At 63.1% G+C, this 56,531-nt stretch carries 51 protein-coding genes and 1 pseudogene (2 of these 52 cut by a window edge); 33 read left to right on the forward strand and 19 right to left on the reverse strand.

Annotation, left to right across the window (positions count from 1 at the left end; translation table 11 throughout):
* The 3 genes in view from BLR26_RS25520 to BLR26_RS25530 are tightly spaced (at most 12 nt apart) and all read left to right on the forward strand, a layout consistent with a single transcriptional unit that may run on beyond the window.
* On the forward strand, positions 1-701 hold the end of the coding sequence (locus tag BLR26_RS25520; RefSeq protein WP_093387846.1) for a cytochrome ubiquinol oxidase subunit I. The gene continues 739 nt to the left of window position 1, outside the view; 701 of the gene's 1,440 nt are visible here — the last part of the coding sequence; the start codon falls outside the window, past its left edge; its stop codon occupies positions 699-701.
* A gap of 3 nt (positions 702-704) precedes the next feature.
* Complete coding sequence (gene cydB, locus BLR26_RS25525; RefSeq protein WP_045195891.1) at positions 705-1,712, forward strand: cytochrome d ubiquinol oxidase subunit II; 1,008 nt, start codon at positions 705-707, stop codon at positions 1,710-1,712.
* A gap of 12 nt (positions 1,713-1,724) precedes the next feature.
* Entirely contained in the window at positions 1,725-1,880 is a 156-nt protein-coding gene (locus tag BLR26_RS25530; RefSeq protein ID WP_045195893.1) for a DUF2474 domain-containing protein, read from the forward strand.
* Between the two features lie 120 nt (positions 1,881-2,000).
* On the opposite strand, the gene BLR26_RS25535 is transcribed toward BLR26_RS25530, so the two are convergent.
* Both BLR26_RS25535 and BLR26_RS25540 read right to left on the reverse strand, forming a co-directional pair.
* Positions 2,001-3,125, reverse strand: a complete 1,125-nt coding sequence (locus BLR26_RS25535) for a methyltransferase (RefSeq protein ID WP_093387849.1) — start codon at positions 3,123-3,125, stop codon at positions 2,001-2,003.
* Between the two features lie 94 nt (positions 3,126-3,219).
* Positions 3,220-3,924: pseudogene (locus tag BLR26_RS25540) on the reverse strand (autoinducer binding domain-containing protein).
* 344 nt (positions 3,925-4,268) lie between these two features.
* Here BLR26_RS25540 and BLR26_RS25545 point away from each other — a divergent pair.
* Complete coding sequence (locus tag BLR26_RS25545) at positions 4,269-5,045, forward strand: ferredoxin--NADP reductase (RefSeq protein ID WP_093387852.1); 777 nt, start codon at positions 4,269-4,271, stop codon at positions 5,043-5,045.
* Between the two features lie 48 nt (positions 5,046-5,093).
* On the opposite strand, the gene mscL is transcribed toward BLR26_RS25545, so the two are convergent.
* Positions 5,094-5,507, reverse strand: a complete 414-nt coding sequence (gene mscL, locus BLR26_RS25550) for a large-conductance mechanosensitive channel protein MscL (RefSeq protein WP_093387855.1) — start codon at positions 5,505-5,507, stop codon at positions 5,094-5,096.
* A 175-nt stretch (positions 5,508-5,682) separates the two neighbouring features.
* On the opposite strand from mscL, the gene radA reads away from it, so the two are divergent.
* From radA to BLR26_RS25595, 9 genes are all read left to right on the forward strand, one after another.
* Complete coding sequence (gene radA, locus BLR26_RS25555; RefSeq protein ID WP_045195900.1) at positions 5,683-7,050, forward strand: DNA repair protein RadA; 1,368 nt, start codon at positions 5,683-5,685, stop codon at positions 7,048-7,050.
* A gap of 105 nt (positions 7,051-7,155) precedes the next feature.
* On the forward strand, positions 7,156-7,659 hold the full coding sequence (locus tag BLR26_RS25560; RefSeq protein WP_045195901.1) for an RNA polymerase sigma factor: 504 nt from the start codon (positions 7,156-7,158) through the stop codon (positions 7,657-7,659).
* A gap of 68 nt (positions 7,660-7,727) precedes the next feature.
* Positions 7,728-8,726 (forward strand): FecR family protein, encoded by a 999-nt coding sequence (locus BLR26_RS25565; RefSeq protein WP_256326782.1) that lies wholly within the window; start codon positions 7,728-7,730, stop codon positions 8,724-8,726.
* 75 nt (positions 8,727-8,801) lie between these two features.
* Positions 8,802-9,260 (forward strand): hypothetical protein, encoded by a 459-nt coding sequence (locus BLR26_RS25570; RefSeq protein ID WP_143013313.1) that lies wholly within the window; start codon positions 8,802-8,804, stop codon positions 9,258-9,260.
* A gap of 178 nt (positions 9,261-9,438) precedes the next feature.
* Positions 9,439-12,129: a TonB-dependent receptor gene (locus tag BLR26_RS25575; RefSeq protein ID WP_093387860.1), complete on the forward strand. Its 2,691-nt coding sequence runs from the start codon at positions 9,439-9,441 to the stop codon at positions 12,127-12,129.
* An 82-nt stretch (positions 12,130-12,211) separates the two neighbouring features.
* The gene (locus BLR26_RS25580) at positions 12,212-12,829 is read left to right on the forward strand and encodes a heme acquisition protein HasA (protein WP_093387863.1); all 618 of its coding nucleotides are present in this window, start codon (positions 12,212-12,214) and stop codon (positions 12,827-12,829) included.
* Between the two features lie 160 nt (positions 12,830-12,989).
* A complete protein-coding gene (locus BLR26_RS25585) occupies positions 12,990-14,765 on the forward strand; it encodes a type I secretion system permease/ATPase (protein ID WP_093387866.1) in 1,776 nt (591 codons plus the stop codon).
* Positions 14,766-14,767: 2 nt separating this feature from the next.
* Positions 14,768-16,102: an HlyD family type I secretion periplasmic adaptor subunit gene (locus tag BLR26_RS25590; RefSeq protein WP_093387869.1), complete on the forward strand. Its 1,335-nt coding sequence runs from the start codon at positions 14,768-14,770 to the stop codon at positions 16,100-16,102.
* A gap of 5 nt (positions 16,103-16,107) precedes the next feature.
* A complete protein-coding gene (locus tag BLR26_RS25595; RefSeq protein WP_093388205.1) occupies positions 16,108-17,454 on the forward strand; it encodes a TolC family outer membrane protein in 1,347 nt (448 codons plus the stop codon).
* A 283-nt stretch (positions 17,455-17,737) separates the two neighbouring features.
* Here BLR26_RS25595 and BLR26_RS25600 read toward each other — a convergent pair whose 3' ends face one another.
* Positions 17,738-19,258, reverse strand: coding sequence for a nucleobase:cation symporter-2 family protein (locus tag BLR26_RS25600; protein ID WP_045195912.1), 1,521 nt, complete (start codon positions 19,256-19,258; stop codon positions 17,738-17,740).
* 263 nt (positions 19,259-19,521) lie between these two features.
* On the reverse strand, positions 19,522-19,887 hold the full coding sequence (locus tag BLR26_RS25605; RefSeq protein ID WP_093387872.1) for a PilZ domain-containing protein: 366 nt from the start codon (positions 19,885-19,887) through the stop codon (positions 19,522-19,524).
* Positions 19,888-20,069: 182 nt separating this feature from the next.
* Between BLR26_RS25605 and BLR26_RS25610 the strand changes: the two genes are divergently transcribed.
* The 3 genes from BLR26_RS25610 to yjiA all read left to right on the forward strand — a co-directional run bounded on the left by BLR26_RS25610 (position 20,070) and on the right by yjiA (position 23,399).
* Positions 20,070-22,136 carry a carbon starvation CstA family protein gene (locus tag BLR26_RS25610; RefSeq protein ID WP_045195915.1) on the forward strand — a complete coding sequence of 689 codons (2,067 nt, stop codon included), beginning with the start codon at positions 20,070-20,072 and terminating at the stop codon, positions 22,134-22,136.
* Positions 22,137-22,154: 18 nt separating this feature from the next.
* Entirely contained in the window at positions 22,155-22,352 is a 198-nt protein-coding gene (locus BLR26_RS25615) for a YbdD/YjiX family protein (protein WP_010226397.1), read from the forward strand.
* A 90-nt stretch (positions 22,353-22,442) separates the two neighbouring features.
* Positions 22,443-23,399, forward strand: coding sequence for a GTPase (yjiA, locus tag BLR26_RS25620; RefSeq protein WP_093387875.1), 957 nt, complete (start codon positions 22,443-22,445; stop codon positions 23,397-23,399).
* 119 nt (positions 23,400-23,518) lie between these two features.
* On the opposite strand, the gene glyA is transcribed toward yjiA, so the two are convergent.
* The gene (gene glyA / locus BLR26_RS25625; protein WP_093387878.1) at positions 23,519-24,772 is read right to left on the reverse strand and encodes a serine hydroxymethyltransferase; all 1,254 of its coding nucleotides are present in this window, start codon (positions 24,770-24,772) and stop codon (positions 23,519-23,521) included.
* 238 nt (positions 24,773-25,010) lie between these two features.
* Complete coding sequence (locus BLR26_RS25630) at positions 25,011-28,841, reverse strand: sensor domain-containing protein (protein ID WP_093387881.1); 3,831 nt, start codon at positions 28,839-28,841, stop codon at positions 25,011-25,013.
* A 267-nt stretch (positions 28,842-29,108) separates the two neighbouring features.
* Here BLR26_RS25630 and ettA point away from each other — a divergent pair, with 267 nt between their 5' ends.
* Together ettA and gdhA are read left to right on the forward strand one after the other, a co-directional pair.
* A complete protein-coding gene (gene ettA / locus BLR26_RS25635; RefSeq protein ID WP_093387884.1) occupies positions 29,109-30,773 on the forward strand; it encodes an energy-dependent translational throttle protein EttA in 1,665 nt (554 codons plus the stop codon).
* A 232-nt stretch (positions 30,774-31,005) separates the two neighbouring features.
* Entirely contained in the window at positions 31,006-32,343 is a 1,338-nt protein-coding gene (gene gdhA, locus BLR26_RS25640) for an NADP-specific glutamate dehydrogenase (protein ID WP_045196574.1), read from the forward strand.
* 39 nt (positions 32,344-32,382) lie between these two features.
* On the opposite strand, the gene BLR26_RS25645 is transcribed toward gdhA, so the two are convergent.
* The 3 genes from BLR26_RS25645 to BLR26_RS25655 form a co-directional block, all read right to left on the reverse strand.
* Positions 32,383-32,739, reverse strand: a complete 357-nt coding sequence (locus tag BLR26_RS25645; RefSeq protein WP_045195929.1) for a lipoprotein — start codon at positions 32,737-32,739, stop codon at positions 32,383-32,385.
* A gap of 88 nt (positions 32,740-32,827) precedes the next feature.
* Complete coding sequence (locus BLR26_RS25650) at positions 32,828-34,681, reverse strand: DUF7840 domain-containing protein (RefSeq protein ID WP_093387887.1); 1,854 nt, start codon at positions 34,679-34,681, stop codon at positions 32,828-32,830.
* 77 nt (positions 34,682-34,758) lie between these two features.
* A complete protein-coding gene (locus BLR26_RS25655; protein ID WP_093387889.1) occupies positions 34,759-35,247 on the reverse strand; it encodes a DUF3015 domain-containing protein in 489 nt (162 codons plus the stop codon).
* Positions 35,248-35,524: 277 nt separating this feature from the next.
* Here BLR26_RS25655 and BLR26_RS25660 point away from each other — a divergent pair, with 277 nt between their 5' ends.
* From BLR26_RS25660 to BLR26_RS25680, 5 genes are all read left to right on the forward strand, one after another.
* Positions 35,525-37,963, forward strand: coding sequence for a Lon protease family protein (locus tag BLR26_RS25660; protein ID WP_093387892.1), 2,439 nt, complete (start codon positions 35,525-35,527; stop codon positions 37,961-37,963).
* A 172-nt stretch (positions 37,964-38,135) separates the two neighbouring features.
* Positions 38,136-38,477 (forward strand): PA4575 family protein, encoded by a 342-nt coding sequence (locus BLR26_RS25665; protein ID WP_010226382.1) that lies wholly within the window; start codon positions 38,136-38,138, stop codon positions 38,475-38,477.
* 100 nt (positions 38,478-38,577) lie between these two features.
* Positions 38,578-39,066, forward strand: coding sequence for a TIGR00645 family protein (locus BLR26_RS25670; RefSeq protein WP_010226381.1), 489 nt, complete (start codon positions 38,578-38,580; stop codon positions 39,064-39,066).
* Between the two features lie 133 nt (positions 39,067-39,199).
* Positions 39,200-39,505, forward strand: a complete 306-nt coding sequence (locus tag BLR26_RS25675) for a DUF6482 family protein (protein ID WP_045195937.1) — start codon at positions 39,200-39,202, stop codon at positions 39,503-39,505.
* An 86-nt stretch (positions 39,506-39,591) separates the two neighbouring features.
* Positions 39,592-40,209 (forward strand): BamJ family beta-barrel-assembly machinery protein, encoded by a 618-nt coding sequence (locus BLR26_RS25680; protein WP_045195939.1) that lies wholly within the window; start codon positions 39,592-39,594, stop codon positions 40,207-40,209.
* A 67-nt stretch (positions 40,210-40,276) separates the two neighbouring features.
* Here BLR26_RS25680 and BLR26_RS25685 read toward each other — a convergent pair whose 3' ends face one another.
* From BLR26_RS25685 to BLR26_RS25695, 3 genes are all read right to left on the reverse strand, one after another.
* Positions 40,277-40,525, reverse strand: a complete 249-nt coding sequence (locus BLR26_RS25685) for a PA4570 family protein (protein WP_038997219.1) — start codon at positions 40,523-40,525, stop codon at positions 40,277-40,279.
* A gap of 125 nt (positions 40,526-40,650) precedes the next feature.
* Entirely contained in the window at positions 40,651-40,992 is a 342-nt protein-coding gene (locus BLR26_RS25690; protein WP_045195941.1) for a zinc ribbon domain-containing protein YjdM, read from the reverse strand.
* A gap of 151 nt (positions 40,993-41,143) precedes the next feature.
* Positions 41,144-42,112 carry a polyprenyl synthetase family protein gene (locus BLR26_RS25695; RefSeq protein ID WP_038997216.1) on the reverse strand — a complete coding sequence of 323 codons (969 nt, stop codon included), beginning with the start codon at positions 42,110-42,112 and terminating at the stop codon, positions 41,144-41,146.
* Between the two features lie 252 nt (positions 42,113-42,364).
* Between BLR26_RS25695 and rplU the strand changes: the two genes are divergently transcribed.
* The 5 genes from rplU to BLR26_RS25720 all read left to right on the forward strand — a co-directional run bounded on the left by rplU (position 42,365) and on the right by BLR26_RS25720 (position 46,045).
* Positions 42,365-42,676, forward strand: a complete 312-nt coding sequence (gene rplU, locus BLR26_RS25700; RefSeq protein WP_010225695.1) for a 50S ribosomal protein L21 — start codon at positions 42,365-42,367, stop codon at positions 42,674-42,676.
* Between the two features lie 32 nt (positions 42,677-42,708).
* On the forward strand, positions 42,709-42,966 hold the full coding sequence (gene rpmA, locus BLR26_RS25705) for a 50S ribosomal protein L27 (protein WP_010225698.1): 258 nt from the start codon (positions 42,709-42,711) through the stop codon (positions 42,964-42,966).
* Between the two features lie 192 nt (positions 42,967-43,158).
* The gene (gene cgtA / locus BLR26_RS25710; protein ID WP_093387895.1) at positions 43,159-44,382 is read left to right on the forward strand and encodes an Obg family GTPase CgtA; all 1,224 of its coding nucleotides are present in this window, start codon (positions 43,159-43,161) and stop codon (positions 44,380-44,382) included.
* Between the two features lie 75 nt (positions 44,383-44,457).
* The gene (gene proB / locus BLR26_RS25715) at positions 44,458-45,576 is read left to right on the forward strand and encodes a glutamate 5-kinase (protein WP_045195944.1); all 1,119 of its coding nucleotides are present in this window, start codon (positions 44,458-44,460) and stop codon (positions 45,574-45,576) included.
* Between the two features lie 22 nt (positions 45,577-45,598).
* A complete protein-coding gene (locus tag BLR26_RS25720; RefSeq protein WP_093388208.1) occupies positions 45,599-46,045 on the forward strand; it encodes a CreA family protein in 447 nt (148 codons plus the stop codon).
* A 105-nt stretch (positions 46,046-46,150) separates the two neighbouring features.
* Here BLR26_RS25720 and mksF read toward each other — a convergent pair whose 3' ends face one another.
* From mksF to mksB, 3 genes are read right to left on the reverse strand one after another with little or no spacing between them, the layout of a single operon-like run.
* Complete coding sequence (mksF, locus tag BLR26_RS25725; protein ID WP_093387898.1) at positions 46,151-48,985, reverse strand: Mks condensin complex protein MksF; 2,835 nt, start codon at positions 48,983-48,985, stop codon at positions 46,151-46,153.
* Positions 48,982-49,683 carry an Mks condensin complex protein MksE gene (mksE, locus tag BLR26_RS25730; protein ID WP_010225708.1) on the reverse strand — a complete coding sequence of 234 codons (702 nt, stop codon included), beginning with the start codon at positions 49,681-49,683 and terminating at the stop codon, positions 48,982-48,984. Before mksE ends, mksF begins: the two co-directional genes overlap by 4 nt.
* A complete protein-coding gene (gene mksB / locus BLR26_RS25735; RefSeq protein ID WP_045195947.1) occupies positions 49,673-50,950 on the reverse strand; it encodes an Mks condensin complex protein MksB in 1,278 nt (425 codons plus the stop codon). Before mksB ends, mksE begins: the two co-directional genes overlap by 11 nt.
* Before the next feature lie 180 nt (positions 50,951-51,130).
* Between mksB and BLR26_RS25740 the strand changes: the two genes are divergently transcribed.
* Together BLR26_RS25740 and rimI are read left to right on the forward strand one after the other, a co-directional pair.
* Entirely contained in the window at positions 51,131-51,925 is a 795-nt protein-coding gene (locus BLR26_RS25740) for a hypothetical protein (protein ID WP_045195949.1), read from the forward strand.
* A complete protein-coding gene (gene rimI, locus BLR26_RS25745; protein WP_093387901.1) occupies positions 51,918-52,370 on the forward strand; it encodes a ribosomal protein S18-alanine N-acetyltransferase in 453 nt (150 codons plus the stop codon). The genes BLR26_RS25740 and rimI overlap by 8 nt, the downstream gene beginning before the upstream one ends.
* Before the next feature lie 4 nt (positions 52,371-52,374).
* Here rimI and BLR26_RS25750 read toward each other — a convergent pair whose 3' ends face one another.
* On the reverse strand, positions 52,375-52,698 hold the full coding sequence (locus tag BLR26_RS25750; RefSeq protein ID WP_045195953.1) for a hypothetical protein: 324 nt from the start codon (positions 52,696-52,698) through the stop codon (positions 52,375-52,377).
* Between the two features lie 120 nt (positions 52,699-52,818).
* Between BLR26_RS25750 and can the strand changes: the two genes are divergently transcribed.
* Positions 52,819-53,457: a carbonate dehydratase gene (gene can, locus BLR26_RS25755; protein WP_038614773.1), complete on the forward strand. Its 639-nt coding sequence runs from the start codon at positions 52,819-52,821 to the stop codon at positions 53,455-53,457.
* 42 nt (positions 53,458-53,499) lie between these two features.
* Here the strand turns inward: can and BLR26_RS25760 are convergent, their stop codons facing one another.
* Positions 53,500-54,639, reverse strand: coding sequence for a hypothetical protein (locus BLR26_RS25760; RefSeq protein ID WP_093387904.1), 1,140 nt, complete (start codon positions 54,637-54,639; stop codon positions 53,500-53,502).
* A gap of 88 nt (positions 54,640-54,727) precedes the next feature.
* Here BLR26_RS25760 and BLR26_RS25765 point away from each other — a divergent pair, with 88 nt between their 5' ends.
* The gene (locus BLR26_RS25765; protein WP_093387907.1) at positions 54,728-55,345 is read left to right on the forward strand and encodes a D-Ala-D-Ala carboxypeptidase family metallohydrolase; all 618 of its coding nucleotides are present in this window, start codon (positions 54,728-54,730) and stop codon (positions 55,343-55,345) included.
* On the opposite strand, the gene BLR26_RS25770 is transcribed toward BLR26_RS25765, so the two are convergent.
* On the reverse strand, positions 55,333-56,211 hold the full coding sequence (locus BLR26_RS25770) for a LysR substrate-binding domain-containing protein (protein WP_093387910.1): 879 nt from the start codon (positions 56,209-56,211) through the stop codon (positions 55,333-55,335). The two genes, BLR26_RS25765 and BLR26_RS25770, sit on opposite strands and share 13 nt — an antisense overlap.
* Before the next feature lie 123 nt (positions 56,212-56,334).
* Between BLR26_RS25770 and BLR26_RS25775 the strand changes: the two genes are divergently transcribed.
* On the forward strand, positions 56,335-56,531 hold the 5' end (the start) of the coding sequence (locus tag BLR26_RS25775; RefSeq protein ID WP_045195958.1) for a LysE family translocator. It continues 418 nt past the right edge of the window; 197 of the gene's 615 nt are visible here — the first part of the coding sequence; it begins with the start codon at positions 56,335-56,337; its stop codon lies beyond the right edge, outside the window.

The following is a 56,531-nucleotide window of genomic DNA, read 5'->3' on the forward strand; positions in this document are numbered from 1 at the left end:
AGCACCAGCCGGTGAAAATCGCTGCTATCGAAGGCCACTGGGAAAACAAGCCAGGCGAACCGACCCCGCTGATCCTCTTCGGTATCCCCGACATGGAAGCCGAGACCACCCGCTTCAAGGTGGAAATCCCGGCGCTGGGCAGCCTGATCCTGACCCACAGCCTGGACAAGCAAGTGCCGGCGATGAAGGAGTTTCCGAAAGAAGACCGGCCTAACTCGACCATCGTCTTCTGGTCGTTCCGGGTCATGGTCGGCCTTGGCATGCTGATGATCTTCGTCGGCCTCTGGAGCCTGTGGCTGCGCAAGAGCGACAGGCTCTACAGCTCGCGGCCGTTCCTGTACCTGACCTTGTGGATGGGCCCCTCCGGCCTGATCGCGATCCTCGCCGGCTGGTTCACCACCGAGATCGGCCGCCAGCCCTGGGTGGTCTATGGCCTGATGCGCACCGCCGATGGCGCCTCGAACCACAGCTACGGCCAGCTCGGCCTGACCCTGGTGATGTTCGTGGTGGTCTACTTCGCGCTGTTCGGTACCGGCCTTGGCTACATGATGCGCCTGGTGCGCAAAGGGCCGAAAACCGGTGAAGGCGACGAGACCAACCCGGGTGGCCCCGGCCAGCAACGCACCCCGGCACGGCCGCTGTCTGCCGCCGATGACGATCATGACAATGGCGAGCACGCCAGCCTGAACAAGGGGAACTGAATCATGGGTGTTGATCTTCCGCTTATCTGGGCCATCATCATCATCTTCGGCATCATGATGTATGTGGTCATGGACGGCTTTGACCTTGGCATCGGCATCCTCTTCCCGTTCGTCAAGGGCGAGCAGGACCGCGATGTGATGATGAACACTGTCGCCCCGGTCTGGGACGGTAACGAAACCTGGCTGGTGCTCGGTGGCGCGGCGCTGTTCGGCGCCTTCCCGCTGGCCTACGCCGTGGTGCTTTCAGCGCTGTACCTGCCGTTGATGCTGATGCTGATCGGGCTGATCTTTCGCGGCGTGGCCTTCGAGTTCCGCTTCAAGGCCACTGCAGCCAAGCGTCACCTGTGGGACAAGGCCTTCATCGGCGGCTCGCTGGCGGCTACCTTCTTCCAGGGCGTGGCCCTGGGCGCCTTCATCGAAGGCTTTGAGGTGGTCGATCGCAGCTACGCTGGCGGCAGCCTCGACTGGCTGACCCCGTTCAGCCTGTTCTGCGGCCTGGGCCTGATCGTGGCTTACGCCTTGCTCGGCTGCACCTGGCTGATCATGAAGACCGAAGGCAAGCTGCAACTGCAGATGCACGACCTGGCGCGGCCGCTGGCCCTGGTGCTGCTGGCGGTGACCGGCATCGTCAGTATCTGGACGCCGCTGGCCCACCCGGACATTGCCGAGCGCTGGTTCAGCCTGCCCAACCTGTTCTGGTTCCTGCCGGTACCGATCCTGGTCCTGGTAACTCTTTACGGTTTGCTCCGGGCGGTGGCGCGTAACGCACACTACACCCCGTTCCTGCTGACCCTGGTGCTGATCTTCCTCGGCTACAGCGGCCTGGGCATCAGCTTGTGGCCGAACATCATTCCGCCGTCGATCTCGATCTGGGACGCTGCCGCGCCGCCGCAAAGCCAGGGCTTCATGCTGGTCGGGACCTTGTTCATCATCCCGTTCATCCTCGGTTACACCTTCTGGAGCTATTACGTGTTCCGCGGCAAGGTGACCCACGAAGATGGCTACCACTAGGGGAGCATGGCAATGACTGGCAAAGGCACGATGGACGAAGAGAAGAAACCGCTCTGGCAGCGCCTGGGCTGGTTGGTAGCGATCTGGGTCGGCAGCGTGGTGAGCCTGGCCCTGGTCGCCTGGCTGATGCGCCTGTTCATGAGTGCGGCCGGACTGAGCACGCACTAGTACGATATTTCCCATCCCGCCTTGCGGCGGATTTACAGCCCTTCGCAGCATCAGCTGCGGAGGGTTTTTTTTGCCCTGTGGGGGCGGCTTGACGCGTGATTCAGGCGACGCGGTACTGGCCTATTTACGCGCCTTGAGCACCACGAACTTGGGCGTCGCCGCCACCTGCTCGACCCCACGGAACAAGCGCGCCAGCTTGCTGTGATAACCCAGGTGACGATTGCCGACGATATACAGCGCACCACCGACCACCAGCGCCTCGCGCGCTTGCTGGAACATCTGCCAGGCGAGGAAGTCACCGACTACCTGCTGTTGATGGAACGGCGGATTGCACAGCACCACATCCAGCGACTGCGCTGGCTGCCCGGCCAGGCCGTCGTCGGCGCGCACCGTGACTTCACGCGGGCCCAACGCCGCCTGCCAGTTTTCCAGTGCCGACTGCACGGCCATGTATGACTCGTCGACCAGGGTGTACTGCGCCTGCGGGTTGGCCAGCGCGCTGGCGATGGCCAGCACGCCATTGCCGCAACCGAGGTCCGCGACACGTGCATCGCCGAGGTCCTTGGGCAGGTGCGGCAGGAACGCCCGGGTGCCGATGTCCAGGCCTTCGCGGCAGAACACGTTGGCGTGGTTGAGCAGCACCAGGGGGGGCGCGTCGAGTTGGTAGCGGGTCGGGTAGGGCGAAACGAACGCCGGCTTCGGCTCGAAGGTGGCAATCAGCAGCCGGGCCTTTTTCTGCGCCAGCGATGCCTGCACCGGGCCGATGTATTTCTCCAGCAAATCGCCAGCAGCCCGTGGCAGGTGCTTGATCATGGCCCCGGCAACAACCTGGGCACCGGGCGCCAGTTGGCCTTGCAGGCGAATCAGTTGCTCTTCGAGCAGGGCAAGAGTCTTTGGCACGCGTACCAGTACCCGGTCGAACGGGCCTTGCCAGGTGCTACTGGCCGCCACGAACGGCACCGCGTCGAAGGCCAGGCCATTGCGCACCAGGTTCTTTTCCAGGGCCAGGTGCGCCAGGTGCGAATCGCCGCTGCTGAGCACCGAGACATGCGGCGCCAGGCTGATGGCCAGGGCGCCGAAACTGTCGTTGAGCACCAGTACCCGGGTATCGGCGGCAGGTGCCTGCGCGGCCAGGTGCTCCAGCAGATACTCGTCGGCAGCATCGAAGGCTTGCAGGGGATCGTTGGCTTGTTCGGGCTGGCGAAGCAGGTCGAGTTCGGCGAAGGGGCTGGTCAGCAGGGGCATGGTGTAAGGCTCTGGGGCATTGATGTGCGTGCGCGCGGCGCGCTCTACAGGGCCGTGATTCTACCGTGCTTTGCGAAGGTACGGGGGCGTTGGCTCAGATCAGGCCACGCATCGCCGCAATGGCGATTGCGCCGGCTTTGTTGCTGGCGTTGGTTTTGGTGATGATGCTGCGGATGTGAAAGTTCACCGTGCTCTGTGACAGCGAGAGGATGCAGGCGATGTCGGCGGCGGTCTTGCCGGCGGCCGACCATTTGAGCACTTCGGTTTCCCGCTCCGAAAGGTTGTACGCCGGGGTTGCTTGCCCGGGTTGGCGGTCAATCATCAGCGTGTGCAGCAGGTTGCACAGCCAGATGGTCTGGCCGGCCTTGTCATAGAGTTCGTCTAGATTGATTGCGCCCTGGCTGCGGGCGATGCTGAGGATGCTTTCGTTGTGACGCATGTCGTGGGCCGACTGGCTCCAGCCGTGGCGCAAGCCGAAGGATTTTGCCTCTTCGCGAAATTCCGGTGTCTCTCGGAACACATCATCGCACTACAGCAATGGCATCAGGGAGTGGTGGCAATGGGCGACGGTGGGATCGATGTCCACGTAGTTGCAACGTTGGTAGCGTTCGTTCCAGGCGTCGGGATAGTTGTTGAAGAATCGCATTTGCGGCGCGAAAGTGGCTATCTGCACGCGCATGCCGAAACACAGGTACTCCATGTCCAGTTGCTGGGCCAGGGAAACCGCCAGGTCAAACATCCGTTGTTCATCTGTTTCGGCTAGCAACTGCTCGAGTTGCTGTTCTTTCCAGTGCGGCATGGGGGAGATCTCAAGGGGGTGGATCCAAGATCTGGCAGGGTGCAAAGTAGTGTAGGAAATGTCCCACGGTTTTGTTGGGTTTTTTGGCTATAGAAATGTGAACATTTTGGCAGGCCTGTTCTTTAGCGATCTTCTTGATATCAGTTCGAAATCATTGGGCTATTACCGGCATCGTGCAGTGATTTTCTCCTGTCGCTGTTGAAGTGTTGTGACAAGGGGTTTTTCTCCCTTCGGCGTCGCTTGTGCGGCTGGTACCGCGCCCGCGGTTGATGCCACTACAAACCAACGGTGTTTATCCCTCGGCGTTTGCGCGACACTGGGGCATCTGTTTTTTGGAGCAAGCCATGACTGCCAGTGCTGAAAAGTTCACCCGCCAGACGCTGCTCGACGTCCAGCCGCTGACCCCCAGCCTGTTCAGCCTGCGAACCAGCCGCGACCAGGGCTTTCGTTTTCGTGCCGGGCAGTTCGCCCGTCTTGGGGTGACCAAGGCAGACGGTAGTGTGGTCTGGCGCGCCTATTCGATGGTGTCCTCACCGTTCGACGAGCATCTGGATTTCTTTTCCATCGTAGTGCCGGGCGGCGAATTCACCAGTGAGCTGAGCCGCCTGGGCGCCGGCGACAGCCTGTTGATCGATCGCCAGGCCTTCGGTTACCTGACCCTCGACCGCTTCGTTGATGGCCGCGACCTCTGGCTGCTGGCGACCGGCACCGGTATCGCGCCATTCCTGTCGATCCTCCAGGACTTCGAAGTGTGGGAGCGATTCGAGTCGATCAAACTGGTTTATTCGGTGCGTGAGGCCCGCGAGCTGGCCTACCTGGATTTGATCGCCGGCCTGGAGCAGCGCGACTACCTGGCCGAGTACGCCGGCAAGCTGCAGTTCATCCCGATCGTCACCCGCGAGCAGCATCCGGGAGCGCTGAACCAGCGCATTACCACCCTGATCGAGAACGGCGAGCTTGAACGCGCGGCGGGCCTGGCGCTGACTCCGGAACATTCGCGGGTAATGCTCTGTGGCAACCCGCAGATGATCGACGACACCCGCAAAGTGCTCAAGCAGCGCGACATGAACCTCAGCCTCAGCCGCCGCCCCGGTCAGGTCGCGGTCGAGACCTACTGGTAAGCGCCAACAAAAACGGCGCCCGCAGACGCCGTTTTTTTAGCCCTGGGTTCAGGGTTGCCGATTCTGCGACTTGAGCAGGTCGCGAATTTCGGTGAGCAGCTCTTCTTCTTTGGTCGGCACCGGCGGCAGGGTCGGCGCGGCGGCTTCTTCGCGTTTCAGGCGGTTGATGACCTTGACGCCCATGAAAATCGCGAAGGCGACGATGATGAAGTCGAGGATGGTCTGGATGAATTTGCCATAGGCCATCACCACCGCCGGTATGTCGCCTTCGGCGGCCTTGAGGGTGACCGCGAGGTCGCTGAAATCGACGCCGCCGATCAGCAAACCGATCGGTGGCATGATCACGTCACCTACAAAAGATGAAACGATTTTGCCAAAGGCGGCGCCGATAATGATACCGACGGCCATATCGACGACATTCCCTTTGACCGCGAAGGCCTTGAATTCATTGAGCACGCCCATGGTTTATTCCTTGTAACAGATGAGTTGGGTAAACGCAGTGTAATTCAGCTATGCGCTTCATGCTCCGCGCTGCAGCAACAGACTGCGGTTATACCGAATAGTTTTGTCGTTTTCTCTGCCCGCCGGGGCGTCCGAGGTCGGCTATGATGGTGCCTTTTTCCAGAGGACCGTCCCCATGGCCAAGGCCAAGCGCATGTACGGCTGCACCGAGTGCGGCGCGACCTTTCCGAAATGGGCCGGGCAATGCGCTGAATGCGGTGCCTGGAACACCCTGGTCGAGACCGTGCTCGAGAGTGGCGCGGCCGCCGCACCGAGCGGGCGCACCGGCTGGGCCGGGCAGCAGGCGCAGATCAAGACCCTGGCCGAAGTCAGTGTCGAGGAAATCCCGCGCTTCACTACCGCCAGTGCCGAACTCGACCGGGTACTCGGCGGCGGCCTGGTCGACGGTTCGGTGGTGCTGATCGGTGGTGATCCGGGCATCGGCAAGTCGACCATCCTCCTGCAGACCCTGTGCAACATCGCTACGCGCATGCCGGCGCTGTACGTCACCGGCGAAGAGTCCCAGCAGCAGGTGGCGATGCGCGCCCGGCGCCTGGGCCTGCCCCAGGACAAGCTGCGGGTGATGACCGAAACCTGTATCGAGACCATCATCGCCACCGCCCGGCTGGAGAAGCCCAAGGTGATGGTCATCGACTCGATCCAGACCATCTTCACCGAGCAGTTGCAGTCGGCGCCTGGCGGTGTTTCCCAGGTGCGCGAAAGCGCAGCCTTGCTGGTGCGTTATGCCAAGCAGAGCGGCACGGCGATCTTCCTCGTCGGTCACGTGACCAAGGAAGGCGCGCTGGCCGGGCCACGGGTGCTCGAGCACATGGTCGATACCGTGCTGTATTTCGAGGGCGAATCCGACGGCCGCTTGCGTTTGCTGCGCGCGGTGAAAAACCGTTTTGGCGCGGTCAACGAGCTGGGCGTGTTCGGCATGACCGACCGTGGCCTGAAGGAAGTCTCCAACCCCTCGGCGATCTTTCTTACGCGTGCCCAGGAAGAAGTACCGGGCAGCGTGGTCATGGCCACCTGGGAGGGTACCCGGCCGATGCTGGTGGAGGTCCAGGCCCTGGTCGACGACAGCCACCTGTCCAACCCGCGGCGGGTCACCCTGGGCCTGGACCAGAACCGCCTGGCCATGCTGCTGGCGGTGCTGCATCGCCATGGCGGCATCCCTACCCATGACCAGGACGTGTTCCTCAACGTGGTCGGCGGCGTCAAGGTGCTGGAGACGGCCTCCGACCTGGCGCTGATGGCGGCGATCATGTCCAGCCTGCGCAACCGCCCGCTGGACAACGGCCTGCTGGTGTTTGGCGAGGTTGGCTTGTCTGGCGAAGTGCGCCCGGTGCCGAGCGGCCAGGAGCGTTTGAAGGAAGCGGCCAAGCATGGCTTCAAGCGCGCCATCGTGCCCAAGGGCAACGCCCCGAAGGAAGCGCCGCCTGGGCTGCAGGTGATTGCCGTGACCCGCCTTGAACAGGCGCTGGACGCGCTGTTCGAGTGATCTTCGCATCCCGGCACGTGCAAGGCGTGCCGGGGTGAAGTTGCAACTGATTCTCACTAACGAGTAGCATACCGCCTTCTTTCCGGCCATCCACAGGGAGTTCGCGTGGCGGAGTCCGACTTGAAGCGGCTGTTCCTCAAGCACGCGAAAACCTTGCAGGGGTTGCTGACGCGCAAGGTGCGTGACCCGCAGCTGGCTGCCGACCTGGTGCAGGAAAGTTTCCTGCGCCTGGCCGAGCAACAGGGCCGCGAACGAATCGACAACACCCCGGCCTACCTGTATCGCACCGCGCACAACCTGATGATCGATCATGTTCGCCAGCAGCAACGGCGAAAGACCGATTCGGTGCCCCACGAAGCACTGGAAACCATCGTCGAGGACAGCCCGGGCCTGGACGAAAACGCCGCCACCGAGCAGCACATGCGCCGCCTGCGCCGGGCCCTGGCCGACTTGCCGCCACGCACCCAGGAAGTGTTTCGTCTGAACCGCCTTGAGGGCATGACCCACGCCGAGGTGGCGCGGGCGCTGGATATTTCCGACAGCTCGGTACAGAAGCATCTGGCCAAGGCCCTGGCCTATGTGATGCAGTGTCTGCAGGAACCAGGATGACGAACGGTTTACTGGGAAATGCGCCTTCAGACGTCAGCACTCACATAACCAGAATTCGAGAGAACCGTGTGACCAGCCAGAACTCGCCAGAGCAAGCCATTCGCGAGCAGGCCGCCGAGTGGGCGGTGCTGCGCTGCGCCGGCCCGTTGAACCCCGAACAGACGCAGGCGCTGGCGCGCTGGCTGGCCTGTGATCCGCGCCATGCCCAGGCGCTGGATTTTGCCCAGGCGACCTGGGCTGATCTCGGCCGTCTTGGGCGCATGCACCAGTCCGCGCCAATGGCAGCCCCGGCGCTGGCTCGGCCACTGGCCGGGCGTCGGCGCCGTTCACGCCTGCGCTGGGCGCTGAGTACGGCGGCGTTACTGGTGCTGGCGGTAGTGGGCGTGGAGCAGGCGCCGAGCCTGGCGCTGGCATTGCGTGCCGATTACGCCACGGCCAAGGGTGAAGTTCGCCAGGTGACGCTGCCCGATGGCAGCCAGGTCGACCTCGACAGCCAGAGTGGCATCGAGCTGGCTTATAACGACAGCGAGCGCCGCGTGCGCCTGTTGGCCGGTGAAGCAGTGTTCACCGTTGCAGCGGTTTCTGGCGCTGAACAACGGCCCTTTGTGGTCGAGCGGGCAGGGGGCAGCAGTCGCGCCCTGGGCACGCGTTTCGTGGTGGGCCCCGAGCCTGACGGCGGCACCTGGGTCGGCATGCTCGAACACAGTGTTGCCGTGACCTTGCAGGCCAGCCCGCACGCGGGCAGTTCCGAGCAGGTGCTCAAGGAAGGCCAAAGCCTGCGCTACGACGCCGCCCATGGCATTCGCCCATGGCCTGAGCAGGACGTGCGTCGCGCCAGCGCCTGGCAGCGCGGCGTGCTGGTGTTCGAGCGCGAACCGCTGGCCGAGGTGGCCGCACAGCTCAATCGCTACCGTGACGGCCATGTGCTGATCACTGACAAGGCCCTGGCCCGGCGTGAGGTCAGCGGCATGTTTCGCCTGGATAACCTCGATGCCGCGCTGGCCATGCTGACTGAAGAGCTCAAGGCCAGCCGCCTCGACCTGCCCGGGCTGACGCTGATCTATTGATCGCTGCGCCGGCGATTGTCGGTCGCGCTGTTTTCTACGAAACTGGCGTTTTGACAACGATCTCAAGGCAGGGATATGGCCAGTGGTTTTCTCGCGTGTGTTGCTTCATCCATCTGTGGCGCCTTGCTGCTCGGAGTGTCCAGCACTCACGTGCTGGCGGCCGACGACCTGGTGCAATTCGATCCCGCTACGTGCGAGTTCGGCGCAAAGCTTGAGCCGTACTACGACAAGGCCATCGCCAAACGTCAGGCGTTGCCTGCCCAGGCGCAGGAAGAGGAGGTGAGCTACCCGGTCGATCTGCCCTTCCACGGCATCAAGGTCACAGCGGTGTTCATCGGCTATGAATGGCACGGGATCTACTTCGATGCGCCGCCCGAGCAGGTGCGTTCGCTGTTTCGCCAACTGGGCTACCGCGTGGCCGAAGACGGTGACATGTCGGCCAGTGGTGATGAGGTCGCGGTCACCGCATCGATCATCGAAACCAGCGACAAGGCCCGCCAACAAGGGCTGTCGGCGCTCACCTGCGGCGTCTGAAACAAGCACCCTGAAATTCTTTTGAATTTTCGTTACTGACTTTTCCCGCGTTGCACGTCTGTTTGTTGAGATTGATTTTCATTACTAGAAAACGCCAACACAGCGAGCAACAGACGTGAGCAATCAACAACAACGACGCACCCGGCCGTTCGGTCGGGTAGCCCTTGCCAGCAGCCTGATGCTGGCGGCCTGGACCTTGCCGATGGGGATCGGTAGCGTGCAGGCCGCCGAGCCCGCTCACCCGAGCCAAACTACTGCCCTGATCCGCTTTGACATTCCCGCCCAGGCGCTGGACAGCGCCGTGCTGGCCTTCGCCGAACAGGCTGGGGTCCAGGTGTTTTTCGACAGCCGCAAACTGGCTGGCCTGCGCAGTGAGGGTTTGCGCGGCGAGCACTCGGCTCAGCAAGGGCTTGGCCTGTTGTTGCGCGGTTCGCCCGTGCGCTATCGCTTCAGCGGCACTGACCGGGTCGGCCTGGAGCGGGTCAGTGATGATGGCCAGACCCTCGAGCTGGGTACCACCCATGTCGACTCCAACAGCGATGCCGACTGGGTCTACCAGACGCCGCGTTCGGTCAGCGTCATCACCCGCGAGCAGATCGACAAGCGCCCACCGCGCCACGCCGCTGACATGCTCGAAGAAACCGCCGGCGTCTACACCGCGGTCAACCAGCGCGATCCGGGGCTGTCGGTGAACATTCGCGGCGTGCAGGACTATGGCCGGGTCAACATGAACATCGACGGCATGCGCCAGAACTTCAACGTCAACGGCCATCAGCAGCGCAACGGGGTGATGTTCATCGACCCGGAGTTCATCAGCTCCATCGAGATCGAAAAAGGTACCCAGGCGGGCATGGGCGGTGCTGGTGTTATTGGCGGTATTGCCAGCTTCAACACGGTCCAGGCCCGTGATTTTCTCGGCCCCGACAAGGAGTACGGTGGCCGCCTGCGCGCCGGCAACGGCATCGGTGAGCTGGGCAATGGCACAAACTTCAATGGCAGCGCATTGTTTGCCTTCGGCAATGAGCTAGGCGATGTACTGCTGGGCGTCAGTGAGCGGCACTTCGGTGATTACCGCGCCGGCACCAACAACGCTGACAACCTCGGCACCCAGATCCGCGGCAAGACCAGCTACCCCGAAGCCTGGAAGGACTGGCTGCACTCCGAGGTCGGCGAGACCGGTAGCGTCACGCGCTCGCAACTGCTCAAGCTGGGCCTGAACCTGCCCAACGACCAGCGCCTGCAGCTCAACTACATGGAAACCGACACGGACAGCAAAGATGCCTGGACCTATTACGACAATCAGACTCGGCAGTTCTATTACAAGCGCACCGGCAGCAGTGATTTCAACGCCCGCAACGCCTCGCTCAACTACAGCTACAGCCCGGACAACGACCTGGTCGATCTGAAGGCCAAGCTGTATTTCGTTTCGACCCGCCAGGATCGCTGGAACGCCGGTAATGACGCCTCGGCCAGCAGCAACAACCGCGTCGAGGCGTATGACGATCGTTTTCAGACCGATACCTGGGGCCTGCAACTGGAAAATACTTCGCGCTTCTATTTGGGGGACGCCGACAAGCTCACCTTTAACTACGGCACCGAATTCTTCCAGGATCGCTTCAAACCGAAAACCGATCGGGTCCCGGCACTCAACGAACAGGCTTTGCCTTACGTTCAGGGGGCCACGCCTGAAGGCAAGCGCATCATGGCCAGCCTGTTCGGCGATGTGCAGTACGAGCATGGCGACTGGCTGACGGTCGATGCCGGATTGCGCTACGACCGTTACCGCCTCACCGGCGAAACCGGCATCACCACCTGGATGTACCCAAGGGGTGTCACGGGTGAAAACCTTCAACGCGTGCAGACTCACCTGATCTTTGACGAAGAACACGAGCAGGGCCGTTTCTCGCCCACCTTCGGCATTGCGCTGAAGCCCGGTGTCGACTGGATGCAGGTCTACACCCGCTGGGGACGTGGCTGGCGTCCGCCGTCAGTGACTGAAGTATTCATGAGCGGCCGTCCCCATGGCGGCGGTAGCGAGATGCTCTATCCCAACCCCTTTCTCAAGGCCGAGGAGTCGCACAACTGGGAGCTGGGGGTGAACCTGTTCAAGGAATCGTTGCTGCAGGAAGGTGATCGCTTTGGCGCCAAGGTCGCCTATTTCGACACCCGCATCGACAATTTCTCGTTCATGGATGTCAACGCCGATGTGCCCGGCGCCTCTGCACTGGGGACTTCACTCGGGCGCTCGGCGTATCAGAACAACCTGGAGCAGACGCGTTTTCGCGGGGTCGAATACAGCCTCGACTACGACGCCGGGCGTTACTACAGCCAGCTCAGTTATACCCACATGATTGGCAGCAACGATTTCTGCTCCAAGCAGTTGTACATGGGGGGAGGGCAGCGCCTGGTCAGCGCCGGGACGGTGCTGCGCCCGGTGCGGGTCGGCAGCCGCGTGATCATGTTGCCAGTGCGCGTTTCGCGGGCCGAGGACGCTGCCGACCTCGATCAGACAGTCAGCTGCGGTCACATCATGGGCAACGCCAGCTACATGCCGGCAGATCGCGGCTCGCTGACGGTCGGCATGCGCTTTCTGGACCGCACCCTCGATGTCGGCGCCCGCCTGCGTTACAGCAAGGGCAATGGTGAGAACCTCAACGACCACGGCTACCGCCTGATCGACCAGGCGCAGTGGCCCAAATACAAGGTCTACGACCTGTACGCCAGCTACTGGATGACGCCGAGCCTGAACCTCGCGCTGTCGCTGGAGAACGCCACCGACGAAGCCTATTTCGTGGCCATGGGCGACACCGACAACCTGTCGCTGGCCCGCGGCCGGACCTTGAGCGGGATGCTCGAATACAAATTCTGATCCACACCGGGTTTGCCCATGTCGGGCGACACGAAGGCAGGGAATACGCCTTCGCAATCATGCAATGCAACGAGGAACCGTTATGACTCTTTCCGTTACTTACGATGCCGCCTTCTCCAGCTCGTCGATCGATGACTACCTGGCGTTCTGGACTTCGGGCTTCGTCACTGCAGGTCATGGACAAAGCAATACCGGCGGCTTCAGCAACGGCAGCCTGAGCGGCGACCAGTACGCTACCCATGGTAGCCAGGGCTCCGACTACGCATTCATCGCCGACAGCAACACTGCCAATGGTCTGCACTATGTGTTCGACCGCGGCCTGCCAGCCGGTGACAACCTCAACCACTACCTGTGGGGCGAACTGGACAACGTTTCCCTGGGCCAGGTGCTGGGCGGCGGTAGCGGTAGCGACTTCACCCTGAGCAACTACGTGGTCAGCTTCAACGGCCTGGACCTGGACGCCGCGCTGGGCGCCGGTCGTGCCGGCAACGAAGTACAGAGCGTGATCTACGGCCTGATGCAGGGCAACACCTCGGCCCTGGAAGGCGTGCTGGACAACCTGCTGGCCGGTTACGGCGTGTCTACCGACGACAGCTTCGACGTGGTCAGTGCTGCATTGGCTGCCGGCCCGCTGAGCGTGGCCTCGGCCGATGTCGTGGGTGTCCAGGCCCTGGCTGACGACTTCGCCCTGGCCGCCTGACCCCAGGTAAAAAAAAGCGAATGGAAGATCACTCCTCCATTCGCTGCTTGCTTACCCCGCCGCCTGCGTCTTTGCCGGGCCCAGGTGGCGGTGGTGCGAATTCTGCGAGCCTGCGCCGGCGAGGTCAATCGCCCGCAGGCTTGCCCTGTCGAGGACGTTCATGAAAGCCACCCGCTCCCGCCCTGCCAACGAAGTGTTGCAGGCGCTCAAGGCCTGCCGCGCCGGCTTTGCCAACATCGGCCTGTTCACTGCGGTGATCAACTTGCTGATGCTGGCGCCGGCGCTGTACATGCTGCAGGTCTACGACCGGGTGCTGTCCTCGGGCAACGAGATGACCCTGCTGATGCTCAGCCTGATGGTGCTGGGCTTGTTCGCCTTCATGGGCCTGCTGGAATGGGTACGCAGCCTGGTGGTGATCCGCCTTGGCACGCAAATGGACATGCGCTTGAACCCGCGGGTGTTCGAGGCCGCTTACCAAGCCAGTCTGGCCGGCCACAAGGGTGCAGCGAACCAGGTGCTGAGCGACCTGACCACCTTGCGCCAGTTCGCCACCGGCCAGGCGCTGTTCGCCTTTTTCGATGCGCCGTGGTTCCCGGTGTACCTGTTGGTGATGTTTCTGTTCAGCCCATGGCTGGGCTTGATGGCGCTGGTGGGCGCGGTGCTGTTGACGATTCTCGCCTGGGTCAACGAGCGCCTGACCCAGGCGCCGTTCGCCGAAGCCGGGCAGTTGGCGCAGCAGGCCGGGCAACAGGCTGGCGCCAACCTGCGCAATGCCGAAGTGATGGAAGCCATGGGCATGCTGGCGGCGGTGGGCCAGCGCTGGGCCAGCTTGCACCATGGTTTTCTCCTGCGCCAGAACCTGGGCAGCGAGCGCACGGCGGCAGTGACTGCGGTGTCCAAGAGCCTGCGCCTGACCCTGCAATCGCTGGTGCTGGGCCTGGGCGCGTGGCTGGCGATCGAGCAACTGATTACCCCGGGGATGATGATCGCAGGCTCCATCCTTATGGCCCGGGTGCTGGCGCCAATCGACCAATTGATTGCCGTGTGGCGCCAGTGGGGTTCGGCCCGCCAGGCCTATGAGCGCTTGCACAGCTTGCTCAGCGAGCAACCGCCGCGTGCACTCGGCATGCCGTTGCCGGCACCCAGCGGGCGCTTGCTGGTGGAGCAACTCAGCGCCCTGCAGCCGGGCACGCGCAAGCCGTGCCTGGCCAACCTCGGCTTCGAACTGGCGGCCGGCGACAGCCTGGGCATCATTGGTGCGTCGGGCTCGGGCAAGTCGACCCTGGCGCGCTTGCTGGTTGGCGCGGCGATTCCGGCTGCCGGCAAGGTGCGTCTGGATGGCGCCGAGCTACAGCAATGGGACAAGGGCCTGCTCGGCGCGCACATCGGTTACCTGCCCCAGGACGTGCAGTTGTTCGCCGGCAGCATTGCCGAGAACATCGCCCGCTTGGGTGAAGTCGATTCGCACCAGGTGGTGGCTGCTGCGCAACTGGCCGGTGTCCACGAGCTGATCCTGAAACTGCCCAATGGCTATGACACCCAGCTTGGTGAAGGCGGGGCGGGGCTCTCCGGTGGCCAGCGCCAGCGCATCGGCCTGGCCCGGGCGCTATACGGCCTACCCGCACTGATCGTGCTCGATGAACCCAACTCCAACCTCGATGACTTCGGCGAACGCGCCTTGCTCGAGGCGATCCGCCAGGTCAAGGCGCAACAGCGCACGCTGATCCTGATTACCCACAAATCCAGCCTGCTGGCCGCAGTAGACAAGCTGCTGGTGCTGCAGAACGGCCAGATGCAGGCCTTCGGCCCGACCGCGCGGGTGCTGCAGGATTTGCAGCGCAGCCACAAGCCAGCCGGCATTCCCACGCCTGCTCCGACTCCGGCGCTGCGCAGCGCGGCCAGCGTCAGCATGAGCTATGGCACCCCGAGATCCTGATCATGACCGCCCCTCAGTCGCTTCACGCTCAAGCCATTCCCGACAACCTGCTGAGCCTCGATGCCCGCCGTCACAGCCGCCTGGGCCGCTGGCTGGTGATCGGCGGCTTTGGCGGTTTCATCCTCTGGGCAGCCCTGGCGCCGCTGGACAAAGGCGTGCCGGTGTCGGGCAACGTGGTGGTCGCCGGCAGCCGCCAGGCGGTGCAGCATCCCACCGGCGGAACTATCGAACGCCTGCTGGTGCACGATGGCGACAGCGTCAGCGCCGGCCAGGTGCTGGTGCAGATGGACGCCACCCAGGCCCAGGCCCAGCATGATTCGTTGCGGGTGCAATACGTCAACGCCCGGGCCAGCGAGGCGCGCCTGCAAGCTGAGCGTGACGGCTTGGAAAGCATCACTTTCCCGGCCGAGTTGCAGGCACTGGTCAGCGAGCCCTGGGTCGCCACCGCCCTGGAACTGCAACGCCAGTTGCGCAGCAGCCGCCGCCAGTCGCTGGACATGGAACTGGCCGGCCTGCGCGAAAACATCGCCGGCGCCGAGGCCATGCTGGCTGGCGTGCAGGGCTCGATGAGCCACAAGCAGGAACAGCGCGCCGCGCTTGCCGAGCAATTGCAGGGCCTGCGCGAACTGGCCCGTGACGGCTATATCCCGCGCAACCGCCTGCTCGACAGCGAACGCCTGTACGCGCAGATCAACGGCGCGATTTCCGAAGACCTGGGCAATATCGGCCGCAGCCGCCGCCAGGTCCTGGAGCTGAAACTGCGCATGGCCCAACGTCAGCAGGAATACCAGCGCGAAGTCGGCCAGCAGTTGAGCGACATGCAGTCCAGTGCTGAAGACCTCGGCAACCGCCTGCGCAGCGCCGCCTTCGAACTGGCCAACACCCAACTGCGCGCCCCGGCCAGCGGCACGGTGGTGGGCCTGAGCGTGTTCACCAATGGCGGGGTGATTGCCCGTGGTCAGCAACTGATGGAGATCGTCCCGATGGACGCGCCCTTGCTGATCGATGCTCGCGCCCCGGTGGAGCTGGTCGATCGCCTGCATCCGGGCCTGCCGGTAGAGATCATGTTCGTCGCCTTCAACCAGAGCAAAACTCCGCGGGTCGATGGCGAACTGACCCTGGTCTCGGCCGATCGCCTGGTCGATGAGCAAACCCAGCAACCTTACTACCAGGTGCGCGCCAAGGTCAGCGATGCCGGCTTGCAGCAACTGGCCGGCCAGGACATTCGCCCCGGCATGCCGGTGCAAGCCTTTGTGCGTACCGGCGAGCGCTCGATGCTCAATTATCTGTTCAAGCCGTTGACCGACCGGGTGCATGTCGCCCTGGCGGAGGAATGATGTCGATGCGTGCGATATGCTGCCTGCTGTTGCTGGGTGCCAGCCTTTCGGCCGCCGCCGTCGACCTGGGCGATGCCTATGCCCTGGCGGTGCGTAACGATCCGGTCTTCCATGCCGCCATCGCCGAACGCGATGCCGGCCTTGAGAGCCGCGCCATTGGCCGCGCGGCGCTGCTGCCGAACCTGTCCTACCGCTACAACAATGCCCGCAACGACTCCGAAGTGACCCAGACCAACGCCCGCGGCAACATCACCAGCCAGCGTGATTACCGCAGCTATTCCTCGACCCTGACCTTGCAACAGCCGCTGTTCGACTATGGCGCCTGGGCCGAGTACCGCCAGGGCGTGGCCAAGGCGCTGTTGGCCGACGAGCGCTTTCGCAGCCGCAGCCAGGAACTGGCGGTGCGGGTGTTCGCCGCCTACAGCGAAGCACTGTTCGCCAACGAACAGATCGCCCTGGCCCAGGCCCAGCGGCGCGCTTATGCCGAGCAACTGCAATTGAACCGGCGCCTGCTCAAGGGCGGCGAGGGCACCCGCACCGACCTGCTGGAAACCCAGGCCCGTTACGAGCTGGCCCAGGCCCAGGAAATCGAAGCCAGCGACAACCTCGATGCGGCCTTGCGGAGCCTGCAGGCGATCATCGGCGAACCGCTGGAAGTCGCCGACCTGGCGCCCTTGAGTGGCGAATTTCGCGTTCAACCTTTGCAGCCCCTGGGTTTTGAAAGCTGGCGCGACCTGGCGGTTGCCCACAACGCCGAGCTGGCCTCCCAACGACACGCCCTGGTTGCCGCCGACTACGCCGTCGAGCGCCAGCGCGCCGGTCACCTGCCAACGTTGAGCGCCTACGCCAGCAGCGGCAAATCCAGCTCAAGCTCGGAAAGCAGCTACGACCAGCGCTATGACACCGACAGCATCGGCATCCAGATCAGCCTGCCGCTGTTCGCCGGCGGCGGGGTGTCGGCCGCGACCCGCCAGGCAGCTGCCGAGCGTGACAGTGCGCGTTTCAGCCTCGACGGGCAGATCGCCGATACCGTCAACCAGCTGCGCAAGCAATTCAATCTCTGCGCCAGCAGCACGGCGAAGATCCGTGCCTATGAACTGGCAGTCAAATCCGCCCGCGGCTTGATTAGCGCTACGCGCAGAAGCGTGGCCGGCGGTGAGCGGGTCAACCTCGACGTGCTCGATGCCGAGCAGCAGCTCTACAGCGCCCGCCGCGACCTGGCCCAGGCGCGCTACGACTACCTGCGCGCCTGGCTGCAGTTACGTTATCTGGCCGGGGTGCTGGAGCCGCAGGATTTGCAGCAATTGAATGGCTATTTTAAGAGTCGCTCGCAGGGCCTGGCGGGACGCTGAGATCAGCTTGCCGTTTGACTTGCAGCAATCAGGCGTTTGACTTGTCGTTCGCCAGGTTTTGACATAATTGCTTAGCTGCTTTGTTGGTATGTCCAATAAAAACGGGGCTTTCATGTGCTATGTTTTGACTTGCTGTGGAAGCGCTCTAGAGATAATTTGACATGCCGACTTTCAAACACCGCGAACTGGAACACCCAGCAGCTGTCATCGGTGCAACACTAGCGACTCGATAGAAAAGGCCGGTGCATGTGCACCGGCCCCGAAGATTCAACCGCTAACTCATTCAGTGTTCCGAAACCGTCTCTCGTCGCGCCGGCGGTTCTCCATGCTCGCCCTCGCTCATCACCGGCACTTCTATGCCCTCGGCGTTGAACAGCTTGCCATCTTCGAAGTAGTCACCATCGCGCAGGGCGGAGATGTCCGAGTAGTGGATGGTGCGTTCGTAAGCGGCAGCGAACACCGACTGCTGGTCGGAGTTGCCGGTGGTGAAGTGGTTGAACACCAGGTTGAGGACGATCGCCATGATCGCTGCCGAGCTGATGCCGGAGTGGAAGATGGTCTCGAACCAGTTGGGGAACTGCGCGTAGAAGTTCGGCGCAGCGATCGGGATCATGCCAAAGCCCAGGGAGGCGGCGACGATGATCAGGTTGACGTTGTTCTTGTAGCTGACCTTGGACAGGGTGCGGATACCGCTGGCGGCAACGGTGCCGAACAGCACGATGCCAGCGCCACCGAGTACCGAGGTCGGCACTGCGGCAATCACCCGGCCCATGATCGGCAGCAGGCCGAGCACTACCAGGATCACCCCGCCGGTGGCCACCACGTAGCGGCTCTTGACCCCGGTCACGGCCACCAGGCCGACGTTCTGGGCGAAGGCGCTCTGGGTGAAGGAGCCGAAGATCGGCGCCAGGATGCTCGAGGCCATGTCGGCGCGCAGGCCGTTGCCCAGGCGTTTGGAGTCGACCTTGGTGTCGATGATTTCACCGACTGCGAGGATGTCCGCCGAGGTTTCCACCAGGGTCACCATGATCACGATGCACATCGACAGGATGGCGGCGATGTGGAAGGTCGGCATGCCGAAGTGGAACGGCGTCGGCATCGCCACCAGCGGGCCGTCGAGGACCTTGCTGAAGTCAGCCATGCCCAGCGACCAGGCAATCAGGGTACCGATGACCATGGCCAGGAGGATTGACAGCCGCGAGATGGTCGCGCTGCCCAGCTTGCTCAGCACCAGGACGATGACGAAGGTCAGCCCGGCCAGGCCGATGTTGGCCATGCTGCCGAAATCCGGGGCCTTGCTGTTGCCGCCCATGACCCAGCGCGCGGCCACTGGCATCAGGGTCAGGCCGATGGTGGTGATGACGATGCCGGTCACCAGCGGCGGGAAGAACTTGGTGATCCGCGAGAACACCGGGGTAATCAGAAAGCCGATCAGCGACGCCGCCATGACCGCGCCCAGTACCCCGGGCAAGCCACCGCCACCTTCACTGCTGAGAATTGCGCCCATGGTTGCTACACCGGCGAACGACACGCCCTGCACCAGCGGCAGCTGGCAACCGAACCACGGCAGGCCGAGGGTTTGCAGCAGGGTGGCGAGGCCACCGGCAAACAGCGAGGCGGCGATCAGCAGGCCGATGTCGGCAGGGCCCAGGCCGGCCGCCTGGCCGAGGATCAACGGCACGGCGACGATACCGCCGTACATGGTCAGAACATGCTGCAGGCCATAAGCCAGGTTGGCGCCAAGGCCCAGGTTCTCGTCTTCGGGACGCTGGGCTGAAGACGTGCTAGGGGAGGACGTATTCATGGGGCAAGTTCTCAGTTTTATTGTTGTGGCGCTACTGTAGACAAGTCCTACACGTGAATGCCAGAACAATTGTATACAATTTTTAGATTTGCGTAGGAACAGTCCTACCCATGGTTTGGCTTCAGGGCTGGATGCAGATTCTGTTCCAAGAGCCACAGGCCAGCGCCACAGGGCCTCGTGCGGGCACCGTGGGGCTGGCTATAAAGCTGTCCAAACGGACAAGAAAGGTATTTGGGGGAAGGTAGGTAGGAAGCTAAGAGTTTCTAAACTTCGATCAGTTGGTGGAACTCGCGCTCCAGTTCGGTGCGATCGGCCAGATTAAGCTCGATCAGGCGGCACAGATGCTCCAGCGAAGGCAGGTCGATGTGCAGGCAGATAAAGCCGAGCTGCTGTTCATCGATATGGCGCAGTTGCACCTGCATCTCGACCTGCGCGCCTTCACCCAGGTGAATCACCGCATCGAACAGCTCTTCGAGGTCGGCGTCCCAGGGTTCGGGGTATTCGATCAATATGCCCTTGAGGGAGATGTCCAGCAGGCTGACCTGCCAACGGTGTTCGCCTTGCACCAGTTCGGTGGGGGCGTCGAAGGCAATGCGTTTGAAACGTCGACGTTCTAGGTGGTCGCTCATGTTCAGGCACTCCGGGGTTCTTCCTGACTATAGCTCAGCACTTGCCAAGGCCCGCGCAAGGGCGCATAACGAGATTTGTTCAACCACGCTGGAAGGCTCTAGACCAACGTGGGGGCTGGCCTTTCCTGCCAGTATCGCTAGACTCGAAAGGCTGTCTTTTATCCACTAGCTGGAAGCAAACCATGAACAACAATAATAGCCTGCTACGCCACATTCCGTGGCTGGCGCTGGCAGTCATAGGAGCCTGTGCGCTGGGTGTGGTTGCCCTGCGTCGTGGCGAGGCCATCAACGCCTTGTGGATCGTCGTCGCCTCGGTGGCCATCTACCTGGTCGCCTACCGCTACTACAGCCTGTTCATCGCCACCAAGGTGATGCAGCTGGACCCGCGTCGGGCCACCCCGGCAGTGGTCAACAACGACGGTCTGGACTACGTGCCGACCAACAAACACATTCTTTTCGGCCACCACTTCGCCGCGATTGCCGGCGCCGGCCCGTTGGTCGGTCCTGTGCTGGCGGCGCAGATGGGCTACCTGCCCGGTACGCTCTGGCTGATTGCCGGGGTGGTGCTGGCCGGTGCGGTACAGGACTTCATGATCCTGTTCCTCTCCACCCGCCGCAACGGCCGCTCGCTGGGTGACATGGTCCGTGAAGAAATGGGCCGGATCCCGGGCACCATCGCCCTGTTCGGCTGCTTCCTGATCATGATCATCATCCTCGCGGTGCTGGCGCTGATCGTGGTCAAGGCCCTGGCCGAGAGCCCGTGGGGCATGTTCACGGTGATGGCGACCATCCCGATCGCGATGTTCATGGGCATCTACATGCGCTACATCCGCCCGGGCCATATCGGCGAGATCTCGCTGATCGGCGTGGTGCTGCTGTTGCTGTCGATCTGGCTGGGGGGCCAGGTTGCCGCCGACCCGGTCTGGGGCCCGGCGTTCACCTTTACCGGCGTGCAGATCACCTGGATGCTGGTGGGCTACGGTTTCGTCGCCGCCGTGCTGCCGGTCTGGCTGGTGCTGGCGCCGCGTGACTACCTGTCGACCTTCCTCAAGATCGGCACCATCGTTGGCCTGGCCATCGGTATCCTGATCATCGCCCCGGAGCTTAAAATGCCGGCGCTGACCCAGTTCACCGACGGTACCGGCCCGGTGTGGAAGGGCACCCTGTTCCCGTTCCTGTTCATCACCATTGCCTGCGGCGCGGTATCGGGCTTCCATGCGCTGATTTCCTCAGGGACCACGCCCAAGCTGCTGGATAACGAAGTCAACGCCCGCTACATCGGCTACGGCGGCATGCTCATGGAGTCGTTCGTGGCGATCATGGCCATGGTTGCCGCTTCGGTGATCGAGCCTGGCGTGTACTTCGCCATGAACAGCCCGGCCGCGGTGGTCGGCTCTGATGTCGTCTCGGTAGCGCAAACCGTCAGCAGCTGGGGCTTTGCCATCACCCCTGATGCCCTCGAAGCGGTCGCCAAGGACATCGGCGAGCACACCATCCTGGCCCGTGCCGGCGGTGCGCCGACCCTGGCAGTGGGTATCGCGCAGATCCTTCACCAGGTGCTGCCGGGTGAAAACACCATGGCCTTCTGGTACCACTTCGCGATCCTGTTCGAGGCGCTGTTCATCCTCACAGCGGTGGACGCCGGTACCCGTGCCGGGCGCTTCATGCTCCAGGACCTGCTGGGCAGCTTCGTGCCTGCGCTCAAACGCACCGAATCGTGGGGCGCCAACCTGCTCGCCACCGCCGGTTGCGTGGCGCTCTGGGGTTACCTGCTGTACCAGGGCGTGATCGATCCGCTAGGTGGTATCAACACCTTGTGGCCGCTGTTCGGCATCTCCAACCAGATGCTCGCCGGTATCGCCCTGATGCTCGGCACGGTGGTGCTGATCAAAATGAAGCGCCAGCGCTACATCTGGGTCACCTTGCTGCCTGCGGTATGGCTGCTGATCTGCACCACCACCGCCGGTTTCATCAAGCTGTTCGACCCGAACCCGGCGGTTGGCTTCCTGGCCCTGGCCAACAAGTACAGCGCCGCGCTCGACGCCGGCCAGGTGCTGGCCCCGGCCAAGGACATCGGGCAGATGCAGCACGTGATTTTCAACGCCTACACCAACGCGGCCCTGACCGGCCTGTTCCTGTTCGTGGTCTTCAGCATTCTGTTCTTCGCCCTCAAGGTCGGCATCGCTGCCCTGGGCAAAAAAGAGCGGACTGACAAAGAGTCCCCGTTCCAGGCCCTGCCGGATGCGTAACCCAAGAGGAATGCAGTGATGTTCAACGATCTCGGTCGACTGGGTAAGTACCTGGGGCAGGCAGCCCGCCTGATGGTCGGCATGCCCGACTACGACAACTACGTCGAGCATATGCAGACCAAGCACCCGGACAAGCCGGTAATGACCTACGAGGAGTTCTTCCGCGAACGCCAGGAGGCACGTTACGGCGGCAAGGGTGGGCCAAAGTGCTGTTGAAAAGCGGCATGCAAGGCCAGTGACAAAGCTGTGGGAGCCCGGTTCGCGCCGGGCTCCCACAGTCATTTTCAGCGTTCAGGAGTATTCGGTTTGTTACCTCCAATTCCCGTTACCGTGCTCAGCGGCTTTCTCGGCGCCGGCAAGACCACCTTGCTGCGCCACCTGCTCAAGGCCGAGCACGGCCTGAAGATTGCCGTGATCGAAAACGAATTCAGCGATGCCGGCATCGATACCCAACTGCTCGGCGACGAGCCGGTGCAGGTCATGACCCTGGCCAACGGCTGCGTGTGCTGCAGTATCCACACCGACCTGACCAAGGCGCTGTTCCTGCTGCTCGAGCGCCTGGACAGCGGCGAGATCGCCTTCGACCGGCTGGTGATCGAATGCACGGGCCTGGCCGACCCGGCGCCGGTGGCGCAAACCTTCTTCATCGATGAAGAGCTGCGCGAGCGCTACATCCTCGACGGCATCATCACCCTGGTGGATGCCGCGCACGCCGATCAGCACCTGACCCAGGCCATTGCCCAGGCCCAGGTCGGTTTTGCCGACCGCCTGCTGGTGAGCAAGACCGATCTGGTCGACGCCGCCAGCTTCCAGGCCCTGAGCGAGCGCCTGGGGCGGATCAACCGCCGTGCGCCGATCCGGGTGGTGGAACACGGCAAGATCGATCTGGCCGAGTTGCTCGATGTGCGGGGTTTCAACCTCAATGCCAGTCTGAACGTGCGCCCGGTAGTAGCGGCGCCGAGTGTCGACCGGATCTCCAGCATGGTCCTGCGCACCGACCTGCCGCTGGATATCGACCGCCTCAGCGAGTTCATGAACCAGTTGCTTGAAGAGCACGGCAAGCAACTGCTTCGCTACAAAGGCGTGCTGAACATTGCCGGCGAGGATCGGCGCCTGGTGTTTCAGGGGGTGCTCAAGCTTTATGGCTTTGATTGGGATACCGAGTGGGCAGAGGGGGAAGTGCGCGAGAGTGTGATGGTGTTCATTGCCGACGATTTGCCGGAGGCGAAGATTCGCGAAGGGTTTGAGGCTTTGACTCTGTAGGAGCGGGCTTGCCCCGCGATGCGATGGTGCGATCACTATTGCATCGCGGGGCAAGCCCGCTCCTACAGGTACAAAAAAGCCCGGCTCTAGAGCCGGGCTTTTTCACATCACAACTGAGCTTAGTTGCCGTATACCGGCAGCTTGGCGCAGATGGCCTTGACCTTCTCGCGAACGGCGTCGATCACCGCTTCGTTGTTCAGGTCGGCGAGGATGTCGCAGATCCAGCCTGCCAGTTCTTTACACTCGGCCTCTTTGAAGCCACGAGTGGTCACAGCCGGGGTGCCGAAGCGCAGGCCGGAGGTGACGAACGGCGAACGTGGGTCGTTCGGTACCGAGTTCTTGTTGACGGTGATGAAGGCGCGACCCAGGGCGGCGTCGGCGTCTTTACCGGAGATTTCCTGCTTGATCAGCGACAGCAGGAACAGGTGGTTCTGGGTACCGCCGGAGACCACGTCAAAACCGCGCTCGATGAACACACCGGCCATGGCCTGGGCGTTCTTCACCACTTGTTGCTGGTAGGTCTTGAACTCAGGCTGCAGCGCTTCTTTGAAGCAGATGGCCTTGGCGGCGATCACGTGCTCCAGCGGGCCGCCCTGGGCGCCCGGGAATACTGCGGAGTTGAGCTTCTTCTCGATCTCGGCGTTGGCACGCGCGAGGATCAGGCCGCCACGTGGACCGCGCAGGGTCTTGTGGGTAGTGGTGGTGACCACGTCGGCGAATGGCACCGGGTTCGGGTACACGCCTGCAGCGACCAGGCCGGCAACGTGGGCCATGTCGACGAACAGGTAGGCACCGACCTTGTCGGCGATTTCACGGAAGCGTGGGAAGTCGAGGATCTGCGAGTAGGCCGAGAAACCGGCAACGATCATTTTCGGCTTGTGCTCGACCGCCAGGCGCTCGACTTCGTCGTAGTCGATCAGGCCGTTGGCGTCGATGCCGTACTGGATGGCGTTGTACAGCTTGCCCGAGGAGCTGACGTTGGCGCCGTGGGTCAGGTGACCGCCGTGGGCCAGGCTCATGCCCAGGATGGTGTCGCCGGCCGACAGCAGGGCCAGGTAGACGGCGCTGTTGGCTTGCGAGCCAGCGTGCGGCTGGACGTTGGCGTAATCGGCGCCGAACAGCTCCTTGGCACGGTCGATGGCCAGTTGCTCGACCACGTCGACGTATTCGCAACCGCCGTAGTAGCGCTTGCCCGGGTAGCCTTCGGCGTACTTGTTGGTCAGCACCGAGCCCTGGGCTTCCATGACAGCGGGGCTTGTGTAGTTTTCCGAGGCGATCAGCTCGATATGTTCTTCCTGGCGCTGAGCTTCTTGCTCCATGGCGGCAAAGAGATCGGCGTCGTACTTGGCAATGGTCAAATCACGGCTGAACATGGCGGTCCTCAAGGATCGTGCTGAAATAGGCGGGCATTCTACCTCATCAGCTTTTGTCTGGCATATGAAAGGGCATCATGTCGCAGACAAATGGGGCTCATGAGCGACAAGCTGCAAGCTTCAAGCTTCAAGCTTCAAGCTTCAAGCTTCAAGCTTCAAGCTTCAAGCGGCAAGTCAAAGGCCGGACGCGTAACGCTTCTAACTTGCCGCTTGTAGCTTAAGGCTTGCAGCTTCCTGCCTATTCGAACATGAACAGGGTTTCGTTGCTGAACTGCGCCTCGAACTGATGCGCCGGCATCGGTCGTCCGAACAGGTAGCCCTGCACTTCGTCACAGCCGTGTTCGCGGAGGAACTCCAGCTGTTCGTGGGTCTCGACGCCCTCGGCGATCACCGCCAGGTTCAGGCTGTGGGCCATGGCGATGATCGCCCGGGCGATCTGTGCATCCTGCTCGCCCTCAGGCAGACCGTCGACGAAGGTGCGGTCGATCTTCAGCACGTCGATGGGGAACTGCTTGAGGTAGTTGAGCGACGAATAGCCGGTGCCGAAGTCGTCAACGGCGATGCTCAGGCCGAGGTTCTTCAGGCTGTCGAGGATCACCATGGCCTCGTTGACCTCGCGCATCAGGATACTTTCGGTCAGCTCCAGTTCCAGGCATGCCGGCGGCAGGCCGGTTTCCTTGAGGATGGTGGCGATGCGTTCGCCCAGTTGACCGTCGGAGAATTGCCGCGCCGAAATGTTCACCGACACCTTCGGCACCCGCACCTTGGCCTGGTGCCAGGCCTTGAGCTGGCGGCTGGCTTCCTTGAGTACCCAGTCGCCGACATCGACCACCAGGCCCAACTCCTCGATCACCGGGATGAAATCCCCCGGCGGTACCAGCCCGCGCCGTGGATGACGCCAGCGCAGCAACGCCTCGGCACCGGTCAGGCGCTTGCCGTCGCCGCTGAACTGCGGCTGGTAATAGAGGATGAATTCGTTCTGCTCCAGGGCATGGCGCAGGTCGCTTTCCAGCTCCAGGCGCTCCAGGGCACTGGCGTTCATGTCGGCCTGGTAGAACTGGAAGTTGTTCTTGCCGCGCTCCTTGGCGTGGTACATGGCGGTGTCGGCGTTCTTCATCAACTGGCTGAGTTCGCTGCCGTCCTGCGGGCTCAGGGCGATGCCGATACTGGCGGTGACGAAGAACTCGCGGTTCTCCAGCACGAATGGCCGCACCAGGCTGCCAAGGATCTGCTCGGCCACGTGAATGGCCCGGTTCAGGGCCATTTCGCGGGTGGCGCGCGGTTGCAGCAGCAAGGTGAACTCGTCGCCGCCCATGCGCGCCACGGTGTCGTCGTCATCGACGCAGTCGAGCAGGCGCTCGGCCATGTCCTTGAGCATGCGGTCGCCTGCGGCATGGCCGAGGGAGTCGTTGATCGGCTTGAAGCGGTCGAGGTCGAGGAACATCAGCACCACCCAGGCCTTTTGTCGCTCGGCTTGCTGCAGGGCAGTGTGCAGGCGGTCCTGGAACAGGGTGCGGTTGGGCAAGTGGGTCAGGGCGTCGTAGTAGGCCAGGCGATGGATGCGCTGTTCGCTGGCCTTGCGCTCGCTGATGTCGGTAAAGAAGCACACGTAGCTGGCCAGGTCGCCTTCATCGTCGAGCACCGCGGTAATGCCGACCCAGGCCGGGTAATGTTCGCCGCTGCGGCGCTTGAGCCACACTTCACCTTCCCAGGTGCCGCGCTGGTGCAGCTGTTTGAGCACGTAGCGCAGGTGTGCATCCTGGTGCTCATCGACGGTCAGCAGGCTCGGCAACTGGTCCAGCACGTCGGCCACGGCATAGCCGCTGACGCGGCTGAAGGCTTCGTTGGCCTGGACGATGTAGCCGGCCGGGTCGGTAATGAGGATCGCCGAGGTCGAGTGCTCGAACACCGTGGCGGCCATGCGCAGGTCTTTCTCGGCGCGGCGCTGCTGGCTGATGTCGCGGCCCACGCCAAGGATGCCCTCGAAGCGCTCCTGGTCATCCCAGACCAGCACCAGGCGCAGCTCGATCGGGATCTTGCGGCCGTCGGCGCGCAGGCAATCGAACAGGAACAGCTGAGTCGGCAACTGGGTGCGCAGCAGTTCCATCTGTTCGGGGTCGCCCAGGGCCTTGTTGACCCGCTCGACCAGGCTGTAGATACCGGTGAGCTGGGCCGGGTTGGCGATGGTCGAGTGCCAGCCGTTCTCGAAAATCCACTCCACTTCAAAGCCCAGCACCGCCTGGATCGACGGGCTGACGTAGTTCAGTTGCAACTGGCTGTCGGTGGAGAAGATCACGTCGCTGATACTTTCGGCGAGCATGCGGTAGCGCTGTTCGCTGTCGCGCAGAGACTCGCTGGCCTCGATCTGCTCGGTAACGTCCTTGCCGACGCCGATGATCCGCGTCACGCAACCTGCGCTGTCGCGGGTCAGGGCCTGCTCGCGGATGTCGAAACGCAGCCAGCGCTGGTCGTGGTGACGGAAGCGCAACTGGCAATGCAGTTGCTCGACGTAGCCCGAATCGCGTTGCTGCTGGCGCAACTGGTGATAGAGCTGGGCGTCGTCCGGGTGCAGCAGCACCTCCCAGAAATGGTCGCCCATCTGCGCAAGCTCGGTGCGGCTGTAACCCAGGGTCTGGCCGAGGTTGCGGTTGCTGAAGATCATCAGCTGGCTATGCACGTCCTGGACGTACAACTGGTCGGGCACGGTGCGCACCACATCCGACCAGAAGCTTTCGCGCTCGAGCAACGACAGCTCGACCTGCTTGCGGCTGGTGATGTCGCTGATGCTGAGGATCACTGCCTGGTAATCGCGGCGCTGCTGCGGGAAACGCACCATCAGCCACAGGTGCAGGTCGTCGCCACCGGGCACCGGCAGGCGCACTTCCAGCTCCAGCTGCTGCTGGTTGTCGAGGATCGCCCCGAGGAGCTGGATGCCGATGCCTTCGTTGCCGGTCTGCGAGCCTTCGACCAGGCGTTGCCAGGCACTGTCGCAACAGTTGACGCCCAGCAGTTGCAAGGCCACCTGGTTGACCTCGGTGACTTTCAGCTCCTGGAGCAAAATCCGCCGCAATGGCTGGTCGAAAGCCAGGCGCTGTTCCAGCGCCGGGCGGCTGCGCAGGCGATAGCGCTCGAGCTGGCCGGGTAGGCCCGAGAGGTCGAGCACGCACAGGGCGACCCCGGTGCCTTCGAAGATATCGTGATAGCGTCGGCGGCTTTCCTGCAGCAGGCGATGGCGGCGGCGCATGTTGATCAGCGCCAGCAGCGGGATCAGCGCGCAGAACAGCCCGAGCATGCATTTGCCGATCAGCGCCGGCAGCAGTTGCTGGCGGGCAAGGCCGGCATCGAACAGGCCGCGCAGTTGCCAGGTACTGTTGTCGAGGAACGCCAGCATCACGCTTTGCAGCGGCTCGTCGCTGCCGGGGGTCGGCTGATGGCGGTTGATGATCTCGCCGGTGCGGCTGTTTTCCAGCAGCCACAACGGGTGATTGGGGCGGTCCAGGTGGTTGGTCAGGTCGCTGTAGTAACCCGGGGCCAGGCGCAGGAACCAGTAGCCGCTGGGCGCCTCGCCCGGCTGGCGCAGCAACAGGTAGACCTGCTGGTTGTCGGCACTGTTGCTGTAATAGAAGTCGCGGCCCTGGTTGAGTCGCAGCAGTTCGTCCAGTGCCTGGTAATCGGGTGTATCCTTCAGGCTGTCGGCCTGCAGGCTGCCATCGGCACCAATCCAGGCGACGCTGAGCAGCTTGGGCTGCTGCTGGCGCAGTTGCGCGATGACCTGCGCCAGTTGCTCAGGGGCAGGCGATGAGCGGTAGGGCTGGATCTGGTTGAGCGCCACCTGGGCCTTGAGCGCCATGTTCAGGCTCATGTGGTCGGCGAGCTCGGCGCTGGCGTTCAGGCTGTGCTGGTACTGGTCAGCCTGGGTATGACGGAACTGGGCGATCAACTGCCACAGCAGCAGGCCTAGCAGCAACAGCACCAACAGGGCCAGCGCGCCTTTCAATGAGCCGCGCAGCGGCGAGCCTGACGCAGTGGCCGGCTTGCGCAGGGATGACGGCTGAGTGAGATTGGTCAAACGTTGATCCTGCGGTATGGCTGGATGGCAGGTTTAGAGCTGCTGGTTGGCAAGTGCCGCGTTCCTGGCGACGGCTCCGGTTGCGCACTATAAGCCGGACGCCCGAAGGGCGGCTAGCATGCCCGCAAACGTGGCAAAGTGCCAGCCCTGTTCGTCGGCGGTTTGCCCAACCCGGCGCATTACGGTAGCTTTGGCCCTTTCCTGGGCGCCACGGCGCCCTTCATCTGTTTCGTTTCTATTTTTTCGTCTCTGACGCTAGGTTTTTCCATGGCTCAATACGTCTATACCATGCATCGGCTGGGCAAGGTTGTCCCGCCGAAGCGGGAAATCCTCAAGAACATTTCGCTGTCCTTCTTCCCCGGCGCCAAGATCGGCGTGCTCGGCCTCAACGGCTCGGGTAAATCCACCCTGCTGAAAATCATGGCGGGTGTCGATACCGAGTTCGACGGCGAAGCCCGTCCGATGCCGGACCTGAACATCGGCTACCTGCCGCAGGAGCCACAGCTGGACCCGTCCAAGACCGTGCGTGAAGTGGTCGAGGAAGCGGTCAGCGTGATCAAGGACGCCCAGGCCCGCCTGGACGAAGTCTACGCCGCCTACGCCGAGCCGGATGCCGACTTCGACAAGCTGGCCGCCGAACAGGCCAAACTCGAAGCCATCCTCCAGGCCAGCGACGGTCACAACCTCGAGCGCCAGCTGGAAGTGGCCGCCGACGCCCTGCGCCTGCCAGCGTGGGAAGCCAAGGTCGAGCACCTGTCCGGTGGTGAGAAGCGCCGTGTGGCCCTGTGCCGCCTGCTGCTGTCGGCCCCCGACATGCTCCTGCTCGACGAACCGACCAACCACCTGGACGCCGATTCCGTCGCCTGGCTGGAACACTTCCTTCACGACTTCCCGGGCACCGTGGTCGCGATTACCCACGACCGGTACTTCCTCGACAACGTTGCCGGCTGGATCCTCGAGCTCGACCGCGGCGCCGGTATTCCGTATGAAGGCAACTATTCGGGTTGGCTGGAAGCCAAGTCCGATCGTCTGGCCCAGGAATCCAAGCAGCAGTCGGCCCATGAAAAGGCCATGAAGGAAGAACTGGAGTGGGTGCGCAAAGGCGCCAAGGCACGTCAGTCCAAGTCCAAGGCCCGCCTGCAACGCTTCGAAGAAATGCAGTCGCAGGAATTCCAGAAGCGCAGCGAGACCAACGAGATCTACATCCCGGCCGGTCCGCGCCTGGGTGACAAGGTCATCGAGTTCAAGAACGTCAGCAAGGGCTATGGCGATCGCGTGCTGATCGACAACCTGTCGTTCTCCATGCCAAAAGGCGCGATCGTCGGCGTGATCGGCGGTAACGGTGCCGGTAAATCGACTCTGTTCCGCATGCTGATGGGCAAGGAACAACCGGACTCGGGCAGCATCGAGATCGGTGAAACCGTGCAACTGGCCTGCGTCGACCAGAGCCGCGAAGACCTCGACGGCAACAAGACCGTGTTCCAGCAGATCTCCGACGGCTCCGACCAGCTGCGCATCGGCACCTACGAGATTCCGTCGCGCACCTACGTTGGCCGTTTCAACTTCAAGGGCGGCGACCAGCAGAAGTTCGTCAAGGACCTCTCCGGTGGTGAGCGCGGCCGTCTGCATCTGGCCCTGACCCTGAAAGAGGGCGCCAACGTCCTGCTGCTCGACGAACCGTCCAACGACCTCGACGTCGAAACCCTGCGTTCGCTGGAGGAAGCCCTGCTGGACTTCCCGGGCGCCGCCATCGTGATTTCTCACGATCGCTGGTTCCTGGACCGCGTGGCGACCCACATCCTGGCCTACGAAGACGATTCGCAGGCGGTGCTCTTCGAAGGCAACTACACCGAGTACGAAGCCGATCGCAAGAAACGCCTGGGCGAAGCGGCTGCCCAGCCGCACCGCGTACGGCACAAAAAACTGGCATGACCCTCAGGGGCTTGCACTGAAACGGGGCCTTCGGGTCCCGTTTTTTTTGCCCGAAATTTACCCCGGCCCTGTAGGAGCGGGCTTGCCTCGCGATACGGCTTAACATGTATACACTTATACAAATGCACCATTTAATTTCATAAAAACGACATTGCGCCCTGTTGCGGTGCCGTGGCTTCTTGGTAAAGTCGAGGAAAAAACATAAGTCCAACTCCATCTGGTGAATGTCTACATGATCGAATCAGTCGAAGATTTCCTCGCGCGCCTCAAGCAACGCGACCCGGCCCAGCCTGAATTCCATCAGGCGGTCGAAGAGGTGCTGCGCAGCCTCTGGCCGTTCCTCGAAGCTAATCCACACTACCTGCAGGCTGGTATCCTCGAGCGTATGGTCGAGCCTGAGCGGGCGATCCTGTTTCGTGTGTCGTGGGTCGATGACCAGGGCAAGGTCCAGGTCAACCGCGGCTACCGCATCCAGATGAGCAGTGCCATCGGCCCGTACAAGGGCGGCCTGCGCTTCCACCGCTCGGTGAACCTTGGCGTGCTCAAATTCCTGGCCTTCGAACAGGTATTCAAGAACTCCCTGACCTCGCTGCCCATGGGCGGCGGCAAGGGAGGCTCGGACTTCGATCCGAAGGGCAAGAGCGATGCTGAAGTCATGCGCTTCTGCCAGGCATTCATGAGCGAGCTGTACCGCCACATCGGCGCCGACCTCGATGTGCCGGCCGGCGATATCGGCGTTGGCGCCCGCGAGATCGGCTTCCTGTTCGGCCAGTACAAGCGCCTGGCCAACCAGTTCACCTCGGTGCTGACCGGCAAGGGCATGACTTACGGCGGCAGCCTGATCCGCCCGGAAGCCACCGGCTACGGCTGCGTGTACTTCGCCGAAGAAATGCTCAAGCGCCAGGACCTGCGCATCGACGGTCGCAGGGTGGCCATCTCCGGCTCCGGCAACGTTGCCCAGTATGCGGCGCGCAAGGTCATGGACCTGGGCGGCAAGGTGATCTCGCTGTCCGACTCCGAAGGCACCCTGTACTGCGAAGCCGGCATGAGCGACGAGCAGTGGGATGCGCTGATGGAGCTGAAAAACGTCAAGCGCGGCCGTATCAGCGAGTTGGCCGAGCGTTTCGGCCTGGAGTTCCGCAAGGGCCAGCGCCCCTGGAACCTGGCCTGCGACATTGCCCTGCCATGCGCGACGCAGAACGAACTGGACGCCGAAGACGCCCGCACTCTGCTGCGCAACGGCTGCCTCTGCGTGGCTGAAGGCGCCAACATGCCGACCACCCTCGAGGCTGTGGATATCTTCATCGAGGCCGGCATCCTCTTCGCCCCGGGCAAGGCCTCCAACGCCGGCGGCGTGGCCGTCAGTGGCCTGGAGATGTCGCAGAACGCCATGCGCCTGCTGTGGACCGCCGGTGAAGTGGACAGCAAGCTGCACAACATCATGCAGTCGATCCACCATGCCTGCGTGCACTACGGCGAAGAGAACGGCCGCATCAACTACGTCAAAGGCGCCAACATCGCCGGCTTCGTCAAGGTTGCCGATGCCATGCTGGCCCAGGGCGTGGTTTAAGCCTCGGGTTCGATGGCGACGACTTCGGGTGCTTGTGGCCTATTTGTGTCGATAGGCGCGCGCGGCGTCGCGATCCTTTTCTTCCTGCCACTGCTCATCGCGCTCATCCCAGTGACGGGCGCGATACTCCTGCAGGTCCTGGTTCTCCTGCATGGCGTGGCACTGGCGAAAGCCGTCGTCCCAGCCGGACTCGTACTGGCGGTTGTGCAGGTAGCGCGGCACGTCTTTGCGAAAGTCCCCGGCCATCACCCCGGCGGCCTGGCGACCGCTGCTGCAACCGTCCTGGAAGCCATCGGCATAGGCCGGTGGGTAACCTTGATTGATCAATTGCTCATGGGTTGTCTGGCAACCTGTGAGCACACCCATTACCACCATTACCAGCCAGTACCGCCGCATGTTCAGACTCTCCGCTTGCCAGGGAAAGTCTAGGCGGGCAATTGTCGGCGGCGTGTCAAAAGGATGTGATCAAGGTATTGGGGCCTTGCTAATAGTGATACCACTTGAGCTCCAGCATCACCTCGTTCTGCGCTGACGCAAGCTTGCTGAAGTCGCGGCTGGCACTCAAACGTACACCCAGATCGCGGGACAGCTCCCACTGCTGATTCAGACTCAGGCTACGGCGCACCTCGCCATTGGTGAAGTAGTCGGCCTTGGCCTCGACGCTCAGGTTGCCCAGCGGGTTGCGCCACAGCATCCCGGTATTGAAGCCTGCAGCCGGCGCAATGAAGCCGGCGAAGTCATTGTTGTGCTCGACGCGCACCGTGCCCAGGGCAAAGCCCAGTACGTCATCGGCCAACTGCCAGGTAGCGCCGGCGCCGCCGTTGACGTGGCTGACCAGCACCTCGTCGCCGTGCTTGCCCAGCACTCGCTCAAGCCCCCCGGCGACCTGCCAGGACCAGGGTTGCAGCAGGGCGTTGCGCGGGGTCAGCGAGCGGATGGTCGCCAGGTCCAGGCGCTGCACCTGCCAGTCGTTGCCTTCGTACTGGCGCAGCTTGAGCTGGAGGATCTCGATCTGTGCGCCAAGGGGGAAGCCGTAGGCGTTGTCGTTGAGGTCGTGATAGGCCATGCGCAGGCCATATTCGGCGTAGGCGCGATCATCGCGGCTGCCCAGGCCCAATTGCCAGGTACGTGACTGGTGGCCGTCCTCAGGCAAGCCGGGGCGCTCGATCTCAAGCTCCGGCGGCGGGTTGCGGTTGATTGCCCGTAGCAGCTCGAAGCTGCGCTTGGTCCGCGCCGGGTCGCGCTCCTGACCGTTGGCGCGGTAACGCTCCAGGCGGTAGGCGGCGTCCTGCACCAGGGCCTGGCGCTCGCGGGGCAGGGCGGTGAACGCGGGGCTCTGTAGCTGCGCGGTGTCGGCACTGACGGCCAGCACCTGTTGCTGTTCCTCGGCCTCCAGCGGCTTGGCGCGCTCCAGCAGTTCGCGCTCGCGCGACGGCCGGTAGTCGATACGCTCGACCAGGCCGGCCTGCTTGACCGCCTTGACCGTGTCGGTGGGGATCGCGGTCAGCGGGAACTGCGAGGTCAGGTCCAGGCTCGGACGCGCCACCTGCAGCAGTTCGAGCAGGCGGTAGGAGCAGTTTTCGTCGAAGAAGAAGTAGTCGAACTGGATCTGCTTGAGTTCCCAGACGTGCTCGACCATGCGCCCGGTTTCTTCCGGGGTCAGGTTCAGCCGGTATTCCCACAGGTCGCGGTTTTCCAGGCTACGGTACTCGGAGAGTTTCTCTTGGTAGGGCACCAGGGCGAACAGGCCCGGGTAGCCGCCCATCAGGCCCTTCCAGGCATAGAGGATGCTGTTGTCGCTGCCTTCGATATAGGCGCCGAAGTTGATCGCGTAGCTGAGCAGGGCGGTTTCGTTGCTCTGCACGTCGGCCTGGTCGATGCGTAGCAGGGTATGGCCGAACATCGACGAGGGGCTGTTGAGGTAGGCGGCCGGGAAGATCATCACCGCACTGTGCGGCGAGACGTCCTTGAACCACTGGGTGTAGTCCTTGCAGTCAGGGCTCGGCAGGTCGTCCAGTTGCAACTGCTCGCGCAGCCAGCGGGTACGTGCCGGGAACACGCACTGGGCATGTTTGTCGCCCAGGCTCGCCGGTGCGTACAGCGCCTTGACGGTGGCGCGCAGCTCCTGGTCGGGGTGATGGGCACCGTCCTGGGCAAGAAAGAAGCGTTGGTCATCGACATAGCTGCGCCAGCCGCCCAGCTTGGCCGTCTCGTAATGGCCGAGGGCGATCCAGTAGCGGTCGGCCGCCAGTTGCTTAAGGCGTGCTTCATCGAATGAAGGGGCAGCATGCAGCGGGGCGCAGGCACAGAGCGCCAGGTAGGCAAGGCGTTTGAGCATGTCGGGCAACTAAGTCTGAATGATGCCGATAGAGGCGGACAACAACCCGCCCCGGTGAAGGGGCGGGTGGGCCGAGCTTAAGCCTGGGTGACGTACTTGGCCAGACGTGGATCGCTTTTCAGTACCGCGAGGGTGTTGCTGTGTACATCTTCAGCCGTGACATCGGCGGTCTTGAAGATGTCCTGGAAGTGTTGATGGGTAACCGCGGCGAAGTGCGCGCGATCTTCCGGTGCGACACCGAGCACCACGGCATAGGTGGTCAGTGCTTCACCTTGACCCTTGGCCATGTCTTCGGAGAGTTCGTTCATCATGCCGTTCATGGCGAACCATGATTTACCGCCATAGGTCAGCGCAGCGTTGGTCGAGCAGCCGTTGGTGCCCGAGGTCATGCCGAAAGTGGCGTTGCCGGAGGTGCCGTTGGTGGTGGATGCAAGGAAGTGGGCCGGTGTGCCGCGTTGGCCCTCGAACAGCATGTTGCCCCAGCCGCAATCCGGTCCGCCAGGGGCCTGGGCCATGGCATTGAGGGAGACCGCGGTGAACAGAGTACCCAGAAGAATCCGTTTCATAGCATTGTTCTCTTTCTAGAATTACATACCAAAGGTCAGGGTTGTCTGGCATATCTGTAGGACCAGTTGCCAGGGCGGGTCGGTTATTTACCCAGCCGCGCAGTTTGGAGTTTAGGCACGATCTAAGGGTTCCGTGATTTATTGCGAAAGATTGCCTGAAAATATTGACGTAGATCGGCTTTTCGCCCCTGCGACAATTAGCAGCGATGAGCCTTGCAACGTGTACGCGCACGGCGCCAGAATGCTGACATCCGCCCCGCCGAAGTAAGGAAGCCCGATGCCCGATCCTGTCGCTGCGAGCCTGCGTCTTGCGCCCGAAGCCCTGACCCGGCCGTTTTCCGCTGAACAGTTCGCTTTTTCCACCACCAATGATCTGGAGCCTTTTCGCGGTGTGCTTGGCCAGGAGCGTGCAGTCGAAGCCTTGCAGTTCGGCGTCGCCATGCCGCGTCCCGGGTATAACGTCTTCGTCATGGGCGAGCCCGGCACTGGCCGTTTCTCGTTCGTCAAACGCTACCTCAAGGCCGAAGGCAAGCGCCTGCAAACGCCGTCGGACTGGGTCTATGTCAACAACTACGACGAGCCACGCGAGCCGCGCGCGCTGGAGTTGCCACCGGGCAGCGCCGGGGCGTTCATCAGCGACATCGGTGGCCTGATCGACAACCTGCTGGCAACCTTTCCGGCAGTGTTCGAGCACCCGTCCTACCAGCAGAAGAAAAGCGCCATCGACCGCGCCTTCAACCAGCGATACGACCGTGCCCTGGATGTGATCGAGCGCGCCTCGCTGGAAAAGGACGTGGCCCTGTACCGCGACAGCAGCAACGTTGCCTTCACCCCGATGGCCGACGGCAAGGCGCTGGACGAAGCGGAATTTGCGCAGCTGCCGGAAGCCGAGCGCGAGCGTTTCCACGACGATATCGCCGCGCTGGAAGAACGCCTCAACGAAGAACTGGCGAGCCTGCCGCAATGGAAGCGTGAATCGAGCAACCAGCTGCGTCAGCTCAACGAAGAAACCATCACCCTGGCCTTGCAGCCAGTGCTGGCGCCGCTGTCTGAGAAGTACGCCGAGAACGCCGCCGTCTGTGCCTACCTGCAAGCCATGCAGGTCTACCTGCTGCGCACCGTGGTCGAGCAACTGGTTGATGACAGCAAGACCGACGCCCAGGCGCGCAAGCTGCTCGAAGAGCAGTACGCACCGAGCCTGGTGGTCGGCCATCACGCCAGCGGCGGGGCGCCGGTGGTGTTCGAGCCACACCCGACCTACGACAACCTGTTCGGCCGTATCGAATACAGCACCGACCAGGGCGCGTTGTACACCACCTATCGGCAACTGCGCCCGGGGGCCCTGCACCGGGCCAACGGCGGCTTCCTGATTCTGGAAGCCGAGAAGATGCTCAGCGAGCCGTTTGTCTGGGACGCGCTCAAGCGCGCCCTGCAGTCGCGCAAGCTGAAGATGGAATCGCCGTTGGGCGAGTTCGGCCGCCTGGCCACCGTGACCCTCAACCCGCAGATGATCCCGCTGAACATCAAGGTGGTGATCATCGGTGCGCGCCAGCTGTACTACGCCCTGCAGGATCACGATCCGGACTTCCAGGAGATGTTCCGGGTGCTGGTCGACTTCGACGAAGACATCCCCATGGTCGACGAGAGCCTGGAGCAGTTCGCCCAGTTGCTCAAGACCCGCACCAGCGAGGAGGGCATGGCGCCGCTGAGCGCCGACGCGGTGGCGCGCCTGGCGACCTACAGCGCGCGCCTGGCCGAGCACCAGGGGCGTTTGTCGGCGCGTATTGGTGATTTGTTCCAGCTGGTCAGCGAGGCGGATTTCATCCGCCACCTGGCCAATGACGAAATGACCGACGCCGGGCACATCGAACGTGCGCTCAAGGCCAAGGCCACGCGCACCGGCCGTGTGTCGGCGCGGATTCTCGACGACATGCTGGCCGGCATCATCCTCATCGATACCGACGGCGCCGCGGTGGGCAAGTGCAACGGCCTGACCGTACTAGAAGTCGGCGATTCAGCCTTCGGTGTGCCGGCGCGGATTTCCGCCACGGTCTACCCCGGCGGCAGCGGTATCGTCGACATCGAGCGCGAGGTCAACCTCGGCCAGCCGATCCACTCCAAGGGGGTGATGATCCTCACCGGTTACCTGGGCAGCCGCTATGCCCAGGAATTCCCCCTGGCGATCTCCGCGAGTATCGCCCTGGAGCAGTCCTACGGTTATGTCGACGGCGACAGCGCCTCGCTGGGCGAGGCCTGCACGCTGATCTCGGCCTTGTCGAAAACCCCGCTCAAGCAGTGCTTCGCCATCACCGGCTCGATCAACCAGTTCGGTGAAGTGCAGGCGGTCGGTGGGGTCAACGAGAAGATCGAGGGCTTCTTCCGCCTTTGTGAAGCCCGTGGCCTGACTGGCGAGCAGGGCGCGATCATCCCGCGTGCCAACGTTGCCACGCTGATGCTCGACGAGCGGGTGCTGCAGGCGGTACGCGCCGGCATGTTCCACGTCTACGCCGTAAGCCAGGCCGACGAGGCCCTGAGCCTTTTGGTCGGTGAACCTGCCGGTGAGCCGGATGAAGAAGGCCAGTTCCCGGAAGGCAGTGTCAACGCCCGGGTCGTCGAGCGCTTGCGGGTGATTGCCGAGATGATCAGCGAAGAGGACCTCAAGGAGGCAGAAAAGGAGCACGCCGAGCAGGCCCTGGCCCAGGTCAAACCGTCCTGATCTGAGTGGTACGAGTCAAAAAAACGGCGCTAAATGGAACATGACCATTCGGCGCCGGTTTTTCCACGCATGGGCGGAATTCTTCTATTCTTCAGTTCAGGGACAGTGGTAGGTACAGGAAGAGACAGCCTTCACCTGAAGGCTGAACAAGGGTTTACCGAGGACCTCCGCCATGCCGCGCAGCCTCAGCCTCACCCGTCAATGCCTGGGCCTGGTGACCCGCATTGAATGCAGCATCCGCCCATTGGCCGGTGACAACGGCATGTGGACCCTGCTGTTTGCCGCCGGCATGGCTGGCGAGCAGCCCTCTGCGATCAAGGCCCAGGGGCCGTTTCACGGGCCATTCGTGGCCGAATCGGTGCTCAACGCCATTGTCGACAGCCTGACCCTGCACGGTTACCAACTGGCTGACGATCCGCAGATCTGGTGCGTGCACCTGCAAGCGCAACTGCGCCGGATCAACGGCGAACGCGTGCATCACGTCGGCGACTTCCAGTTCCATCCGGAAACCTGAGACGCCTGCGCCGCGCCTGTGGCAGCGTGCCACGGGCTTTTTCTGTCATGGGTGGCTGTTATACTCGCGCTCGCTTTTTTGCCAACCTGACGAGTTTTCAATGGAACGTATTATCGAAAATGCGATGTATGCCTCGCGCTGGCTGCTCGCGCCCATCTACTTTGGTCTGTCGTTGGGCCTGTTGGCGCTGGCACTGAAGTTCTTCCAGGAGATCTTCCACGTCCTGCCCAACGTCTTCGCCCTGGCTGAAGCCGACCTGATCCTGGTGCTGCTGTCGCTGATCGACATGGCCCTGGTCGGCGGCCTGCTGGTGATGGTGATGATTTCCGGTTACGAGAACTTCGTCTCGCAGCTGGATATCGACGAAGACAAGGAAAAACTCAGCTGGCTGGGCAAGATGGACTCGTCTTCGCTGAAGATGAAAGTCGCAGCCTCGATCGTGGCGATTTCCTCGATCCACCTGCTGCGGGTGTTCATGGACGCGCGCAACATCGAACCCCAGTACCTGATGTGGTACGTGATCATTCACATGACCTTCGTGGTCTCGGCCTTTGCCATGGGTTACCTGGACAAGGTCACCAAGCACTGATCAGGCGTTGTGCCAGTCAAATACCGCCCGTCCGTTGCAAAACGGACGGGCGGTTGCGTTTTTGCCTTGTGCTTTGCCTGCCGCTGTACAAAAAATGAACGGTCACTCGAAGTTCCAGTAACGAGGTATCGCAATGAACCTTCAACAACTGAACACCGAGGCCAGGGCCGGTCATGTCGATGAGTTCAACCTGATTGCCCTCGAAGGCGGTGAGTTCGTTATCGAGGCCCGGGTAAGAGGCCATGCCCATCCGCTGGTTGATAAGCACGGCAAGCGTGTGCAAGTGCATTCAGTGGTCGACGCGCAGCGCCTGCTCGACGGTTTGCCCGCTGTGCCGCTGCACCTGGTGCACTGGTCGATGGACGACGAGATGTGCGGTGGCGCCGACGCCGGTGATGGCGACCTGAAAATCCCGATGCCACGACGTTCGGCCTGGTAGCTGATCTGCGCAAGCGCAGTGTGCTAGGCTGCTCGCCCTTTTCATAAAGGGCGCGGCTGTCGTGCGCCCTGCAGCGGAGCAAGCAAATGTCCGAACTCAACCTGTCTACCGACGAAACTCGCGTCAGCTACGGCATCGGCCGTCAGCTGGGTGGCCAACTGCGTGACAACCCGCCACCAGGTGTGAACCTGGACGCCATCCTGGCCGGCCTGACCGACGCCTTCAACGGCCAGGACAGCCGCGTCAGCGAAGCCGACCTGTCGGCCAGCTTCAAGGTTATCCGCGAAATCATGCAAGCCGAAGCTGCGGCCAAGGCCGAAGCTGCCGCTGGCGAAGGCAAGGCTTTCCTGGCTGAAAACGCCAAGCGTGACGGCATCACCACCCTGGCTTCGGGCCTGCAGTTCGAAGTACTGACTGCTGGCGAAGGCGCCAAGCCAAGCCGCGACGACAGCGTGCGTACCCACTACCACGGCACCCTGATCGACGGCACCGTGTTCGACAGCTCCTACGAGCGCGGCCAGCCAGCAGAGTTCCCGGTCAGCGGTGTGATCGCCGGCTGGACCGAAGCCCTGCAACTGATGAACGCCGGCAGCAAATGGCGCCTGTACGTGCCGAGCGAGCTGGCTTACGGCGCTCAGGGCGTTGGCAGCATCCCGCCGCACAGCGTGCTGGTGTTCGACGTCGAGCTGCTGGACGTTCTGTAAGACCTATCGCGGGGCAAGCCCGCTCCTACACAATTCGGGTAGGAGCGGGCTTGCCCCGCGATGCTGTTCAGTTCCAATCGGTTCCACCGCCAGGGCGCAACGCCCGGGCATAGCAAAACAGGAACAGGTTCCTCACCAGCTCCTTGAGCACACTTGGCTCACTTGAATTCAAACCATTGAGATCCAGGTCGCCCTGGTCGCGCAGTTCGTCCAGTGCTTCTTCTTCAAGCACGGCACACACCTCGCCGGTTTCCCGGTGCAGGATGCGCAGGTAAGGATGGGGGCGGTCAAGCCAGGCGTCTATCAGATAAGTCATGGCTATTCTCCTTGAAAGCGTTCAATGAGAATAATTCTTATTATCAAAATAGCAAGTGCCTATTGGCGGTTTTTTCCCGCCGGTGGGTTGTCGAGGCCGCAGCGCGACCCCGAAACCCGGCAGAATCAGACCTTGCGGACGAATTCCGATTTCAGCTTCATCGGGCCGATGCCGTCGATCTTGCAGTCGATGTCGTGGTCGCCATCGCACAGGCGGATGTTCTTGACCTTGGTGCCGACCTTGACCACCAGCGAGGTGCCCTTGACCTTGAGGTCCTTGATCACGGTGATGGTGTCGCCGTCCTGCAGGACGTTGCCCACTGCATCCTTTTTCACCGCTTCGTCGCTGGCCGCTTCGGCTTCACCGGCAGCCGACCACTCGTGGGCGCACTCGGGGCAGATCAGCTGGGCGCCGTCTTCGTAGGTGTATTCGGAGTTGCATTTGGGGCAGGGTGGCAAAGTGCTCACTAAGGTTCCTCAAGACGTACAGGTACAAAACCTACATTGTATAGGGTTTTGTTGTCGTGGGGCGAATGCAATCGCGGGGCAAGTCGAGGCGTCGCACGGCCGCTCCCACCGTGTGGGAGCGGGCTTGCCCCGCGACTAGGGAGGTAGCGAATCAGTGTGTGCGGGCGACGGCGAATTCGCTGAGTTCGACCAGTGCATCGCGGTATTCGCTGGCCGGCAGCACGTCCAGGCAGGCGATGGCGCGGGCCACGTAGTCGCGGGCCAGCTTGGCGGTGTAGTCCAGCGAGCCCGAGGCTTCAACGGCCGCGCGGATGCTCTCGAGGTCTTCGATGCCGCCTTTCTGGATGGCCTGGCGGACCAGCGCAGCCTGTTCGGCGGTGCCTTCGCGCATGGTGTAGATCAGCGGCAGGGTCGGCTTGCCTTCGGCCAGGTCGTCACCGACGTTCTTGCCCAGGGTTTGCGCATCGCCCTTGTAGTCGAGCAGGTCGTCGACCAGCTGGAAGGCCACGCCCAGGTGGTCGCCGAAGGTGCGCAGGGCTTCGCTCTGCTCCTCGGTGGCCTGGGCCAGGGCTGCGGCGCTGTGGGTCGAGGCCTCGAACAGCATCGCGGTCTTGCCGCGGATGACGTCCATGTAGACTTCTTCGGTGGTGCTGGCGTCGCGCACTTTGGACAACTGCAGGACTTCGCCTTCGGCAATGACCCGGGTGGCCTTGGAGAGGATCTGCATGACCGGCATCGAGCCCAGTTCGACCATCATCTCGAACGAGCGCGAGTACAGGAAGTCACCGACCAGCACGCTCGGCGCGTTGCCCCACAGGGCGTTGGCGGTGGAGCGGCCACGGCGCATGCCGGACATGTCGACGACGTCGTCATGCAGCAGGGTGGCGGTGTGCAGGAACTCGATGGTGGCGGCCAGCAGGCGCAGGTCGTCGCCTTCGCGGCCCAGGGCCTTGCCGCACAGCAGCACCAGCAGCGGGCGCAGGCGCTTGCCGCCGGCCGAGGTAATGTAGTCGCCGATTTTCGATACCAGCGGTACACGCGAAGTCAGCTGTTTCTTGATAATCTCGTCAACGGCGCTGAAGTCGTCCGCTACCGCACGGTAGAAAGCTTGGGGTTGCATCGGCCACAGGTGCTCCATAAAGGTTGCGCGGCATGCTAGGTCGCGGGTCCCGGCGTGTCAAGGCGCGCTGCCCGCGGGCCGGGGGTGGGACTTGCAAGCAAAGCGGGGCTTGCGTACAATCGCGCACCCTGAACTTCCTGGGCAGCACCTGCCTTACGCAATTGCACTGGGCCGTTCCAGCCCTATGCAGCCATGCCAGCCAATACTCTTCCTATAAAGAGCTGGGTGAGCAGGATTATCGGAGAAATACCCATGTACGCAGTAATTGTTACCGGTGGCAAGCAGTACAAAGTCGCCGAAGGTGAATACCTGAAAATCGAAAAACTGGAAATCGCCACTGGCGAATCCGTGACTTTCGACCGCGTTCTGTTGGTTGCCAATGGCGACGACGTGAACATCGGCGCTCCAGTCGTTGCTGGTGCCAAGGTTGTTGCTGAAGTGATCTCCCAAGGTCGTCACGACAAAGTGCGCATCATCAAGTTCCGCCGCCGTAAGCACCACATGAAGCGTATGGGCCACCGCCAGTGGTTCACCGAAATCAAGATCACCGGTATTTCGGCTTAATCGCCTGAATCCATTTCTGGAGAATTTGAACCATGGCACACAAAAAAGCTGGTGGTAGTACCCGTAACGGTCGCGACTCAGAAGCCAAACGCCTTGGCGTGAAGATGTATGGCGGCCAGGCTATCATCCCTGGCAACATCATCGTGCGTCAGCGCGGCACCCAATTCCACGCTGGCTACGGCGTTGGCATGGGTAAAGATCACACCCTGTTCGCCAAGATCGCGGGTAAGATCAAGTTCGAAGTTAAAGGCGCCTTCGGTCGTCGTTACGTGAGCGTTGTCGCCGAGTAATCGCGCGAACGCTGGAAAAGCCCTGTCTCGCGACGGGGCTTTTTCGTTTGTGGGGTGAGTCTCTTGCAAAGCTGTTTGTATGGGCTGCCGGCGTGGGTTGTTACTGTCGTGACGGGGCCGCCGCGCTCACTTTTGCAAGAGCCTTATGTCTTTGTGTCACTCAGCTCGTCCAGCTGACGAGAGGCGGTTTTTATGAAGTTTGTTGACGAAGTATCGATCCGGGTCAAAGCCGGTGACGGCGGTAACGGTTGCATGAGCTTCCGCCGCGAAAAATTCATCGAGAACGGTGGTCCCAACGGCGGTGACGGTGGCGACGGCGGCTCGGTATACATGGTTGCCGACGATAACCTCAACACCCTGGTCGACTACCGTTACACCCGTCACTTCGAAGCCCAGCGCGGCTCCAACGGCGGCAGCACCGACTGCACCGGCAAGAAGGGCGACGACCTGATCCTGCGCGTGCCGGTCGGCACCACGGTGATCGACTCGGCCACCCAGGAAGTCATCGGCGACCTGGTCAAGCCAGGCCAGAAGCTGATGGTGGTCCAGGGCGGCTGGCACGGCCTGGGCAACACCCGTTTCAAATCCAGTACCAACCGAGCGCCACGCCAGACCACTCCGGGCAAGCCGGGTGAGCAGCGTGACCTGAAACTGGAAATGAAAGTACTGGCCGACGTCGGCCTGCTGGGCCTGCCGAACGCTGGCAAGAGTACCTTCATCCGCTCGGTATCGGCCGCCAAGCCGAAAGTCGCCGACTACCCGTTCACCACCCTGGTGCCGAACCTGGGTGTGGTCAGCGTCGACCGCTGGAAGAGCTTTGTCATCGCCGACATCCCCGGTCTGATCGAAGGTGCCTCCGACGGTGCCGGCCTGGGTATCCGCTTCCTCAAGCACCTGGCGCGTACCCGCCTGCTGCTGCACCTCGTCGACCTCGCGCCGCTGGATGAAAGCAGCAGCGCCGATGCCGCCGAAGTCATCGTCAACGAGCTGACCCGCTTCAGTCCGTCGCTGGCCGAGCGTGATCGCTGGCTGGTGCTGAACAAGACCGACATGCTGATGGACGACGAGCGTGACGAGCGGGTCAAGGAAGTGGTCGAGCGCCTGCAGTGGGAAGGCCCGGTCTATGTGATCTCGGCCATCTCCAAGCAGGGCACCGAGCAGCTCAGCCGCGACATCATGCGCTACCTCGAAGACCGCGCCGACCGTCTGGCCAACGACCCGGCCTACGCCGAAGAGCTGACCGAGCTCGACCAGCGCATCGAAGACGAAGCCCGTGCCCAGTTGCAGGCCCTGGACGACGCTCGCGCCCTGCGCCGCAGCGGGGTCAAGAGCGTGCACGACATCGGCGACGACGATGACGATGATTGGGACGAGGACGACGAAGACGGCCCGGAAATCATTTACGTGCGCGACTGATTCGTTGCAGTACACTAAACGCCGCTCTCAGGAGCGGCGTTTTGGTATCTAAAGATCTGAATAGGTTGGAAGAAGATGCGGAGCAAGGTGACGGGTGCGCAGCGCTGGGTCGTGAAAATCGGCAGTGCCCTGCTGACAGCAGATGGCAAGGGCCTGGATCGCGCGGCCATGGGTGTCTGGGTCGAGCAGATGGTGGCGTTGCATGAGGCAGGTGTCGAGTTGGTGCTGGTGTCGTCCGGGGCGGTTGCCGCCGGGATGAGCCGATTGGGCTGGGCCAAGCGACCGAGTGCGATGAACGAGCTGCAGGCGGCGGCCTCGATCGGCCAGATGGGCCTGGTGCAGGCCTGGGAGTCGAGCTTTGCCGAGCATGGCCGGCATACCGCGCAGATCCTCCTGACCCACGACGACCTGTCGGACCGCAAGCGTTACCTCAATGCCCGCAGCACCCTGCGCACCCTGGTGGAGCTGGGCGTGGTGCCGGTGATCAACGAAAACGACACCGTGGTCACCGACGAGATCCGCTTCGGCGACAATGACACCCTGGCGGCGCTGGTGGCCAACCTGGTCGAAGCCGACCTGCTGGTGATCCTCACCGACCGCGACGGCATGTTCGACGCCGACCCGCGCAACAACCCTGATGCGCAGCTGATTTACGAAGCCCGTGCCGACGATCCGAGCCTCGACGCCGTGGCCGGCGGCACCGGCGGCGCCCTGGGCCGTGGCGGCATGCAGACCAAGCTGCGTGCCGCGCGCCTGGCGGCGCGTTCCGGTGCCCACACGATCATCGTCGGTGGGCGCCTTGAGCGCGTGCTCGACCGCCTCAAGGCGGGCGAGCGCCTGGGCACCTTGCTGTCGCCTGAGCGCGGCATGCTCGCCGCGCGCAAGCAGTGGCTGGCCGGGCACCTGCAGACTCGCGGCACCCTGGTGCTCGACGAGGGCGCAGCGAAGGCTTTGCGCAAGGACAACAAGAGCCTGCTGCCGGTCGGTGTGAAGACCGTGCAGGGCAGCTTCCGCCGTGGCGAGATGGTGGTTTGCGTCGGCCCGGATGGCCTTGAGGTCGCCCGCGGCCTGGCCAACTACAGCGCCCTGGAAGCACAGAAAATCATTGGCCAGCCGTCTGACGCGATCGAGGGCCTGCTGGGCTACATCGCCGAGCCGGAGCTGGTGCACCGCGACAACCTGATTCTGGTCTGAGGAACTACCTGTGTTCAAAGGGATGATTGCAGCGGCGCTGCTGGCGTTGCCGGTAATGGCATCGGCCGAGGAGATTGGCCAGGTATCGACGGTGTTCAAGATCGTCGGGCCGAATGACCGCATCGTTGTCGAGGCGTTTGATGACCCCAAGGTCGAGGGCGTGACCTGCTATCTGTCACGGGCCAAGACTGGCGGACTGAAAGGTGGCCTGGGCCTGGCTGAAGACCGCGCCGAGGCGTCGATCGCCTGCCGTCAGGTCGGGCCGATTCGCTTCAAGGAGCAGCTCAAGGACGGTGACGAGGTGTTCAAGGAGCGCACCTCGCTGGTGTTCAAGACCATGCAGGTGGTGCGTTTCCTCGACAAGAAGCGCAATACCCTGGTCTACCTGGTGTACTCCGACCGGATCATCGAAGGCAGCCCGCAGAATGCGGTGACGGCGATTCCGATCCTGCCGTGGGCCCAGCAGTAACACCGGGTTGAGTTCATCGCGGGGCAAGTCGGGTCGCCGCACCGCCGCTCCCACTGGACCGGTGGGAGCGGCGGTGCGGCGACCCGACTTGCCCCGCGATTAGTTTCAGGCTGAAGCTTCTTCCTCTTCTTCTTTGCGCACTACCGCCTTCTCCACATCCCGGCGGCTGATGTACTTCCAGTCTGCCTCGTCGATATAGATGCCGTTCGGCCCGCTGCCGCCTTCCAGGTCGATGGCGACATGCGCCGAAACCTGCGGCTTGACGCTCGCCAGAATCGGTACGAAGCCCAGCTGCAAGCTGGTTTCCAGCAGCGCTGCCTGGTTGCGTTCGTCGATGTCGGCCGCTTCGTCCAGGTAGTACGGCAGGCGCACGCGACCGGCCAGGTCGCGGTCCATCAGGTGCAGCAACAAGTACATGTTGGTCAGCGCCTTGATGGTCATGGTGGTGCCGTTGGACGCCGCACCGTCGATGTCGGTGTGGATCACCGGCTGGCCACCGACCTTGGTGATCTCGAAGGCCAGTTCGAACAGGTCCTTGAGGCCCAGCTGGTTGTGGTTGGCCGCGACCAGGCGCGCCAGGTATTCCTTGGCCTCTTCGTTCTTGTTGTCCTGCTCGGCGCTGGCGCTGAGGTCGAACACCGACAGGGTCTCGCCTTCCTCGTACTGGCCGGCGCTGTGGATGATCTGGTCGATGTGCTTGAGCGCTTCCTTGTTTGGTGCCAAAACGATGCGGAAGCTCTGCAGGTTGGAGACCTGGCGCTTGTTGATCTCGCGGTTGAACAGCGCCAGCTGGTGCTCGAGGCTGTCGTAGTCGCTGCGGATGTTGCGCAGGGTCCGGGCGATGTCGGTGACTGCAGCGCGGCGCGCCTTGCCCAGGGTCAGGGCCTCTTCGGTACGGTGCGAGTAGGCGTTGATCAGCAATTGCAGGCGGCGCTCCATGTCGTCTTCGCTGTCGAATTTGGCCACGCCCTTGAGGCGTACCTGGGCATACAGCGCCTCGATCTGGCCATCGACCCGCAGCAGGCCCTGCCAGCTGTCCTGGTAGTCGTTGAGCAGCGGCAGCAGGTTGTCCATGCTGTCGTCGACCGGTTCCATGAACGGCGTGCCGAACGGCAGGTCGGCGGGTAGCAGCTGGCGGCGACGCAGGGCGTCGTCGAGGGTGCGCTGCTTGGCTTCCATGTCGGCGATCTGCCGGCCGACCAGTTGCAGCTTGGCCGACAGCTGCTGGACGCGTTCGGTGAAGGCGTCGCTGGAGCGCTTGAGCTCGTCCTGGGCCGCTTCCATCTGCGCCAGTTGCTCGAGCTTGTCGCCTTCCTCGGCGGACAGTGTCTCGCTGCGGCGGAAGTCTTCCAGGGCCTTTTGTGCATCCAGCACCTGTTGGTACAGGGCTTCGGTCTGGGTCTTGCTCGCGGCGCGGTCGGCGGCTACCGCCTGCTGGGTCTTGAGCTGCTTGAGTTCTTTTTCCAGGCGTTCTTTCTGGTCGCGCAGGGCGGCGCGGTCGGCCAGGGCCTGCAGGGCAGGCGGCTCGATGTGCGAGAGGTCGATGGACAGCCCCGGGGCTTCGAAGCGTTCGCCCTTGAAGCCGTCGAGTACCGCTTCCAGGGATTTGACCCAGACATCGCTGTCGTCCAGCTCGATGCCGCGCTCGCCCAGCGGCAGGCTGAACAGCGCACCATTGAACAGGCGCATCAGGCGCTCGACGTCCTGCTGCGAGAACTCTTCGCGCAGGCGCGCGTAGCTGTTGTTGTCGGCGTGGTCGAGCTGCTGTTTGACTGACTTCAGGCGTTTTTCCAGCTCGCGCAGACGCTCTTCGAGGTCTTCGGCGCTGAACTGGCGCGACTGCGCCAGGGCACCGGCCAGTTCGTCGTGGGCGTCCTTGGCGGCCAGCAGTTGCTGTTCCAGGACCTTGACGTCATCGACCAGGGCGAAGCGATGCTTGAGCACCGACAACTCGCCGAGCCAGCGCTGCACGCCAGTGATCTCGCGCTCCAGGCGCATCAGTTCCTGGGTGCCGCCACGCTGGTCGTTCTGCAGGCTGTCCTGTTCGTTCTTGTAGTGCTCGGCCTGGATCACCAGCTCTTCTTTGCGCGCGCTGGCATAGTCCTGCCAGGTGCCGAGCAGCGAGTCGAGCAGTGGCGACAGGCGATGCAGCTTGCCGCGCAGGACGTCGCGCTGGGCTACGCCATTGGCCAGGGCCTCGACCAGCGGGCCGGCGGCGACCAGCGAGTTGTAGTCCTGCTCCATGCGCCGTACGTCGCGGAAGGCTTCTTCGCAGGCGGCGATGTAGTCGACGCTGCCCGAACGCAGGCTGTGCTCGAAGGCGTCGAGGAACAGCTGCTTGAGCTTGGCCGCGGTGATCTCGCGCATGTGCAGCAGGTTGATGAACAGTGCGCGGAAGGTCTTCAGGCTCTGCTCGCTGGTGGAGCGCAGCGGGATCAGGGTCAGGTCCAGCGGGATCGAGGTGTGGCCGCCGACCAGCAGGCGGCGCAGCTCGTCAGGCTTGAGCTCGTAGGCTTTGAGGCCGTTGCGCTCAAGGTTGCTGAACAGCTCTTTCTGGCGCAGGCAGGTGTCGTTCTTCTGGTAGTGGGCCAGGTCCAGTTCGCCGGCATAGGCGAAGAACTGGTGACCGAAACCGCCACCCGGGCCGCGGCCGACCACGCCGATCACGTGCGGGCCGTGGGGCAGGTTGACTTCGCAGAGGATGTAGCTGGTGTCGGTGGCAAAGTAGAAGCGGCGCGACTGCTCGAGGCTGTACTTGCCGAAGCTCATGTCCGACATGCGTGCCAGGATCGGGAACTGCAAGGCGTTGATCGAGGCACTCTTGCCCAGGTTGTTGGCACCGTAGACCGACAGCGGGTGTTCCAGGGGGAACAGGCCGAGGCTGTAGCCGGCGGTGTTGAGCAGTGCGAAGCGGCGAATGCCGTAGCGTTCCTGGCTCATGCGTCAATCTCCTGTTGCTCTTGCGCTATGGCTCGGGCCAGGGCGTCTTCTTCGCTTTCTTCGAACGGGCTGAGGTCCAGCGGGTCGTCGGTACGGTTGAGTTCTTCCGGGCTCTCTTCCTCGACCAGCACCGGCGTTGGCAGCGGCAGGGCGCTGTGCAGGCTGGCAGCCAGGTCGCGGTCCTGCTGGACCGACAGGCAGACGTCGAGGAAACGGTGCATCGGCGGCAGGAAGCGGTAGATGCCGTTCTCTTCGTGGGCAAAGCCGAGCTGGGTCATGCGGCGCATGATCTTCTCTTCCAGCTCGTCGGGGGTCTGTACTTCGGCCTGGATGAACAGGTCGCGGTATTTTTCCAGCAGCGAAGGCAGCTCGTCGCGGCCCAGGCTGCCGCCGTCGAGCACCGACATCGGGTCGCGGCCCTGGTCAGCCAGGTGCTCGACCAGGATGAAGGTGAACAGCGACAGGCGCTGGGCAGTCTTGTTGACCTGGGCCGCGGCCAAGTCCGGGACGAAGTAGTAGAAGCCGCGGGTGTCGCACACCAGTTCAAAGCCCAGGGCCTTGAACAGGCCGCGGTACTGGTCCTGGAAATTCGACAGTTGGGCGTACAGCTCCGGGTCGCGGCGGCTGATGTGAAAGCCCTTGAACAGCTCGCGGAAGATCGGTGCGAGCTGGGACAGTTCGGAAAGATCAAGATGCATGGGCAGGGCTCGCAGTTGGCTCAGGCGATGGTTCGCGGCTCGATGTCAGAGCGAAGGAACGCAGGCTGACCAGGTGTTCGCGGGTGGTGTATTCGCGGCGCTCGAGGCGCGCGCGGGTAAAGCGTTTTTCCCGCGACAGGCGCGAGAACCAGTACAGCAGCTCGTCGGTGGCGCCTTCGGGCTCCTGGTCGAGCAGCCAGACCATCAGGTCCGGCAGCGGCAGGGCGTCTTCGCAGCGCTCGAGCATTTCCTTGACCGTACGCGGCGCACGCGGGGCATCGCCCTTGTGGCTCTTGTGGGCCTTGGGAAACTGCGCAGGCTTGGGCTCGAAGCGGGCCAGGGCATAGACGTAGGCTTCGACCTGGCTGGCGCTGCCGAGGAAGGTGCTCTGCGGGCGGGTGAACAGCGGCATGGCCGCCTGCGGCACGGCGTCCAGGCCTTTGCGGCGGATTACCGACAGGGCCAGGGCGGCGCCGCGGGTCACGGCGTTGTGCCGGCGCGCTTCTTCACGCAGCGGCAGCAGCAGTTCACGAGCGTGGCGCAGGGTCAGCTGGGCGCTGGTCTGCATCTCGAGGATGCGCGCGTGGGTGCGCAGGAGCATGTCGTCGTCGACCAGATGGCCAAGGCGGGCCTGCTCGCCGAGCAGGCGCAGCAGCACGGTCTCGACCTTGCGCACGCCCTGCTCGAAGGCGCCATCGGCGTTGACCAGCTGGATCATCGGTTCGACGTATTCGTCCCAGGTCGCCAGGACTTCGGCGTAACGCTGGCGCAGGGGGATCTGCCGGTCGCTGGTCTTAGCGCGTTCGGCCACGGCGACCAGCGCCTGTTCGTCGTTGTCGAGCTTCTTCAGTACATCGCGCACGCGCATGTCGAGCAGGCGCAGCTGGCGCGCCAGGTCATTGCCGTCGCGAATCTCGAAGGCGTCCTGGATGTGCCCGGCCAGGCGCTCGAGGTGGCGCAGGTAGGCTTCGATCTCCAGGCACAGGCCCAGGCGGTGCTCGCGACGCAGGTAAGCGAGAAAGTCGTGGATCTGGGCGTTGAGCTCGAAACGGTTCGGGCTTTTTGCCACCGGCACCAGGATATCCAGGCGGATCCACACGTCGAGCAGGCTGGTGATGTCCTGGGGCGTGCTCTCCAGCTGCTGGGTGGCCAGTTGCTGGCGCAGTTCGGCCAGGCTCAGGGTGCCCCCGTCGAAGCGCTCGCACAACGGCTCGAGCAGGGCCCAGTGTTCGGCTAGGGCGCGCAGGACGCGCTTGGGTTCGATCATTGGCGGGTCGACTCGTTGCCAAATAAAAGCGCTGATTGTACTGCATCAGACGCCTGTCGATTCACCCCCTTGATCGCTTCAAGCTGCTGTCGGGCGGTTTTCTGCCGATCAACAGCGGCGCCGAGCGGCGAACAACGTTAGAATATCGGCCCTGACTTATCCACAGATGGCCGATCCTTCTTGTTAATCGAGTCCCGCCGCCGCGCTTATCTCAACGCCATGCAAGTGGTGCACTGGCTGCCGCGTGCCGAACTGCCGTTCGCCGCGCCGTCGCGCCCGCAGCTGTTGTTGCCGGTGGCGGCACTCGAGGAACCGGCGTTCGAGCCGCAGGAGCAGGCACCTGCCCCCGCCAGCGTTGCGCCGAGCGCGCCGCTGGTGCGTTCTGGCGAGCGCCCGAAGATCGAGATCCCGCGCCCCGGCAGTACGCCGAAAGTGACGGCCAAGGCGGTGGACGAAGCCGAAAAGCCCGTGGTTGCCAGGCCTGCGCCGGTACCACCGCCACGCTTTGCCCTGCAACTGCTGCGTGCCGGCAACTGCCTGCTGCTGGTCGAGCTTGCCACCGGCGAGCCGTTCCAGAGCCGCGACCCGTCCTACTTGCTGCTCAAGGACATGCTGCGCGCCGCCGGCCTGCCGGACAGCCCGCAGATCATCGGCGAGCCGGTGCGCTGGCCGTTGCTGGTGCGCGGCAACCTTGACCAGGGCCCGCAGGCCGCGACCGATTTCGTCCAGGGCTTTATTCAGGCCCGGCTTGAAGAGGCGCCGTGCGTCTGTCTGTGGCTGATTGGCCTGCCTGCCGTGCGCTTTGCCGGTGAGGCCGACGCCGAAGCTTATTACCGCGAGTTGCCGGTTGAAGGCCTGGGCGCTGCCTGGGCCTTGCCGGGGCTCGAACTGTTGATGGACGAGCCGCAGCGCAAGGCGCACGTCTGGCAAGCCATGCGCCGGCTGATGGCGCGCTGGAAACCAAGCAATGAGTGACACAATCAGCTTTCGCCGGATGACCGAGGCGGATCTGGATGCCGTACTGAAGATCGAATACGCCGCCTTCAGCCACCCCTGGACCCGCGGGATTTTCCTCGACGGGCTCAAGTCCTATGAAATCTGGCTGATGTTCGAAGGCGAGCAACAGGTCGGCCACGGCGTGATCAACGTGATCATCGACGAGGCGCACCTGCTCAACATTACCGTCAAGCCGGAAAGCCAGGGCAGGGGCCTGGGCCTGCGCCTGCTGGAAGAGCTGATGAAGCGCGCCTACGCGAGCAACGGTCGCGAGTGCTTCCTCGAAGTGCGCGCCAGCAACCAGTCGGCCTACCGCCTGTACGAGCGCTACGGCTTCAATGAAATCGGCCGCCGGCGTGACTACTACCCGGTTGCCGGCGGTCGCGAAGACGCCCTGGTCATGGCCTGCACCCTGTTCGAGTAACGGCTCAGGGTTCGCGCTTGCCGTCCAGCGGATCGCGCCGGGCCAGTTCCGCTTCATCCAGGCCGTTGCCGCCGCCGATGTCATCTTCGTCGACTACGCTCAAATCCCAGTCTGCCGGGTGATCCGCACCGGCTTCGCCGGGCGAGCGGGCGCCGTCTTCAGGGATCAGGGTTTCTGGCTCGAGGTCGTCGTCGGTTGGGTCGAAACCGGCATCGACATTGGGGGTATCCTTGTCAAAGTGCAGTTCTTCAACCGAGCCCATGCGGTCTTCGTCGGTGTCGATCGGGGCGGGTTGCGGGGCGTGCAGCGGGCGGTGTTCCTGGCTCATGGTCGATCCTCCTGCGGGTGGGCGTATGCGGTGGACCTGACGGTTGGCCGAAGATTCAAAGGCGTGACCTGAACGGGCCGGCGCCTGTCACAAGATGCGCACCAACCATGAGGCTTGAACATGCACGATCTACAAGAACTGATTGATAACAACGCGCGCTGGGCCGATGCGATCAAGCAGGAAGATCCGGATTTCTTCGCCAAACTCGCGCGTCAGCAGACTCCGGAATTCCTCTGGATCGGCTGCTCGGACGCCCGGGTTCCGGCCAACGAGATCGTCGGCATGTTGCCGGGCGATCTGTTCGTTCATCGCAATGTCGCCAACGTGGTGCTGCACACCGACCTCAACTGCCTGTCGGTGATCCAGTACGCGGTGGACGTGCTCAAGGTCAAGCATATCCTGGTCACCGGCCACTACGGTTGCGGCGGGGTACGGGCCTCGATGCAGGATCGCCAATTGGGCCTGATCGACGGCTGGCTGCGTTCGATTCGCGACCTGTACTACGAGAACCGCGTGGAGCTGGCCAAGCTTGCGACCGAGGAAGAGCGGGTGGACCGCCTGTGCGAGCTGAACGTGATCCAGCAGGTGGCCAATGTCGGCCATACCACCATCGTCCAGAATGCCTGGCACCGTGGCCAGAGCCTGTCGGTGCATGGTTGCATCTATGGCATCAAGGATGGCCGCTGGAAGAGCCTGAACGCGACCATCAGCGGCCTCGACCAGTTGCCGCCGCAGTACCGCTTGCGTCCGCAGGACTGAGTCAATCGCGGGGCAAGTCGGGTCGCCGCGATTGGCTTCACCTCAAGACTTCTGCAAATCACGCAACGTCCGCGTCACCGCCCCGGTATTGCACTTGGCCCCAGCCTGCTCCGGGGTCATGTTGCGAATGCTGCGAAAATACAGCTCGCAGGTCTGCTTCTTCGCCGTCACCTGCCACTTCTGAGTACAGGCCCCCAGCGTTGCCTTGGCATCCGCCGCCGGGTTGCGGCCCATGCCCGCCTGCCAGCAGGCAGCGCTCAAATCCTGGCCCATCATCTTCAGGCCGGCCTGATCGGCCTTGTCCTGGTCGCCGCCATAGTTGGTTTTATCTGCCGCATACCAGATTGCGCTCGGGTGATTGGCGCCCAGCACCGGCACCTTTTGCCCAGGCGTCGGGCTGATGCTGGCCAGGCCCAGTACATAGAGCCTGGGTCCGTACTGCTGCTCGATCCAGCTGCGCACCGGCGAGCCGAAGGCAACCATCGGCAAGGCGGCGCCGTTGCCGGTTCGGGTCATCTCTTTGACCATTTGCAGCTGATAATCCTTGAAGTAGCCATACACGCCCTCCAGGTCTTTGCCGGCGCTGGCTGGCGCGGCGATCGGGGCGATGTCGACGATGGTCTGGTAGGCCGGGGTCTGCTCGGCAGGAATGCCGTTGAAGGTCAGCAGCGTGGCCCAGCGGTCGGTGGTGTTGGAACGCAGGTAGTCCTGGGCCTGGGTCAGCGAGTAGTCCGGTGGAAAATGCAGCAGCTCGATGCTGCGGCGCTTTTCCAGGGCCATGCCCAGGGGCAGGAACAGGTTCCAGTTGTAGGCCCACTTGCCTTCGCGGTTGAGCCGGGTGGCGCCCTGGTAGGCCAGCTCGCCGGTGTCGAGCAGCGCTTGCAGGGGCTTGCTGTAGTCGCTCGGTACGCCCTGGATGTCGGCATGTAGTGTGTCGTTGTCGCGCTTGACCTTTACCGTCGCCGCGGCGTAACCGTCGCGTTGCACGCTCTGGGTCAGGTAGTGCTCCACGGTTTGCTCAAGGGTCCAGTTGCGAAAGCAGATGACGTTGCAGTTGTTGGGGTAGGCAAACAGCCGGGTCACCCGTTCCTGGCTGCCCAGGTCGATGCGGGCATCAGCCAGGGCGGCGCTGCTCAGGGTCATGGCGGCCAGGGCGAAGGTCAGTGGAGCAGTCGTGTGCATGCTTAACTCCTTGTTAGTTCTTCCCCGCAGTCGGGAGGGTTGCCATACTGGAGGAATTTCCCGGGGGTTGGGAAGGGGGAGCAGGCTGATGAAAACGTGGTGCAAGGCCGGGATCGGTGCAGGACTTTTACTGACAGCGCTCGCTGCCCGGCAGGCGCAGGCTGACGAGCGTGACCTGTACCTGTTTGCTCAGTGGGCGGGCGATCATCAGACCCGGCCCTTTCGTGAAATGCTGGTGGATGCACGCCTGTATGGCGTGGTGCCTATCCACCAATTGCTGCGCTCGGCCAGTGACTGGCGTTTGTGCAAGGCCGAGCCGTTTGCGCTTGCGCCCGCGGCGCAGTGGCCGGCAGTACGTTCGACCCTACTGCTGCTAAAGACCCTGGGCGAGCAGGGCGTGCTCAAACGCTATGAAGTGGTTTCGGCCTACCGCGACCCGGTGCTCAACCGCTGCGCCGGTGGCGCCGTGGCCAGCGCCCATACCCGCGCCTTTGCGGTCGACCTGCTGCTACCGGCCTGGGCCGACCCGAACCCGCTGTGCAGCTTCTGGCAGGCCCATGGCAAGGACTGGAACATGGGCCTGGGGCGTTACCCGTCGGGGCGCATTCACATCGACACGGCGGGCTACCGCACCTGGGGTGGCGACTTCAGTGCCGGCTCCTCCTTCTGTGCGCCGGCTACCGCCAACAAGGCTCAGTCAAGGTGAGCGAGGCAGGCCTGTGACTGGCCGATCACCCACTCGGCGAAGCAGCGGCTTTTGTCGTCGTCGAGCAGCGCCCGGGGGCTGAGCAGGTAGTAGGCTGACTGGTCCTGGATAAAGCCGCGCGGCGCCTGCAACTGGCCGCTGTCGATTTCATCCTGGACCATCAGGCGCGAGGCCATGGCCACGCCCAGCCCGGCTGCCGCCGCCTGAATGCACAGGTAGAAGTGCTCGTAGTCGGCGCGGCTGCTTCCCTTGGCCGACTCCCCGCTATGACGCAACCAGGTAGCCCAGGCGTTGGGGCGCGAAGCGCTGTGCAGCAGGCGTTGTCCGGCCAGGCCGTGTTCGGGAAAGTTATGGGTGGCACTGCACACCGGGCCAACCCATTCGTCGCAGATCTTCAGTGCGTGCAGATTGGCGTCCCAGCGAAAGTCATCGCGGCGCAGGGCCAGATCGACGCCGCTGCGGGCAAAATCGATCGGCCCGCCAGCCGCCACCAGGTGCAGGTGAATGTCCGGGTGGGCGGCATGAAAGGCCGGCAGCCGTGGGATCAGCCAGCGCATGGCGATGGTTGGCTCGCACGACAGCACCAGCACGTTCTCCCGCGCCTGTTGCTGCAGGCGGTACACCGCGCCTTCAAGCTGCTCGAACACCGACAGCGTGGTGCCGTGCAGGGCGCGGCCGGCGGCGGTGAGGAAGATCGCCCGGTTGCGCCGCTCGAACAGTTGCACCCCCAGCGTTTCTTCCAGCAGGCGCACCTGTCGGCTCACCGCACCGTGGGTGACATTGAGCAGCTCGGCGGCGCGCACAAAGCTCTGGGTTTGCGCGGCAACGTCGAAATAGCGAAAGGCGGACAGCGCAGGCAGTTTCATATCTGTGAGAAAAACTAGCGGATTTGCCTCACTATAAATCGCTTTTGGCCTTACCCGAAGCTTTCGATAATGGCGGCGTGCAGAGCTATCTGTGCATTGTCCTAGCAGATCGAGGAGCTTTACGTGAATGAACTCATAGCCGTTGCCCTGTTTACCGTGCTGGCGGTGATCAGCCCGGGCGCCGACTTTGCCATGGTGACCCGCAGCAGCTACGCCTTTGGCCGCCGCGCCGGCCTGGCGGCGGCAATGGGCATCGCCCTGGGGGTGCAGGTGCATGTGCTGTACACGGTGCTGGGCATCGCGGTGATCATCAGCCAGAG

Source organism: Pseudomonas sp. UC 17F4 (assembly GCF_900101695.1).
In the GTDB taxonomy this organism is placed as follows: Bacteria; Pseudomonadota; Gammaproteobacteria; order Pseudomonadales; family Pseudomonadaceae; genus Aquipseudomonas.

Coding starts and splice junctions, on each gene's coding strand:
- cydB (WP_045195891.1), top strand. CDS start 705: ATGGGTGTTGATCTTCCGCTTATCTGGGCCATCATCATCATCTTCGGC.
- BLR26_RS25530 (WP_045195893.1), top strand. CDS start 1,725: ATGACTGGCAAAGGCACGATGGACGAAGAGAAGAAACCGCTCTGGCAG.
- BLR26_RS25535 (WP_093387849.1), bottom strand. CDS start 3,125: ATGCCCCTGCTGACCAGCCCCTTCGCCGAACTCGACCTGCTTCGCCAG.
- BLR26_RS25545 (WP_093387852.1), top strand. CDS start 4,269: ATGACTGCCAGTGCTGAAAAGTTCACCCGCCAGACGCTGCTCGACGTC.
- mscL (WP_093387855.1), bottom strand. CDS start 5,507: ATGGGCGTGCTCAATGAATTCAAGGCCTTCGCGGTCAAAGGGAATGTC.
- radA (WP_045195900.1), top strand. CDS start 5,683: ATGGCCAAGGCCAAGCGCATGTACGGCTGCACCGAGTGCGGCGCGACC.
- BLR26_RS25570 (WP_143013313.1), top strand. CDS start 8,802: ATGGCCAGTGGTTTTCTCGCGTGTGTTGCTTCATCCATCTGTGGCGCC.
- BLR26_RS25575 (WP_093387860.1), top strand. CDS start 9,439: ATGCTGGCGGCCTGGACCTTGCCGATGGGGATCGGTAGCGTGCAGGCC.
- BLR26_RS25580 (WP_093387863.1), top strand. CDS start 12,212: ATGACTCTTTCCGTTACTTACGATGCCGCCTTCTCCAGCTCGTCGATC.
- BLR26_RS25585 (WP_093387866.1), top strand. CDS start 12,990: ATGAAAGCCACCCGCTCCCGCCCTGCCAACGAAGTGTTGCAGGCGCTC.
- BLR26_RS25590 (WP_093387869.1), top strand. CDS start 14,768: ATGACCGCCCCTCAGTCGCTTCACGCTCAAGCCATTCCCGACAACCTG.
- BLR26_RS25595 (WP_093388205.1), top strand. CDS start 16,108: ATGCGTGCGATATGCTGCCTGCTGTTGCTGGGTGCCAGCCTTTCGGCC.
- BLR26_RS25600 (WP_045195912.1), bottom strand. CDS start 19,258: ATGAATACGTCCTCCCCTAGCACGTCTTCAGCCCAGCGTCCCGAAGAC.
- BLR26_RS25605 (WP_093387872.1), bottom strand. CDS start 19,887: ATGAGCGACCACCTAGAACGTCGACGTTTCAAACGCATTGCCTTCGAC.
- BLR26_RS25610 (WP_045195915.1), top strand. CDS start 20,070: ATGAACAACAATAATAGCCTGCTACGCCACATTCCGTGGCTGGCGCTG.
- BLR26_RS25615 (WP_010226397.1), top strand. CDS start 22,155: ATGTTCAACGATCTCGGTCGACTGGGTAAGTACCTGGGGCAGGCAGCC.
- glyA (WP_093387878.1), bottom strand. CDS start 24,772: ATGTTCAGCCGTGATTTGACCATTGCCAAGTACGACGCCGATCTCTTT.
- ettA (WP_093387884.1), top strand. CDS start 29,109: ATGGCTCAATACGTCTATACCATGCATCGGCTGGGCAAGGTTGTCCCG.
- gdhA (WP_045196574.1), top strand. CDS start 31,006: ATGATCGAATCAGTCGAAGATTTCCTCGCGCGCCTCAAGCAACGCGAC.
- BLR26_RS25645 (WP_045195929.1), bottom strand. CDS start 32,739: ATGCGGCGGTACTGGCTGGTAATGGTGGTAATGGGTGTGCTCACAGGT.
- BLR26_RS25650 (WP_093387887.1), bottom strand. CDS start 34,681: ATGCTCAAACGCCTTGCCTACCTGGCGCTCTGTGCCTGCGCCCCGCTG.
- BLR26_RS25655 (WP_093387889.1), bottom strand. CDS start 35,247: ATGAAACGGATTCTTCTGGGTACTCTGTTCACCGCGGTCTCCCTCAAT.
- BLR26_RS25660 (WP_093387892.1), top strand. CDS start 35,525: ATGCCCGATCCTGTCGCTGCGAGCCTGCGTCTTGCGCCCGAAGCCCTG.
- BLR26_RS25665 (WP_010226382.1), top strand. CDS start 38,136: ATGCCGCGCAGCCTCAGCCTCACCCGTCAATGCCTGGGCCTGGTGACC.
- BLR26_RS25670 (WP_010226381.1), top strand. CDS start 38,578: ATGGAACGTATTATCGAAAATGCGATGTATGCCTCGCGCTGGCTGCTC.
- BLR26_RS25675 (WP_045195937.1), top strand. CDS start 39,200: ATGAACCTTCAACAACTGAACACCGAGGCCAGGGCCGGTCATGTCGAT.
- BLR26_RS25680 (WP_045195939.1), top strand. CDS start 39,592: ATGTCCGAACTCAACCTGTCTACCGACGAAACTCGCGTCAGCTACGGC.
- BLR26_RS25685 (WP_038997219.1), bottom strand. CDS start 40,525: ATGACTTATCTGATAGACGCCTGGCTTGACCGCCCCCATCCTTACCTG.
- BLR26_RS25695 (WP_038997216.1), bottom strand. CDS start 42,112: ATGCAACCCCAAGCTTTCTACCGTGCGGTAGCGGACGACTTCAGCGCC.
- rplU (WP_010225695.1), top strand. CDS start 42,365: ATGTACGCAGTAATTGTTACCGGTGGCAAGCAGTACAAAGTCGCCGAA.
- rpmA (WP_010225698.1), top strand. CDS start 42,709: ATGGCACACAAAAAAGCTGGTGGTAGTACCCGTAACGGTCGCGACTCA.
- cgtA (WP_093387895.1), top strand. CDS start 43,159: ATGAAGTTTGTTGACGAAGTATCGATCCGGGTCAAAGCCGGTGACGGC.
- proB (WP_045195944.1), top strand. CDS start 44,458: ATGCGGAGCAAGGTGACGGGTGCGCAGCGCTGGGTCGTGAAAATCGGC.
- BLR26_RS25720 (WP_093388208.1), top strand. CDS start 45,599: ATGATTGCAGCGGCGCTGCTGGCGTTGCCGGTAATGGCATCGGCCGAG.
- mksF (WP_093387898.1), bottom strand. CDS start 48,985: ATGAGCCAGGAACGCTACGGCATTCGCCGCTTCGCACTGCTCAACACC.
- mksE (WP_010225708.1), bottom strand. CDS start 49,683: ATGCATCTTGATCTTTCCGAACTGTCCCAGCTCGCACCGATCTTCCGC.
- mksB (WP_045195947.1), bottom strand. CDS start 50,950: ATGATCGAACCCAAGCGCGTCCTGCGCGCCCTAGCCGAACACTGGGCC.
- rimI (WP_093387901.1), top strand. CDS start 51,918: ATGAGTGACACAATCAGCTTTCGCCGGATGACCGAGGCGGATCTGGAT.
- BLR26_RS25750 (WP_045195953.1), bottom strand. CDS start 52,698: ATGAGCCAGGAACACCGCCCGCTGCACGCCCCGCAACCCGCCCCGATC.
- can (WP_038614773.1), top strand. CDS start 52,819: ATGCACGATCTACAAGAACTGATTGATAACAACGCGCGCTGGGCCGAT.
- BLR26_RS25760 (WP_093387904.1), bottom strand. CDS start 54,639: ATGCACACGACTGCTCCACTGACCTTCGCCCTGGCCGCCATGACCCTG.
- BLR26_RS25765 (WP_093387907.1), top strand. CDS start 54,728: ATGAAAACGTGGTGCAAGGCCGGGATCGGTGCAGGACTTTTACTGACA.
- BLR26_RS25770 (WP_093387910.1), bottom strand. CDS start 56,211: ATGAAACTGCCTGCGCTGTCCGCCTTTCGCTATTTCGACGTTGCCGCG.